The sequence below is a fragment of the Cupriavidus sp. OTU4054 genome, assembly GCF_038440175.1.
In the GTDB taxonomy this organism is placed as follows: domain Bacteria; phylum Pseudomonadota; class Gammaproteobacteria; order Burkholderiales; family Burkholderiaceae; genus Cupriavidus; species Cupriavidus pauculus_D.
Genome location: NZ_JASATF010000005.1, coordinates 57672 through 115342, shown reverse-complemented (window position 1 = coordinate 115342; position 57671 = coordinate 57672). Strand labels below are relative to the sequence as shown.

General features: G+C 66.5%; 47 protein-coding genes and 1 tRNA gene (2 of these 48 cut by a window edge). 19 read left to right on the top strand and 29 right to left on the bottom strand.

All coding sequences use genetic code 11. The features are described 5' to 3' along the window. On the top strand, window positions 1–773 hold the final stretch of the coding sequence (locus tag AAHB16_RS08400; protein WP_342050608.1) for a DUF3883 domain-containing protein. The gene continues 4012 nt to the left of window position 1, outside the view; only the last 773 of its 4785 coding nucleotides appear in the window; its start codon lies beyond the left edge, outside the window; it ends in the stop codon at window positions 771–773. Further along, a complete protein-coding gene (locus tag AAHB16_RS08395) occupies window positions 754–2478 on the top strand; it encodes a DEAD/DEAH box helicase (protein WP_342050607.1) in 1725 nt (574 codons plus the stop codon). The genes AAHB16_RS08400 and AAHB16_RS08395 overlap by 20 nt, the downstream gene beginning before the upstream one ends. Window positions 2479–2651: 173 nt before the next feature. Here AAHB16_RS08395 and AAHB16_RS08390 read toward each other — a convergent pair whose 3' ends face one another. The 5 genes from AAHB16_RS08390 to AAHB16_RS08370 all read right to left on the bottom strand — a co-directional run bounded on the left by AAHB16_RS08390 (window position 2652) and on the right by AAHB16_RS08370 (window position 6431). Continuing rightward, the gene (locus AAHB16_RS08390; RefSeq protein ID WP_342050606.1) at window positions 2652–2864 is read right to left on the bottom strand and encodes a helix-turn-helix transcriptional regulator; all 213 of its coding nucleotides are present in this window, start codon (window positions 2862–2864) and stop codon (window positions 2652–2654) included. Between the two features lie 84 nt (window positions 2865–2948). After that, window positions 2949–4082, bottom strand: coding sequence for a DUF4172 domain-containing protein (locus AAHB16_RS08385; RefSeq protein ID WP_047835789.1), 1134 nt, complete (start codon window positions 4080–4082; stop codon window positions 2949–2951). 521 nt (window positions 4083–4603) lie between these two features. Next, window positions 4604–5110, bottom strand: a complete 507-nt coding sequence (locus tag AAHB16_RS08380) for a type II toxin-antitoxin system YhaV family toxin (protein WP_150370966.1) — start codon at window positions 5108–5110, stop codon at window positions 4604–4606. Beyond that, window positions 5107–5436: a type II toxin-antitoxin system PrlF family antitoxin gene (locus tag AAHB16_RS08375; RefSeq protein ID WP_150370965.1), complete on the bottom strand. Its 330-nt coding sequence runs from the start codon at window positions 5434–5436 to the stop codon at window positions 5107–5109. Before AAHB16_RS08375 ends, AAHB16_RS08380 begins: the two co-directional genes overlap by 4 nt. Window positions 5437–5540: 104 nt before the next feature. Next, window positions 5541–6431, bottom strand: coding sequence for a LysR family transcriptional regulator (locus AAHB16_RS08370; protein ID WP_342050605.1), 891 nt, complete (start codon window positions 6429–6431; stop codon window positions 5541–5543). A 134-nt stretch (window positions 6432–6565) separates the two neighbouring features. On the opposite strand from AAHB16_RS08370, the gene AAHB16_RS08365 reads away from it, so the two are divergent. Continuing rightward, complete coding sequence (locus AAHB16_RS08365) at window positions 6566–7006, top strand: hypothetical protein (RefSeq protein WP_342050604.1); 441 nt, start codon at window positions 6566–6568, stop codon at window positions 7004–7006. A gap of 44 nt (window positions 7007–7050) precedes the next feature. After that, a complete protein-coding gene (locus tag AAHB16_RS08360; RefSeq protein WP_342050603.1) occupies window positions 7051–7944 on the top strand; it encodes an SDR family oxidoreductase in 894 nt (297 codons plus the stop codon). Window positions 7945–7962: 18 nt separating this feature from the next. On the opposite strand, the gene AAHB16_RS08355 is transcribed toward AAHB16_RS08360, so the two are convergent. Together AAHB16_RS08355 and AAHB16_RS08350 are read right to left on the bottom strand one after the other, a co-directional pair. Continuing rightward, window positions 7963–8313, bottom strand: coding sequence for a c-type cytochrome (locus AAHB16_RS08355; RefSeq protein WP_150373706.1), 351 nt, complete (start codon window positions 8311–8313; stop codon window positions 7963–7965). Window positions 8314–8436: 123 nt separating this feature from the next. Beyond that, window positions 8437–9252, bottom strand: coding sequence for a CsgG/HfaB family protein (locus AAHB16_RS08350; RefSeq protein WP_150370961.1), 816 nt, complete (start codon window positions 9250–9252; stop codon window positions 8437–8439). A gap of 331 nt (window positions 9253–9583) precedes the next feature. On the opposite strand from AAHB16_RS08350, the gene AAHB16_RS08345 reads away from it, so the two are divergent. Continuing rightward, window positions 9584–10051, top strand: coding sequence for a hypothetical protein (locus AAHB16_RS08345; protein ID WP_223851387.1), 468 nt, complete (start codon window positions 9584–9586; stop codon window positions 10049–10051). A gap of 33 nt (window positions 10052–10084) precedes the next feature. On the opposite strand, the gene AAHB16_RS08340 is transcribed toward AAHB16_RS08345, so the two are convergent. After that, window positions 10085–10555, bottom strand: a complete 471-nt coding sequence (locus tag AAHB16_RS08340; RefSeq protein ID WP_342050681.1) for a cyanophycin metabolism-associated DUF1854 family protein — start codon at window positions 10553–10555, stop codon at window positions 10085–10087. A 10-nt stretch (window positions 10556–10565) separates the two neighbouring features. Then, on the bottom strand, window positions 10566–12896 hold the full coding sequence (locus AAHB16_RS08335) for a cyanophycin metabolism-associated ABC transporter (protein ID WP_342050602.1): 2331 nt from the start codon (window positions 12894–12896) through the stop codon (window positions 10566–10568). Window positions 12897–13183: 287 nt separating this feature from the next. Between AAHB16_RS08335 and cphA (AAHB16_RS08330) the strand changes: the two genes are divergently transcribed. Continuing rightward, complete coding sequence (gene cphA, locus AAHB16_RS08330; RefSeq protein ID WP_150370959.1) at window positions 13184–15826, top strand: cyanophycin synthetase; 2643 nt, start codon at window positions 13184–13186, stop codon at window positions 15824–15826. A gap of 34 nt (window positions 15827–15860) precedes the next feature. Continuing rightward, on the top strand, window positions 15861–18431 hold the full coding sequence (gene cphA, locus AAHB16_RS08325) for a cyanophycin synthetase (RefSeq protein WP_342050601.1): 2571 nt from the start codon (window positions 15861–15863) through the stop codon (window positions 18429–18431). A 23-nt stretch (window positions 18432–18454) separates the two neighbouring features. On the opposite strand, the gene AAHB16_RS08320 is transcribed toward cphA (AAHB16_RS08325), so the two are convergent. The 4 genes from AAHB16_RS08320 to AAHB16_RS08305 all read right to left on the bottom strand — a co-directional run bounded on the left by AAHB16_RS08320 (window position 18455) and on the right by AAHB16_RS08305 (window position 22511). After that, complete coding sequence (locus tag AAHB16_RS08320; protein WP_150370957.1) at window positions 18455–19114, bottom strand: amino acid ABC transporter permease; 660 nt, start codon at window positions 19112–19114, stop codon at window positions 18455–18457. 118 nt (window positions 19115–19232) lie between these two features. After that, window positions 19233–20042, bottom strand: a complete 810-nt coding sequence (locus AAHB16_RS08315; RefSeq protein ID WP_150370956.1) for a transporter substrate-binding domain-containing protein — start codon at window positions 20040–20042, stop codon at window positions 19233–19235. A gap of 172 nt (window positions 20043–20214) precedes the next feature. Next, the gene (locus tag AAHB16_RS08310; protein WP_150370955.1) at window positions 20215–21123 is read right to left on the bottom strand and encodes a glutamate/aspartate ABC transporter substrate-binding protein; all 909 of its coding nucleotides are present in this window, start codon (window positions 21121–21123) and stop codon (window positions 20215–20217) included. 80 nt (window positions 21124–21203) lie between these two features. Further along, window positions 21204–22511, bottom strand: coding sequence for a D-amino acid dehydrogenase (locus AAHB16_RS08305; RefSeq protein WP_342050600.1), 1308 nt, complete (start codon window positions 22509–22511; stop codon window positions 21204–21206). Window positions 22512–22671: 160 nt separating this feature from the next. Between AAHB16_RS08305 and AAHB16_RS08300 the strand changes: the two genes are divergently transcribed. Both AAHB16_RS08300 and AAHB16_RS08295 read left to right on the top strand, forming a co-directional pair. Next, a complete protein-coding gene (locus tag AAHB16_RS08300; protein WP_342050599.1) occupies window positions 22672–23652 on the top strand; it encodes a LysR substrate-binding domain-containing protein in 981 nt (326 codons plus the stop codon). A gap of 67 nt (window positions 23653–23719) precedes the next feature. Beyond that, window positions 23720–25048 (top strand): hemolysin family protein, encoded by a 1329-nt coding sequence (locus AAHB16_RS08295; RefSeq protein ID WP_150370952.1) that lies wholly within the window; start codon window positions 23720–23722, stop codon window positions 25046–25048. Between the two features lie 132 nt (window positions 25049–25180). Here the strand turns inward: AAHB16_RS08295 and AAHB16_RS08290 are convergent. From AAHB16_RS08290 to AAHB16_RS08275, 4 genes are all read right to left on the bottom strand, one after another. After that, window positions 25181–25270 (bottom strand) — tRNA-Ser (locus AAHB16_RS08290). Window positions 25271–25371: 101 nt separating this feature from the next. Further along, on the bottom strand, window positions 25372–26685 hold the full coding sequence (gene serS, locus AAHB16_RS08285; protein ID WP_150370951.1) for a serine--tRNA ligase: 1314 nt from the start codon (window positions 26683–26685) through the stop codon (window positions 25372–25374). 144 nt (window positions 26686–26829) lie between these two features. After that, window positions 26830–28203 carry a replication-associated recombination protein A gene (locus tag AAHB16_RS08280; RefSeq protein ID WP_342050598.1) on the bottom strand — a complete coding sequence of 458 codons (1374 nt, stop codon included), beginning with the start codon at window positions 28201–28203 and terminating at the stop codon, window positions 26830–26832. Between the two features lie 26 nt (window positions 28204–28229). Next, entirely contained in the window at window positions 28230–29345 is a 1116-nt protein-coding gene (locus AAHB16_RS08275) for an ABC transporter ATP-binding protein (protein ID WP_446718076.1), read from the bottom strand. Between the two features lie 69 nt (window positions 29346–29414). Here AAHB16_RS08275 and AAHB16_RS08270 point away from each other — a divergent pair, with 69 nt between their 5' ends. Both AAHB16_RS08270 and AAHB16_RS08265 read left to right on the top strand, forming a co-directional pair. Further along, window positions 29415–31079 carry an ABC transporter permease gene (locus AAHB16_RS08270; protein WP_150370949.1) on the top strand — a complete coding sequence of 555 codons (1665 nt, stop codon included), beginning with the start codon at window positions 29415–29417 and terminating at the stop codon, window positions 31077–31079. 114 nt (window positions 31080–31193) lie between these two features. Further along, window positions 31194–31862, top strand: a complete 669-nt coding sequence (locus AAHB16_RS08265; protein WP_223851386.1) for a hypothetical protein — start codon at window positions 31194–31196, stop codon at window positions 31860–31862. Between the two features lie 13 nt (window positions 31863–31875). On the opposite strand, the gene AAHB16_RS08260 is transcribed toward AAHB16_RS08265, so the two are convergent. From AAHB16_RS08260 to AAHB16_RS08245, 4 genes are all read right to left on the bottom strand, one after another. Continuing rightward, window positions 31876–32925, bottom strand: a complete 1050-nt coding sequence (locus AAHB16_RS08260; RefSeq protein ID WP_342050597.1) for a Fe(3+) ABC transporter substrate-binding protein — start codon at window positions 32923–32925, stop codon at window positions 31876–31878. Between the two features lie 77 nt (window positions 32926–33002). Then, the gene (locus AAHB16_RS08255) at window positions 33003–33425 is read right to left on the bottom strand and encodes a hypothetical protein (RefSeq protein ID WP_150370946.1); all 423 of its coding nucleotides are present in this window, start codon (window positions 33423–33425) and stop codon (window positions 33003–33005) included. A 9-nt stretch (window positions 33426–33434) separates the two neighbouring features. Next, complete coding sequence (gene lolA, locus AAHB16_RS08250; protein ID WP_150370945.1) at window positions 33435–34073, bottom strand: outer membrane lipoprotein chaperone LolA; 639 nt, start codon at window positions 34071–34073, stop codon at window positions 33435–33437. Window positions 34074–34204: 131 nt separating this feature from the next. Further along, window positions 34205–36556: a DNA translocase FtsK gene (locus tag AAHB16_RS08245; protein WP_150370944.1), complete on the bottom strand. Its 2352-nt coding sequence runs from the start codon at window positions 36554–36556 to the stop codon at window positions 34205–34207. Between the two features lie 179 nt (window positions 36557–36735). Between AAHB16_RS08245 and trxB the strand changes: the two genes are divergently transcribed. The 3 genes from trxB (at window position 36736) to AAHB16_RS08230 (ending at window position 39106) form a co-directional block, all read left to right on the top strand. Beyond that, complete coding sequence (trxB, locus tag AAHB16_RS08240) at window positions 36736–37683, top strand: thioredoxin-disulfide reductase (protein ID WP_150370943.1); 948 nt, start codon at window positions 36736–36738, stop codon at window positions 37681–37683. Between the two features lie 101 nt (window positions 37684–37784). After that, on the top strand, window positions 37785–38459 hold the full coding sequence (locus tag AAHB16_RS08235) for a Smr/MutS family protein (RefSeq protein ID WP_150370942.1): 675 nt from the start codon (window positions 37785–37787) through the stop codon (window positions 38457–38459). Continuing rightward, a complete protein-coding gene (locus tag AAHB16_RS08230; protein WP_150370941.1) occupies window positions 38459–39106 on the top strand; it encodes a trimeric intracellular cation channel family protein in 648 nt (215 codons plus the stop codon). Before AAHB16_RS08235 ends, AAHB16_RS08230 begins: the two co-directional genes overlap by 1 nt. 70 nt (window positions 39107–39176) lie before the next feature. Here the strand turns inward: AAHB16_RS08230 and glnK are convergent, their stop codons facing one another. Continuing rightward, a complete protein-coding gene (gene glnK / locus AAHB16_RS08225; RefSeq protein WP_006162803.1) occupies window positions 39177–39515 on the bottom strand; it encodes a P-II family nitrogen regulator in 339 nt (112 codons plus the stop codon). Window positions 39516–39662: 147 nt separating this feature from the next. Next, window positions 39663–41729, bottom strand: coding sequence for an NAD(+) synthase (locus AAHB16_RS08220; RefSeq protein ID WP_342050596.1), 2067 nt, complete (start codon window positions 41727–41729; stop codon window positions 39663–39665). A 150-nt stretch (window positions 41730–41879) separates the two neighbouring features. On the opposite strand from AAHB16_RS08220, the gene AAHB16_RS08215 reads away from it, so the two are divergent. After that, a complete protein-coding gene (locus tag AAHB16_RS08215; RefSeq protein ID WP_150373703.1) occupies window positions 41880–43058 on the top strand; it encodes a GNAT family N-acetyltransferase in 1179 nt (392 codons plus the stop codon). Between the two features lie 79 nt (window positions 43059–43137). On the opposite strand, the gene ppa is transcribed toward AAHB16_RS08215, so the two are convergent. Then, window positions 43138–43665, bottom strand: coding sequence for an inorganic diphosphatase (gene ppa, locus AAHB16_RS08210; protein ID WP_150370939.1), 528 nt, complete (start codon window positions 43663–43665; stop codon window positions 43138–43140). A gap of 111 nt (window positions 43666–43776) precedes the next feature. On the opposite strand from ppa, the gene AAHB16_RS08205 reads away from it, so the two are divergent. The 4 genes from AAHB16_RS08205 to AAHB16_RS08190 all read left to right on the top strand — a co-directional run bounded on the left by AAHB16_RS08205 (window position 43777) and on the right by AAHB16_RS08190 (window position 47629). Then, a complete protein-coding gene (locus AAHB16_RS08205) occupies window positions 43777–45213 on the top strand; it encodes an aldehyde dehydrogenase family protein (protein ID WP_342050595.1) in 1437 nt (478 codons plus the stop codon). Beyond that, on the top strand, window positions 45206–45448 hold the full coding sequence (locus tag AAHB16_RS08200) for a hypothetical protein (protein WP_342050594.1): 243 nt from the start codon (window positions 45206–45208) through the stop codon (window positions 45446–45448). Before AAHB16_RS08205 ends, AAHB16_RS08200 begins: the two co-directional genes overlap by 8 nt. Before the next feature lie 65 nt (window positions 45449–45513). After that, window positions 45514–46272, top strand: coding sequence for an SDR family oxidoreductase (locus AAHB16_RS08195; protein ID WP_150370936.1), 759 nt, complete (start codon window positions 45514–45516; stop codon window positions 46270–46272). A gap of 52 nt (window positions 46273–46324) precedes the next feature. Next, entirely contained in the window at window positions 46325–47629 is a 1305-nt protein-coding gene (locus tag AAHB16_RS08190) for an MFS transporter (RefSeq protein WP_342050593.1), read from the top strand. A 41-nt stretch (window positions 47630–47670) separates the two neighbouring features. On the opposite strand, the gene AAHB16_RS08185 is transcribed toward AAHB16_RS08190, so the two are convergent. The 5 genes from AAHB16_RS08185 to AAHB16_RS08165 all read right to left on the bottom strand — a co-directional run. After that, on the bottom strand, window positions 47671–53859 hold the full coding sequence (locus tag AAHB16_RS08185) for a hybrid sensor histidine kinase/response regulator (RefSeq protein ID WP_342050592.1): 6189 nt from the start codon (window positions 53857–53859) through the stop codon (window positions 47671–47673). 41 nt (window positions 53860–53900) lie between these two features. Further along, the gene (locus AAHB16_RS08180) at window positions 53901–56096 is read right to left on the bottom strand and encodes a methyl-accepting chemotaxis protein (RefSeq protein ID WP_342050591.1); all 2196 of its coding nucleotides are present in this window, start codon (window positions 56094–56096) and stop codon (window positions 53901–53903) included. A 92-nt stretch (window positions 56097–56188) separates the two neighbouring features. After that, on the bottom strand, window positions 56189–56740 hold the full coding sequence (locus AAHB16_RS08175; protein WP_150370932.1) for a chemotaxis protein CheW: 552 nt from the start codon (window positions 56738–56740) through the stop codon (window positions 56189–56191). 99 nt (window positions 56741–56839) lie between these two features. Beyond that, window positions 56840–57208, bottom strand: a complete 369-nt coding sequence (locus tag AAHB16_RS08170; RefSeq protein WP_150370931.1) for a response regulator — start codon at window positions 57206–57208, stop codon at window positions 56840–56842. Window positions 57209–57243: 35 nt separating this feature from the next. Then, a protein-coding gene (locus AAHB16_RS08165; protein WP_150373702.1) for a response regulator crosses the window boundary here: on the bottom strand, window positions 57244–57671 show its 3' portion. Its footprint extends 16 nt past the window's final position; the window shows 428 of its 444 coding nt (coding positions 17–444); its start codon lies off the right edge, out of view; it ends in the stop codon at window positions 57244–57246.

Here is a 57671-nt window from a genome sequence, read left to right as displayed (position 1 = left end):
CTAAGGGCGCACGAGAGAAGGATGCGCCAGATGGTGACCAGGCTACTGGGCGCGGTCACAGCACAGGTTCGTCGACTGGCGACAAGCGCGCCAAGAAGCCACGTCCAAAGCACAAGGAGCAGTGGGATCGACGACTACTTTCCTATGTTCGAAAGAAGCAAGAGGAATCTGCCGATGCCGACGAGCAGGAAGGCCCATCCGAGCACAACCTGGCTGTTGAGGTGGTGGCCCGCGCCGCCGTATGCGCCTATGAAAAGGCTCGGGGGCGCGTCGCGGAACAGATGGCCCAAACCCATCCTGGTTACGACATCATCAGCCGAAACCCGCTGACAGGCGAAGACCGGTTCATCGAAGTGAAGGGGGTCAACGGGGAGTGGAACCAGACGGGCGTGGGCTTGTCCAGGCTGCAGTTCAGTAACGCACAGGACTACGGCGATCGCTACTGGCTGTACGTGGTCGAGTTTGTTTCCGATCCTGAACACATACGTGTTCATCCTATCCGCAGTCCTGCCACGCAGGTGACGTCGTTCATGTTCGACGGCAACTGGCGGGATGCAGTCGCCGATGAACGTGCCGACCCCGCGCTTGCCTTCATCGCCGGCGCCAGAGTGAAGCACCAGCATTTCGGTTTCGGACAGATCGAATCGTTGGAGCTGCGAGGCTTGACGCGGGTGATGTCCATCGAGTTTGTGACCAGCGGTCGGCGCACGGTCACGTTGAATCTGCAGACGATGACCGTGGTTGAGGAAGACGATGACAACGATCATTCCTGAACTGACCGATGCCCAGCTGGCGGACTTGCCATCCCTGGCGGAGGCAAAGGTCTACAGAGCGTTGAGGGATGGTCTTCCCCGCGACTTTGTCGTCTTCTTTCAGGTCGGTTGGATCTTGCGCCGCGAGGAAGAGCAAGCCAAGGATGGCGAAACCGACTTCGTCGTCTGTCACCCGGATCTCGGGTACGTGTGCATCGAAGTCAAGGGTGGCGGCGTCGGGTTCGACTCCAGCAGCGGGGACTGGTTTTCCGTCGATCGCCACCTTCAAAAGCATGCGATCAACAACCCCGTCAACCAGGCGCTGAAGGCCAAGTATTCGATTCGATCCAAGCTGAATGAACACCAGCGTTGGCGGGATCTCTCGCTCGCCAACGTCCTCAGAGGCCATGCGGTGTTCTTCCCTGATGTCGGGGATGCGAATGCCCTGAGTCGGCCCGACATGCCGCCGACCCTGGTCGGCTGCGCGAAGGATCTTCAAGATCCGAAGGCGTGGATCGATGCGGTCTTTGCCTATTGGGGTAACGATGCATCGGGATTCACTCCCTTGGGCAGGCGCGGCGTTGATGTCCTTCGCGAGGTGTTCGCGCGCTCTTTCGTGGTCGCGCCGCTGATATCGTCGCAGTTGGCCGACCAGGAGGCGCGTCGGCTGGTTCTCACCAAGGACCAGATTCGCGTGCTCGATTTCTTGCGCTCCCACCGCAGAGTTGCCGTGAGCGGTGGCGCAGGAACGGGCAAGACGGTCTTGGCACTTGAAAAAGCACGTCGCCTTGCATCCGAGGGGTTCCGAACGCTGCTGACTTGCTACAACCGGCAGCTCGCGGACCACCTATCAAGTCTTTGCGCGGGCACACCAAATCTTGATGTGATGAGCTTCCATCAACTGTGCCACCGGCAGGTTGAGAGAGCCAATCGTGCATCTGGGCGGGACCTGGTTTCCGAAGCCAAGGTCACCTACCCGGGCAAGGATCTCTACGAGGTGCAACTACCCAACGCGCTCGGATACTCCCTCGAAATTCTCCCGGATCGGTACGACGCCATCGTCTGTGATGAGGGCCAGGACTTCCGCGAGGAGTTCTGGGTTCCGCTCGAGCTGCTACTGACCGACTATGACAGCAGCCCGCTGTACGTGTTCTACGACGACAACCAGAACCTGTATGCCCGCGCAGGGACTTTCCCCATCCGCGACGAGCCGTTCTCGTTGACCACGAATTGCCGCAACACGGCGCCGATTCACGAAGCCGCCTACAAGCACTACAAGGGCGTTCCAGTGAGTCCGCCTGACATTCAGGGTGATGACGTTCAGTTTGACGAGTCGCCAAGTCGAGACCCACAGGCGGCCAAGATCAATGCCCGCATCGTCGACCTTGTTGCGAGACAGGGTGTCGCGCCCGGCGACATCACGGTACTGGTGGCCGATGCCTTGCACAAGGCCGAGTACTACGCGGCCTTACGAAGGCTTCCGTTGCCGAAGCCAGCAACTTGGCTTGAGGAGGGAGTCAGAGGGAAGACCACGGTCCTGATCGACACCATCCAACGGTTCAAGGGTCTCGAATCGCCGATCGTGATCTTGTGGGGCTTGGATACCATCGAGTTGTCACAGCGGCAAGAGCTGCTGTACGTAGGGATGAGCCGCGCGAAGTCACTGCTGGTCATCGTGGGGCGTGCGGCAACGTGCGCTGCGTTCAAGGAAGCGGTGAATCAGTGAAACCAGCCCTGTCGTTGCGGACGCGGGTTCGATTGGCAATTCGGAATCGAACTGGCGACGAACACGATGGCCGAGCGTTTCAAGCGCGTTCTTGGCGGCCTGACCGTCGACCAGGGATGCGTGTTCCGAAATGTCGTCACTTGTCGATAAATGCCGACGAAACGGAACACTCCTCAGCCGACCCTGACTGGTGCCGCAAGGGTTCTGGTCGACGTCGCCAGGCATGACTCCTCGAAGGCTTCGATGTCGACCTGCCGGTAGAGGACGCGGCCGCAGAGCTTCAGGAACTTGGGGCCGATGCCCTCGCTGCGCCAGCGTTCAAGAGTCGCCTCGCTGATGTCCCAACGGGCGGTGAGCTGGCGCTGATTGAAATGAATGACTTCCATTTTGGTCTCCTTGCGAATGAGTTGGCAGGAGTCCATGAAGGCGCTGTTCCGCCAGCAAGCCAAGGCCATTCCTCGAAGGTCGTCTTACTTCGATGCGTCGTTGAGCTCGTAGCTGGTGCTGCGTCCACCCGCGTCTGATTTGCGCAGGACACCTCGGGCCAGAAGATCCGTGATGTCGCGCAGGGCGGTGTCCGGCGAGCATTTGGCGATTGCAGCCCACTTGCTGCTGGTGAGCTTGCCCTCGAAGCCATCGAGCAACCGGTTGACCAGCTTCACCTGTCGCTCGTTCAGCGGTGCTGAACCGGGTGCAGCCCAGCGCTGCCAGAACCGGGTCTTGACCAGCACGGCGTCGAGGGTGTGCTGTGCCTGGTCGACGGCGCGATGCAGCGTGGCGAGGAACCACGCGAGCCACTCGGTGACATCCAGTGATGCTTTTTGGGTGCGCTCCAGGATGTCGTAGTAAGCCTTGCGCTCGCGCTGGATCTGCGCCGACAGGCTGTAGAAGCGCTGGGGGCTGCCATCTGCGCGTGCAAGGAAGAGGTCGCCGACTGCGCGCGCGATGCGGCCGTTGCCATCATCGAACGGGTGCAGGGTGACAAACCACAGGTGCGCGAGCCCGGCCTTGATCAGCGGTGGCTCGGTCGATGCGCTATTGGCCCAGGCCAGAAAGCGGGCAGTTTCCGACTCCAGCCGGTCGGCCGGCGGCGCCTCGAAATGCACGCGTTGGCGCCCCAGCGGTCCAGAGACCACCTGCATCGGACCGGTGGCATCGTCGCGCCAACCGCCCACGTTGATCCGAACCAGGCCCGAATAACCAGTGGGGAATAAGGCGGCGTGCCACCCGAACAAACGGTCCCGAGTGATAGGTGCGTTGCAGTTGGCGGTGGCGTCGAGCACCATCTCGACCACGCCTTCGACGTGACGGTCCACCGGGGCCAGGGCACCGATGTCGACGCCGAGGCGACGGGCGATGGAGGAGCGCACAGACTCGAAGTTGAGCTGCTCGCCCTCGATCTCGCTGGTCTTGATGACGTCCTCGGTGAGCGCCGACAGGCTGGCCTGGTCGCGCAGAGCCATGCCAACATCGGCCAGTCGTCCCATCAACAGACCCTGGGCGCGGCTGACGTCGGCCAACGACTGGACCAGGGCAGCCAGGTCGTAGCCCCAACTTGGCCAGTCGCTGACCTGCCAGATGCAGGTGTAATCGCCGCTGTTCATGCGGAGATTATGGGCCGCATTCTCCGTAAGTGCAAGTCATTCGCCGCACAAGGTGCGTCGATTGCGCTCTGTATTCACCGCACGGGAAAAGTGCAAGAGCAGGCGCTCGCTCCTGGAATGGGTGTAGTTGGGTGCGATTTTGGTCGCTGGCTGCAAGGCGTCCTCGACGTGTCTACGGACGCTGGTTCGATTCCGTAAACGGGAATTGAACTGGGCACGCCATCCGCAAAGTTGAGGTGCCCTCAATGGCGACCGGCTGGCGATGAAAACCGCAGAAACGTCCCTGAAATCGGCCTGTCAAGTCCCACTTTTTGCTGAAATCCGCAGCAATCCGCAACTTGCCAAGACCCCGGTTTTGCGTACTTTCAACGCGGTTTGGGACCGGTTACCATCCCACCACCAGATATTGATTTCAGTTTCCCCAGACTGAATATCACAGCGAAGTAACAAAAACCCCAGAAATGAAAGTTTCTGGGGTTTTTCAATAAAAAACTTCCGGGACCTTTTTCCACCGTCTTCGATCAATTTCTGATCGCCGCATCGATCTCCTGCAGACGATGTCCTCCGCTGCAGGCCTCGCTCAGCAGTTGATCCCAATCATCGGGCGGATGACCGCTTTCCAGCATCTTGCGGAACACCCGATACGCATCGTCGCTACTCTCGTAGGCGCGCTTCGTGTCGTCGTCGTTGACCCATGCGAACACGATGATCCTGCTGGCTGCGTGATAACGGAAGAACAATCGGTATTGCTGGAAAAACTTGGCCCGGAACCAGTGCTTGCGTTCCGCGCCTAGCGTGCCACCCTGCCGATATTCCGCGCGGGTTGGATCCTGCGGGATGATGTCGAACGCGAGCGCCGTGACGGCGGCCAGACGCTTCGTCGCGTTCTTTTTTACGTAGCCCGTCGGGTCTTTTCGCTTCAGCGAATCGACATGCTTTGCCAGCGCTTCAATCTGCGCGACGAATAGCGGATGCGCGTAGACGGTCCAGCCATGGACGACGAATGCGGTAGAACTGCCTTGCTTCATTCATCGTCTTCCGACAGCGGCGCATCGAGGTCGACCTTGACGCCACCTGCGAGCGATTGCAAACGCGCCACGAATGCTGCGTCCACCGGACGAACACGTTGGGGGTGGCTTGCGATGTCGCGTTCCAGGAAACTGAGAAATTGCTCGAGCACGGGGTCTTCGCCTTCGGAGGCCTCCGCGCGCGTCAGGACGACTTCGCCGCTGGCGCGGATGCTGTAGTGGATCTTGTCCCGCTTGCCGAGTCCGAGCGCGCGCCGGACCGTTTCCGGTACCGTGGTTTGGTAGCGATCGGTCAGCGTGGATTCAACTTCGATGGTGGCGGGCATGGTTCTCTCGGGGGCATGAGGTGCAGATATGGAGGATGGTAATGCGATCGCCTTACCATGTCAATGCGATTGCATTACCGCCGCCCCTCCCCCGGCGCCAGCATTCACCCCGCGTCGGTAAAGCGTTGCGCGAGCCATTGCGCGAATACCCGCACGCGTGCCGACAGTTGGCGGTTTTGGGGATAGAGGACCGAGACCGGCATGGGTGGGGGTGGATGATTGGGGAGGACGATGCGGAGGTTGCCCTCGGCCAGTTCGTTCGTGATGCGGTAACGCGGGACCTGGATCAGGCCGAGGCCCGATAGTGCCGCGCCCGTGTAGAGGTCGGCGCCCGTGACCGCGATGCGGGCGTCGAGGCGGCGTTCGACGACCTCCTTGCCCACCGTGAAGTCGAGGGTCGCGGGGCGGCCTGTGGCGCTAGACAGGTAGCTGACCATGAGGTGCGCGCTCAGGTCGTCGAGCGTTTTCGGGATGCCGTGCGCTTTCAGGTAGGCTGGGCTCGCCACCGTGACCTGCGGCATCTGCGCGACCTGTCTTCCGATCAGGGACGAGTCGCGCAAGACGCCCGCGCGCAGCACGCAGTCGATGCCTTCCCGGACGAGGTCCACCAGTCTGTCGTCCTCGCTCACGCGCAGCGTGATATCGGGGTACTGGTTCATGAAATCCCCGAGCGCGGGCATGACGAAATGCCGCGCCAGCGTGCCCTGCAGGTTCACGCGCAGCAAACCCTTCGGCGGGGCGTCGCGGAATGCGCTCTCCGTTTCTTCCAGATCCGTCAGCAGCCGCACGCAGCGGTAGTAGTACGCCTCGCCATCGTGCGTGAGGCGGACCTGGCGCGTCGTACGTTCGAGGAGCCGTGCGCCGATTCGCTGTTCCAGCCGCTTGATCAGGTTGGTCACCGTCGCGCGCGGGATCTGGAGATCCTCGGCTGCCAGCGTGAAGCTGTTGCGGTCCGCGATGCGCACGAACACCTGCATTTCCTTGAAGCGATCCATGGTTTCCCCCCTCGAAACCGGTCCATCCGATAGTTAAAGCAAATGGAATTGTGATCGCAATATACCAGCGATTATCTTTCCGGTTGAACAGTCCAGAATGGGTTCACGCCAACCCGAAACCGACGAGACCCGCCATGACGCCATCCATCACCTATCTGCATCTGCTGCGGCATACGCCGTTCTTCACCTCGCTCGAGACCGATCAGCTGCGCTGGGTCATCGCCCATTCCCGCGAATGGGAGGTGCGGACCGGCGGCACGATCGCCAGCAGCCGGCAACCCGGCGACAGCGACGGCTACTGGGTGCTGCTCGACGGTGGCTGGACGCTGCGCGTGGGCGACCACGCGGTGTCGAGCCGCCACGCCGATCCGGGCAAATGGTTCGACCAGGACCTGCTCGCGGCGCAGCCGTTCGCGCTCGTGGCCACCGAGCACAGCTACGTCATGCATATCGCGCGCGCCGAGATGGACGACATGGTCGCGCGGGGTTTTGCGTTCGGGCGGCACCTTGACGCGGGGCGTTCCTTGTATCGGGCCATCGCGCAGGACGCGGCGCCGGCCCCTGCCGCGCAGTGAACCGTTCCTCGTGCACGCAACTTCCCACTCACTGGAGAACCATCATGTCCCACACCATCCTCGTTACCGGCGCATCGTCGGGCTTCGGCCTCATGACCGCCAGGGCGCTGGCGAAGGCCGGCCATACCGTGTATGCCTCGATGCGCGAAACCGCGGGCCGCAACGCGACGCGCGTGGCCGAGATCGCCCAATGGTCCGAGAACCACGACGCCGACCTGCGCGCGATCGAACTCGACGTGCAATCGGAGGCTTCCGTGGCCGCCGCCATCGCGAAGGTGCTCGACGATGCAGGCCGGCTCGACGTGATCGTGCATAACGCGGGGCATATGGTGTTCGGCCCCGCCGAGGCCTTCACGCCGGAGCAGATGATCCAGCAGTACGACGTCAACGTGCTTGGCGCGCAGCGCGTCAATCGCGCGGCACTGCCGTATCTGCGCAAGCAGGGCAAGGCGCTGCTGCTGTGGGTGGGGTCGTCATCGACGCGCGGCGGCACGCCGCCGTTTCTCGCGCCCTACTTCGCGGCCAAGGCGGCCATGGATGCGCTGGCCGTGTCGTACGCCTCGGAACTGTCGCGCTGGGGCATCGAGACCACGATCATGGTGCCGGGTGCCTTCACCCAGGGCACCAACCACTTCGCGCACTCGGGCAAGCCGGCCGACACGCGGATCGTGGCCGAGTACGAGGACGGTCCGTACGCGGGCGTGGCCGAGCAGGCCCTGAAGGGGCTCGCAAGTCTGGAGCCCGCCGATGCGGACCCCGAGGACGTCGCGCGCGAGATCGTGCGCGTGGTGGGCCTGCCGCATGGCAAGCGGCCGTTCCGCGTGCATGTGGATCCGTCGCAGGATGGCGCGGAAATCGTCAATGGCGTAGCCGATCGCGTGCGGGCAGAGTTGTTCCGCAATGTCGGCCTCGCGGATCTGCTGAAGCCGCGCGGGTGATTCACGCGGGGATGCGCGCTATGGGAACGTGCGCAGATACGCGAGCAGGTCGTCGATGTCCTTGTCGTCGCGCATGCCCCAGAAGAGCATCTTGTTGCCGGGCACGACCTTGCCCGGCGACTTGACGAACGCGCGCAGGCGGTCTTCGTTCCAGGCGAAGCCGGCGGATTTCATGGCGTCGGAATAGCGGTATTCGCTCACGCTGCCCGCCTGCCGGCCGATCAGGCCGTTGAGCTGCGGACCAAAGCCCCCGCGCGCGCTGGGGCCCACGCGATGGCACTGCGCGCATTTGCTCGCGAACACGCGCTCGCCCGCCGCGGGGTCACCCGCAGCGTGCGCTGCAACGGGAAAGAGGACCGCGGCCAGCATGGACACAGCGTACGAACGGAACCACGGCTTGAGAAATCGACGCATGCCGTGATTGTAATCGTCCCGTATTCAGCTGGCATCCTCCGCCGCGCGTGCGCACGGCAGAGGATGCGGGCAGGAAGATCAGTTGACCTTCAGCTGACCGCCGGCGCCGAGGCCGCCCTTCACGTTCTGGGCCTTGTACTGCTTGACGGCCGCAACGAGGTTGTTGAGCGAGTCGGTGAATGCCGCTACGACGACCTTGCCTTGCGGCGTGTTCGAGTACGCACCCGCGCGACCGCGCGAGTTGTCGCTGGCGAACACGGCCAGCATGCCGTAGTCGATGTTCTTGGCCGAGCCTTCGGCGGCAGCCAGCTGCACGCTCGAACGGTTATCGACGAGCGTCAGCAGCGTCGATGCTTCCGAGCTCTTCATGCTGCCGGCCACGCCAGCGAGGATGCCGCCCACGTGCGGCACATAGTTGAGCAGCGAAGCACCGCCGCCACCGGTGTCGTTGGCGGCGAACGTGATGGTCGGGCTGACGGTATAGTCGGCCGCCACCATCTGGCCCTTCTGCATCTTCGACGTCTTGCGCAGTTCACCGGTCTGGTTGAGCGCGCGCTCCGACATCGCGGCGTCGAGGCCGCGGCCGCGATCGACCACGACGAAGCAGTTCGATTGCTGGACCAGGAGCTTGAGCACGGGAACCGTGCTGCCGAGCTTGTATTGCCCGGTGAGGATGCCGTACCAGGGAGCGGAGGTGTCCTCGATGATGGAAACGGTGCCGAGCGGTGCGTCGCAGCGCTGGAGTCCGGTGTTCGCGTTCTGCGTGGTGCTGCCTGCGGCGGAACCGGTGGCAACGGTCTTGGCATCCTTCGCGCCCATCTGCATGTCCGCGCATGCCGAAAGCAGGAGAACCGATACCGATGCCAGGGCGACACCCGTCAATTTGAAACTCATACTGACCTCGCTTTTTGTTATTCACGTCATACCCGTGGCCTGGCGAGGCGTCGGTGTGCGATGGTTCGCATGCTTGTTCCGCGCCAGCCCGCGTCTCTCCCCGGTCCGGCATCGATGCTGCATGCCGGTTACTGTGACCCTCACACCCGGAAAAAGCGCCGGGCCATTATAAGCGCGGCACGATCCCACCAAAAAGGCACGTATCGCGAACCGTTCTGCGCACGCAACAGCCATTCATGACTTTTGCTCTGCACAACAGAACGCTCGTTGCTTCCCGGGTATCGGCGCGCGGCTACAATAGACCCCTGAATTCGCCCTGCGGCCTGAGATCATGCACGACCACCCTCGTTTTTCCATCAATCGCGCCGCCGTCATGCTCGTCCCCGAGCAACCGTTCCTCGACTGGATCCTGGCGGTCGATCCCGACCCGATTGAAACGCTCACTTTGGAAGCCGTGCGCGAGGACGAGACCGTCTTTCTGGTGCCGCCCGAGTTCGCGGACGACGTCGAGTCCACGGTCAAGTGGGTCGAGGCACGCTGGCGCTCGTTCTTCGAACTGATGCTCGGCGAGTGGTTCACCGATGCGCTGTGGCCCCGGCAGCTGACGCTCGCGATGTTCCGCGAATGGTTCACGGTGCGCGTGCATTCGATGGTGTGGGACCTCGCGGCGGACACACCCGTGCTGCACGAGGACTGGGACGAGGATACGGAAGACGCCGAGGATGGCGACGACGGGGACGATGGCGACGCCGAGGAAGAAGGCGGCGACGATGGCCCGTCGCCGCGCGTCCTGCACTGATGCGAAGGGCCACGGGCCTCGGGCCCCGGTGGCCTACAGGAAGCGATCGAGAATCTTGCGGCTCGGTTTGTCGAGCGCGAACAGATCGCGAATGAGGTAGTGAATGCCGTGGTTGTCGGAGATCAGCAGCGTGCCCCCCGACAGCCGGCGGATATCTTCTTCCCCGCGCAGCACCAGCGTGGTCTCGCCACGATCGGTGCGCACGGTCCAGATGCTCGGCGTGGCATACGTCGAGACCCCGATGATGCGCTGGATCTCGGGCATGAACTCGCGGCTGGCGAGTTCGCGCTCGATCAGTTCGCGCTCGTTCGCCGCGAGCACGTCCAGCCGCGGAATCCATGCGAGTTCGCGCCCATCGGTGCTGACCATGCCGAAGCCATCGTCGGGCGCGGCGATCGGAAACGCGCGCACGGGGATCACGCCTTCGTGCGTGGTGCCGTCCGCCATGGTCATGACCAGACGGCCAAACTGGTTACGCGTGAGGGTGAAGTCGTTGTTCTGCATAGTCGTCATGTCACTGTGCCGCGGCCGCCTCGGACACCACGGGACGCTCGCCCGTCGTGCCTTCGCTGCCGCCGCCGATCGCATCGTCCTCGCCATCCACATTGCGCAACTGCGCCTGGTATAGCTTGTAGTACGCGCCCTCCTTCGGCATCAGCTCGTCGTGGCTGCCCACTTCCACGATCTGCCCGCGATCCATGACCACGAGGCGATCGGCCTTGCGCAGCGTGGAGAGCCGGTGCGCGATGGCGATCGTCGTGCGTCCCTTCACGAGGTTGTCGAGCGCCTTCTGGATTTCCTTCTCCGTCGCGGTATCGACCGACGACGTCGCCTCGTCGAGGATCAGGATGCGCGGGTCGATCAGCAGCGCGCGCGCGATGGAAATGCGCTGGCGCTCGCCGCCGGACAGCGCCTGCCCGCGTTCGCCGACGAGCGAGTCGTACCCATGCGGCAGGCGGAGAATGAACTCGTGCGCATGCGCGGCGCGCGCGGCCGCGACGATTTCCTCGCGCGTGGCATTGGGCTTGCCGTAGGCGATGTTGTCGGCAATCGTGCCGAAGAACAGGAACGGCTCCTGCAGCACGAGGCCGATATGGCGGCGGTATTCGGAGACGGGCAGCGAGCGGATATCGATGCCGTCCACGCGAATGGCGCCTTCGGACACATCGTAGAAGCGGCAGATCAGATTGACGAGCGTGCTCTTGCCCGAGCCGCTGTGTCCCACGAGGCCGATCATCTCGCCCGGCGAGATCGACAGGTCCAGCCCGCGAATGACCGCGCGGTTGCCGTAGCGGAAGCCGAGGTCGCGCATCTCGATCGCGCCCTTCACGTTCTCCAGATGCTGGGGCCGCGTGGGCTCCGGCACGCTCGACACGTGATCGAGGATGTCGAAGATCCGCTTGGCGCCGGCGGCCGCCTTCTGCGTGACCGAGACGATGCGGCTCATCGAATCGAGGCGCGTGTAGAAGCGGCTGATGTACGTGAGGAACGCGACCAGCACGCCCACCGTGATCGCACTGCGCGACACCTGCCAGATGCCGAAGATCCACACCACGAGCAGGCCCACTTCGGTCAGCAGCGTGACGGTCGGCGTGAACAGCGACCACACCGCGTTCACGCGATCGTTGACCGCGAGGTTGTGCTTGTTGGCCTCGCGGAAGCGTTCGACCTCGCGCTTCTCCTGCGCGAACGCCTTGACCACGCGGATGCCGGGAATCGTGTCGGCCAGCACGTTGGTGATCTCGGACCAGATGCGGTCGATCTTCTCGAACCCATGGCGCAGGCGGTCGCGCACCAGATGGATCATCCACGCGATGAACGGCAGCGGCACCAGCGTGACGAGCGCCAGCCAGGGGTTGATCGAGATCAGGATGATCGCGGTCATCGCGATCATCAGCACATCGGTGGCGAAGTCGAGCAGGTGCAGCGACAGGAAGACGCAGATGCGATCGCTCTCCGAGCCGATGCGCGCCATCAGGTCGCCCGTGCGCTTGCCGCCGAAATATTCGAGCGACAGCTTGAGCAGGTGTTCGTACGTGGTCGTGCGCAGGTCCGCGCCGATGCGCTCGGACACGCGCGCAAGCAGGTAGGTGCGCGCCCAGCCGAGCCCCCATGCGGTGAGCGCCGCGCCGAGCAGGCCCGCCAGGTACATCGTGACGAGGCCGTAGTCGATGGGCACGCCGTTCTGGAACGGAATCAGCACCTTGTCCATGAGCGGCATGGTCAGGTACGGCGGCACGAGCGTGGCGGCCGTGCCGATCAGCGTCAGCAGAAAGCCGGCCAGCAGCTCGAAGCGATAGGGGCGCGCAAAGCGCCACAGCCGGAGCAGCGCCCACGTGGAGGGCGGCGTCTCCAGATCGCGGCTGCACTGCGGGCATTCGTCCTCGCCCGGCGGCAGCGGCGCCTTGCAGCTCGGGCAGATATCGTCGTCGCTCGCGGCCGGCGCATGGCCCGTGGCCAGCAGGTCGCGGCGCGCGTCGAACTGGTCGGCCAGCCGCAGCGCGTCGGGATTGTAACCAAGCGTATAGCGCCACCGGGCGAGCCGGCCGGCACCGTTGACGAGCTCGAGCGTGCCGACACCGGCATGGTCGATATGGGTCAGCGTGAGGTCGGCCGAGATCGGCCAGGCCGAAACGGCCGTTTCACCGGGCGCGCGGGCGATCACGCGGCGATCGGTGACAATCACCCACCCTTGGGTAAAATGCAGCCGCTCGTCGAGATCCAGCCTCAGTCCGGCCAGGATCGTTTCGCCCGATGCCAGCGTGCCGGGGGTCGCGTCGAGTTCGGTCTCCCAGACGTTCTGCACGACGGGAGCATGGGGGACGGACGGGGAAGGCTGGGTCATTGTTGACGCGCGTTGTTGCGCAAAAAGCGTCCGAATGACGCGCAAAATACGTCAAAGACAGACATAACTTGAAACAAATTGGCGCGGGAGGCGACTGGCGGCCCGCGATTTTGCCCGCAAGTATACATAACGCAAACCAGCGGGTGCGCTTCGTCAGCGCTTGTGCATTGCACAAGACTGCAAAGGGTCCAGTACGTCAACGTATCGTTGGATGTAACGTTACTGAAAGGTTAGGCTTCTTGTTCTCGGGCATCCGCCCACAGCCTAAAGCTCAAATCGCTAAATCGATGAAAAAGAAGGACATTGAGATTTTCGATGTCATGTCGCTGCGCGGCCCGAATATGTGGACATATCGGCCGGTTCTGGAGGCATGGGTCGATATCGGGGAGTTGGAGGATTTTCCGTCCAACAAGATTCCGGGCTTCTACGAGCGGCTGTCCACGTGGCTGCCGACACTGATCGAGCATCGATGCAGCATCGGGGAACGCGGGGGCTTCCTGCAGCGGCTCAAGGAAGGTACGTGGCCCGGCCACATCCTCGAGCACGTGACACTGGAACTGCAGAACCTCGCCGGCATGCCCGGCGGCTTCGGCAAGGCCCGCGAAACGCCGGTTCGGGGCGTCTACAAGGTAATCGTCCGGGCCTGGCATGAAGAAGTCACGCGTGCCGCGCTGTTCGCCGCGCGAGACCTTGTGATGGCCGCGATCGAGGATCGTCCGTTCGACGTGCCCGCCGCCGTGGAAAAACTGCGCGACCTCGTCGATGAGCATTGCCTGGGCCCGAGCACCGCGTGCATCGTCGATGCCGCCGACGATCGCGACATTCCCTCTCTCCGACTCTCCGACGGCAATCTGGTTCAACTGGGTTACGGTGCGCGCCAGCGCCGTATCTGGACCGCCGAGACCGATCGCACGAGCGCGATCGGGGAGTCCATCTCCCGCGACAAGGACCTGACCAAGAGCCTGCTCGAATCGTGCGGCGTGCCGGTGCCCGAAGGCCGCATGGTCGAGAGCGCCGAGGATGCCTGGGACGCGGCCACCGACATCGGCGTGCCCGTCGTCGTCAAGCCCTACGATGGCAACCACGGCCGCGGCGTGTTCACGAACCTGATGACGCGCGAGGAAGTGGAAACCGCCTACGCGGTGGCCATCGACGAAGGCGGCGGCGTGATCGTCGAGCGCTTCGTCCCCGGCAACGAGCATCGCCTGCTCGTGGTCGGCGGCCGGCTGGTTGCCGCCGCGATGGGCGAGACCGCGAGCGTCGTCGGCGATGGCAAATCGACGATCGACGAACTCATCGACAGCCAGATCAATTCCGACCCGCGCCGGGGCAGTACCGAGGATCATCCGCTGAACCGCGTCCGCCTGGACTCGGCCGCGCGCCTCGAGCTGCGCCGCCAGGGCCTCGTGGACGGCGATTCCGTGCCGCCCGCGGGCAAGACCATCCTGATCCAGCGCAACGGCAACGTGGCGTTCGACGTCACCGACCGCGTGCATCCGAGCGTGGCCGCGCATGCCTCGCTGGCCGCGCGCGTGGTGGGCCTCGATATCGCCGGCGTGGACCTCGTGGCGCAGGACATCTCGCGCCCGCTCGCCGAACAGGGCGGCGCGATCGTCGAAGTCAACGCGGGCCCCGGCCTGCTCATGCATATCAAGCCGGCCGACGGCACGCCGCGCCCGGTGGGCCGCGCGATCGTCGATCACCTGTTCCGCGAACGCGACGGACAGGTCGATGACGGCCGCATTCCCGTGGTGGGCATTACCGGCACCAACGGCAAGACCGTGGTCGCGCGCATGGTCGCGCGGCTGCTGCAGCTGTCGGGCAAGCATACGGGCCTCGCCTGCAGCGACGGCCTGTTCCTGGATCGCCGTCAGGTGGAGCGCGGCGACCGCGCGAACTGGGAGGCCGGCCATCGCATCCTGATGAACCGCGCGGTGGAAGCCGCCGTGTTCGAGAACGACAGCGGCGCGATCCTCTCCGAGGGCCTCGCCTACGACCGCTGCCAGGTAGGCGTGGTCACGAACATCGACGAGCCCGATCACCTCGACGACTACTACGTCGAAGACATCGACCGCATGGTCAGCGTGCTGCGCACGCAGGTGGACGTCGTGCTCAAGGACGGCGTGGCCGTGCTGAACGCGCGCGACCCGCGCGTGGCGGAGATGGCCGAGCTGTGCGATGGCGACGTGATCTTCTTCGGCCTGAGCGCGGACCTGCCGGCGATTGCCGCGCATCGCGCCGCGGGCAAGCGCGCGGTGTACGTCCGCGACGGCAAGGTCGTGCTGGCCACCGGCGGCAGCGAGACCGCGCTGACGGACGTCGCGGCGATTCCGCTGACGTACGCGGGGCGCGTGGCGTTCCAGATCGAGAACGTGCTGGCCGCCATCGCGACGGGCTGGGCGCTGGGCATCTCCAACGACCTGATCCGCGCGGGCGTGGTGACGTTCGACGTGGGCCAGGTGGATGTGCCGGGCCGCTTCACGCTGTTCGAGCGCAACGGCGCGACCGTCATCGTCGATGACGCGCACAACGCGCCGGCGCTCGAGGCGCTGGCCGCCGCGCTGGACCGCTTCCCGTCCGAACGCCGCATGCTGGTGTTCGGCGCGGGCGTGCAGCGCCGCGACGAGGACCTCGTGCGTCAGGGCAAGATCATCGGCAAGGCGTTCGACCGCGTGTTCCTGTGCGAGGACCACAGCGTGCGGCGCGACCTGCCCGACGTGGAGGCGCGCGCGCTGCTGCGCAAGGGCCTGTACGAAGGCCGGCGCGTCACGAAGATCATCGACGAAGGTGGCCGCCGCTCGGCGATCGAGTCCGCGCTGTCGCAGCTCGTGGCCGGCGATCTGCTGGTGCTCCAGTGCGACGAGGCGTCGACCGAGTCGGCGGTGGAGCTCGTGCACCAGTGGCTGGGCCGCGGCGGGCGCCGCCATTGAGCGGCGCCGGACAGAACAACGGATAAGCGATTCTATGGAAGTCTCTCGCATCCGGGCCCTGCGTGGCCCGAATCTCTGGTGCCGGCATACCGCGATCGAAGCGATCGTGGCGTGCTCCGACGCCTCGCACCTGCTGGCCGAGCTGCCCGGTTTCGAAGACCGCCTGCGCGCGCGCTTCCCGGCCATCGGTCCCCTGCGGCCCGACGACGAAGCCGGCTCCCCCTCGATGGCGCACGCGCTCGAAGTGGCCGCGCTGCGGCTGCAGGCCGCCGCGGGCTGCCCGGTCACGTTCAGCAACACCGCGCCGACCGTCGAGCCCGGCACCTATCAGGTGGTCGTCGAGTACAGCGAGGAGGACGTGGGCCGCCTCGCGTTCTCGCTGGCCGAGCAACTGATTCTTGCCGCGCGCGACGATGCCCCGTTCGACCTCGAGGACGCGCTGCACCGCCTGCGCGAACTGGACGAGGACGTGCGCCTGGGCCCGAGCACGGGTTCGATCGTCTACGCGGCCGTGGCACGCGGCATTCCGTACCGCCGCCTGACGCAGGGCTCGATGGTGCAGTTCGGCTGGGGCAGCAAGCAGCGCCGCATCCAGGCCGCCGAGACCGATCTGACGAGCGCCGTGGCCGAGTCCATCGCGCAGGACAAGGAACTGACCAAGAGCCTGCTGCATGCGGCGGGCGTGCCGGTGCCGCGCGGCCGTTCGGTGCGCAGCGCCGAGGAAGCGTGGACCGCCGCGCAGGAAATCGACGCGCCCGTCGTGGTGAAGCCGCGCGACGGCAACCAGGGCAAGGGCGTAGCCGTGCGCATCCGCACGCGCGAGGAAGTGATGACCGCCTACGAGGTGGCCTCCGATATCTCGTCCGACGTGATCGTCGAGCGCTACATCCCTGGCCACGACTTCCGCCTGCTCGTGGTGGGCAAGCACCTCGTGGCCGCCGCGCGCCGCGATCCGCCGCAGGTGATCGGCGATGGCGTCCATACCGTTCGCCAGCTCGTGGAAACCGTGAACCGCGACCCGCGCCGTGGCGAAGGCCATGCGACGTCGCTGACCAAGATCCGCTTCGACGATATCGCGCTGGCCGTGCTCGCCAAGCAGGGCCTGACCGCGGAATCGGTGCCGGCCAACGGCACGCGCGTGGTCCTGCGCAACAACGCGAACCTCTCCACCGGCGGCAGCGCGACCGACGTGACCGACGACGTCCACCCGGACATCGCCGCGCGCGCGGTGGCGGCCGCGCAGATGGTCGGGCTCGATATCTGCGGCGTGGATGCGGTGTGCGAGACGATGCTCAAGCCGTTCGAGGAACAGGCCGGCGGCATCGTGGAAGTGAACGCGGCCCCCGGCCTGCGCATGCACCTGCAGCCGTCGTACGGCAAGGGCCGCGCGGTGGGCGAAGCCATCATCTCGACGATGTTCGCCGATGGCGACGACGGCCGCATTCCGGTCGTCGCGGTCTCGGGCACGAACGGCAAGACCACGACGGTCCGCCTGATCACGCATCTGCTGGCAACCAGCGGCCTGCGCATGGGCATGACCGGAACCGACGGCGTGTATATCCAGGGCGAGCGCATCGACACCGGCGACTGCAGCGGCCCGCGCAGCGCACGCAACGTGCTGCTGCATCCCGACGTGGATGCGGCCGTGTTCGAAACCGCGCGCGGCGGCCTGCTGCGCGAAGGTCTTGCGTTCGACCGCTGCGACGTGGCCGTGGTGACCAACGTCGGGGAAGGCGATCACCTTGGCCTGTCGTACATCAGCACGGTGGAAGACCTCGCGGTGCTCAAGAGCGTGATCGTGCAGAACGTCGCGCCGCACGGCATGGCCGTGCTCAACGCGGCCGATCCGATGGTCGCGCGCATGGCCGATGCCTGCCCGGGCACGGTGACGTTCTTCGCGCACGACCCGAACCTGCCGACGATGGCGCTCCATCGCGCGCAGGGCCGCCGCGTCGTGTTCGTCGAAGGCGCGGAAATCGTCGCGTCCGAAGGCGAGACGCAGGTGCGCATCGCGCTGGCGGACATTCCGCTCACGCGCAACGGCAGCATCGGCTTCCAGGTCGAGAACGCGATGTCGTCGGTTGCCGCCGCCTGGGCGCTCGGCATCGACTGGGCGGTCATCCGCCGCGGCCTGGCCACGTTCGTCAACGACGCGGCCACCGCGCCGGGACGCTTCAACGTGTTCGACTACAAGGGCGCGACGCTGATTGCCGACTACGGTCACAATCCCGACGCGATCCAGGCGCTGTGCAATGCGGTGGAATCGATCCCGGCCGGGCGCCGCGTGGTCGTGATCAGCGGTGCCGGCGACCGGCGCGACGAGGATATCCGCCGTCAGACGCAGATCCTCGGCGGCGTGTTCGACAACGTGGTGCTCTATCAGGACCAGTGCCAGCGCGGCCGTGAAGACGGCGAAGTGCTGGCCCTGCTGCGCGAAGGCCTGCAGGGCGCGCAGCGCACGAGCCATGTGGACGAGATCCGCGGCGAGTTCCTCGCCATCGATACCGGACTGGCCGCGCTGCAGCCGGGCGACCTGTGCCTGATCCTCGTGGATCAGGTCGAGGAAGCGCTCGGCCATATCGAGAAGCGCATCACCGAGGGCTGAGCGGTCCCCGCCCTCCGTTCCTGTCAGTGACGGCCCGGCAGCGACAACCGTCGCTCGAGGCCGCGCTGCAGGAACGACAACGCCGTGCTGAGCACCCAGTAGATGGCCGCAACGGCCAGATAGAGCGGCAGCGGCTGATAGGTGGCCGCGATGATTTCCTGCGCGGTGCGCAGCAGTTCCGTCACGGTGATCACCGAAACCAGCGACGTGTCCTTGATCAGGCTGATCAGGCTGTTCGAGAGACTCGGCACGGCCAGCCGCAGCGCCTGCGGGCCGACCACGTAGCGCAGCGTCTGCGCGCGCGTGAGGCCGAGGCTGTACGCCGCCATCCATTGGCCGCGCGAAATCCCGAGAATCGCGCCGCGCATGCTTTCCGACAGATACGCGCCCACGTTGAGGCTCAGCGTGAGCACGCCCGCGGGCGTGGGTTCCAGCGCGATGCCGACGCCGGGCAGGCCGTAATACACGACGAAGATCTGCACGAGCAGCGGCGTGCCGCGCATGATGCTGACGTACGTGCGCGCCATTCCGTTGAGGATCTTCGAATGGCTGATGCCCATGAGCGCGACCACCACGCCGATGGTCAGCCCGAAAATCATCGACAGCACGGCGAACTTGAGCGTGAGCAGTGCCCCCTGTAGCAGGATCGGCAACGAATCGGTGACAAGCGTGAGAGCTGACATGGGCTTGGGGGCAGAAACGGGGGACGCGCGTGGCGATTGCCGCGATCATACTCGACGCGCGGATGCAACAAGGCCCTCCCCCGCTGCCGCGATGGGAGGGCCTGCCAATCTTTGAAAATTACTTTGCGGCCTTCGTCACATCGGAGCCGAACCACTTGGTGGACAGCCTGGCGAGCGTGCCGTCCTTGCGCAGGTCGTCCAGCGCCTTGTCGATGGCCTGCGCGAACTTCGGATTGTCCTTGCGGAACGGAATCGCGACTTCCGAGCTGGCACCGGCCACGACCGCGCCCGGCCGCAGCGGCAGGTTGGCGTTCTTGATCAGGTAATTGACCATCAGACGATCGTTGAGCGCCGCATCCACGCGCTCCGAGGCCAGGTCACGCAGATACTCGGGCGCGCCCGGGTACGTCTTCACGTCGATACCGGGCACCGACTTGGCGAGGTCGTTGTAATTGCTGCCCAGGCTGACGCCGAGCTTGTGGCCCTTGAGGTCCTCGAGCGACTTGAACTCGCGCTTGTCGTCCTTGCGCTGGATCAGCTGCGCGGCCGAGTAGACGTAAGGCGTCGAGAAATCGAGCGCCTGCTTGCGCTGGGGCGTGACCGAGACCTGATTGACGATGATGTCGAACTTGCCGGCCTGCAGGCCGGCAATGATCGCGCTCCATTCGGTGGTCACGAACTCGGGCTTGACGCCGAGCTTGGCCGCCACGGCGCGCGCGACATCCACGTCGAAGCCTTCGAGCTCGTTCTTCGCGCCACGGTAGCCGAACGGGGGATAGGTGCCCTCGATGCCGATCTTCAGCACGCCGGCCTGTTTCACCGAGTCCAGCAGGTCGGCGGCACTTGCCGCCGTGGCCGTCAGCGCGGCGCCCGCGGCCAGTGCCACGGCCAGCAGGGACGAGAGCAGTCCCGTTCGAATCGATCGCATAGTTTCTCCAGTATCAGGTAGTCGTGCTGTAGTTATGGTGCGTCACAGGATCACATCGAGCCTATAACGCACGCAACACTACCGCAAACGCTATCGAAAGAGAAATAACGATCCATCATGGCTATATAACCGCCATAGCACTTTGGACCGGTTGCGGATCGCGATCGATACGTTATTGATACGCCTTGTCGTTCGGCGACGCGAACAGCGCCTTCATGTCGTCCGACAGCGGGTAGTTCAGGTTGATGCCGCGCGGGGGCACCGGCTGCATGAACCACTTGTTGTAGAGCTTCTCGGCGCGACCGCTCTTCTGCAGGTCCGCGACCACGCCATCGGCCAGCGCCTTGAACGAGGCATCGTCCTTGCGGAACATGCACGCGTAGTTCTCCACCTGCAGCGGCTCGCCCGCGACGACCCAGTCGTTCGCGTTCTTGGCCTTGGTGCGCTCGCCGTAGAGCAGCGGCTCGTCCATCACGAACGCGGCCGCGCGGCCCGTCTCGAGGATCAGGAACGACTGGCCATGATCCTTGGTGCTGATCAGGTTCATGTTCATGGCCTTCTCGCCGTTCATCTTCACGAGCAGGCGTTCGCCCGTGGTGCCGGCGGTGGTCACGACATTCTTGCCCTTGAGGTCGTCCAGCGACTTCACGCCCGAGTCCTTCTTCGTCAGCATGCGAATGCCGTAGATGAAGATGCTGTTCGAGAACGCGACCTGCTTCTGGCGCTCGAGGTTGTTGGTCGTGCTGCCGCACTCGATGTCGATGGTGCCGTTCTGCACGAGCGGAATGCGGTTCTGCGAGGTGATGGGCGTGAGCTTGACCTGCAGGTTCGGCATCTTCAGATCGGCCTTCACCTTGTCGACGATCATCATCATGATGTCCTGCGAATAGCCCATGACCTCCTTGCCGTCGGTGTAGGAGAACGGGATCGACGATTCGCGGTGACCGAGCGAGATCACGCCGGTTTCCTTGATCTTCTTGAGCGTGTCCCCATCGGCCGCTTGCGCGCCGGCGGCAACGAGGGCGAGCGCAGCGGTGACCAGCACGCGGCGCGGCAGATAAGAGGCGGGCAGTTTCTTCATGTTTCGCTCCTTGGATGAGCTTGGTTTAGTGGCACGTCGTATTACGTTTGGCACTGCAACTGCGAAAACCTTCGACATCCTCATGCGGCCAGCGCGCTGAAATCGCCGGCATCGATCGCGCTGCGGCGGCCGGCCATCGCATCGGCGAGCAGGCTCGCGCTGCCCATGGCCAGCGTGAACCCGAGCGCCCCATGGCCGATGTTGAGCCACAGGCCGCGCACGCGCGATTCGCCGATCAGCGGCAGGCCGCCCGGCGTGGCGGGACGCAAACCCGCCCACGGCTGCAACGCCGCCGTATCGTCCGCGCCCCCGATGCCGAACACGGCCTGCGTCTGTGCGGCCAGTGCCGCGACGCGTTCGTCGTCGATGGTCGGGCCGCCGCGCACGAGGTCCGCCATGCCGGCCACGCGCAGCGTGTTGCCGATACGCGCGTAGACGATCTTGTTCGCAAAGTCCGTCACGCTGACGTGCGGCGCGCGCACGCCGTCCGCGATCGGCACCGTGATGCTGTAACCCTTGAGCGGCCAGAGCATCGGCCGCAGTCCCGTCGGCCGGAGCAGCGGCACGCTGCCGATGCCGCCGGCGACCACTACCGCATCGGCATCGATCGCGCGCTCGGCCTCGCCATTGGCGATCAGCACGCCGGTGACCCGCCCGAGGTCGCGCTTGAGACCGGTCACGCGGGTGCCGAAGCGCAGCTGCACGTCGGGCCTCCCTTGCAGCAATCGGGCCAGCGCCACGCAGAACCGATGGCAATCGCCCACTTCCTCGCTCGGCGTATGGATCGCGCCCGCGATATCGCCGCGGATGCGTTCCAGCGCCGGTTCCAGCGCGACGCAGGCATCGCGGTCGAGCGCGATCTGCTCGCAGCCCAGGCTCGCCTGATAATCGAGCAGCCGGCGCGCGGCATCGAATGCCGCCTTGTCGCGGTGCACGATCAGCTTGCCGCGCCGCGCAAAATCGAATCCGCCGCCGAGCACATGGCCCAGCGCATTCTCGTTCCGTGCTTCCTCGCCATGCACGAACGCCTGCATCAGATCGCGCGAATGAAACGCCAGGCGCAGCAGCTTGCGCGTGGTCGCATCGCTGGTGCCCGCATTGCAGGCCCGCGCGAACGCCAGCAGCCAGCGCCACTGCGCGGGATCCGCGCTGGGCCGGAAGCGCATCGGCGAATCGCGCCGCAGCAGCCAGCCCGGCACCTTCGACAGCACGCCCGGCCCCGCCAGCGGCGCCACGTAGCTGTAGCTGAGCTGACCGCCGTTGGCAAAGCTCGTTTCCTCGCCGGGGCCGTCGCGGCGCTCGAGCACGGTTACCGCGTGCCCTTCATTGGCCAGCCGCCACGCGGTGGTCATGCCGACCACGCCCGCTCCCACGATCGCTACATGCATTGCCGGCCGAACCCTTCTTTCCCAAGACGATGGGCCAGAGCGTATGCCACGCCGCGCGGCTTGCCCAATGCGAATACGTGCCAGAATATGTCCTCAGGCTATGGATACCCGCTACCGGGGTTTTCCCGCACCAAAACCGAAAGACTTCCGCACCACGACGATGCGTCTGCGCCAGATCGAAGTGTTCCGCGCCGTGATGCTGACGGGCACCGTCAGCGAGGCCGCGCGCCTGCTCCACGTTTCCCAGCCCGTGGTCACGCGCGTGCTGCAGCATGCCGAGGCCTCGCTGGGCTTCCGCCTGTTCGAACGCGTGCGCGGCCGGCTGCAGCCCACGCCCGAGGCCGTGGCGCTCTACGGCGATGTCGAAAGGCTATATGGCGAGGTGGAGCGCGTGCGGCGCGTCTCGGAGAGCCTGCGGCACAAGGGCGCCGGACGGCTGCGCGTGGCGGCCACGCCGAGCCTGGCCAATCCGCTGCTGGTTCCCGCCGTGCGACGCTTCTGCGCGCGGCATCCGGAGACGCAGGTGCAGGTGCTCACGCACCATACGGACGAGATCGTCGATGCGCTGCTGTCGAACCAGATCGATGTCGGCTTTGCCTATGCGCCGCCGCGGCACGAGGCCATCGCGAGCGAGCCCGTGGCCGCGGGCCGCATGCTGCTGGCCGTGCCGCGCGCGCAGCCGCTCGTGCCCGAGAAAGCCACGGGCGGCACCGGCGGCCGCGTCGGCAAGGCCAGAGCGGCGCTGGCCATGCAACGGCTGATGGACCGCCCATTCATCGGGCACGACGACAATACGTCGCTGGGCCTGCTCGTACGCCAGACGCTCGCGCGCCATGCGCTGGAGCCGCATGCCACGCTCGAGGTGCAGACCTACTCGCTGGCGCTGTCGCTCGTCGATGCGGGACTGGGCATCAGCCTGCTGGACCAGTTCACGGCGCTGACGGCCGATGCGTCGCGCGTGATGCTGCACGACATCGCGCCGGCGCTGCCGTTCGAAGTGCAGTTGCTGCGCGCGAGCCATCGGGCCACGTCGAGCCTCGTCGACGATATGCGCGTGCAGTTCGCAGAGGCGGCCGAGGCGATATCGGCCACACTGGCGTCGCGGCTGGATGCGCCGGTCGTCAACTTCGATTCACACTGACAAGCGCGCATTGACAGCGCGATGGCCGCTGCACCATTATCGATCACATACCGTTCGTGGCGTTCTTATGTTTGTTCTGACCCTCCTCCTGCTCGTGGCGATCAGCGCGTTCTTCTCGGTTTCCGAGATCGCGCTCACGGCCGCGCGCCGCACCAAGCTCCAGACCATGTCCGAGCGGGGCGACCTGCGCGCGACCAAGGTCATGCTGCTCAAGGAAGAGCCCGGCAATTTCTTCACGATCGTGCAGATCGGCGTGAACAGCGTCGCGATCCTGGCCGGTATTCTCGGCGAGAAGCATGTATCGGATCTGGCCTATGAGGCGTTGCTGCCCTACCTCAGCGTCGATCATGCCCAGCGCGTGGCCAATATCGGCTCGTTCCTGATCGTCACGCTGCTGTTCATCCAGTTTGCCGACCTGATTCCCAAGCGCATCGCGATGACGTTCCCGGAAGCGTGCGCGGTCAGCGTGATCGGCCCGATCCTGACGCTGCTCAAGGTACTGAAGCCGCTAGTCTGGATCTTCAACGGCGCCGCCGACGCGATGCTGCGGTTGCTGGGCCTGCCGACCAAGCCCGTCGACCAGATCACCACCGAGGACATCGCGGCGATGGTCGATGCCGGCGCGGAAGCCGGCGTGCTGCGCAAGCACGAGCTGCATCTGATCGAGAACGTGTTCGAACTCGACTCCAAGGGCATTCCCGCGATCATGACGCCGCGCGACGACGTCGTGTACCTGACCCTCGCCGAGACCGCCGAGAGCGTACGGCGCAAGCTCGTGACCCAGCCCCATGCGCAATATCCGGTCTGCGGACAGGATCTGGACGACGTGCTCGGCTATATCGACTCGAAGGACATCCTGCAGCAGCTGCTCGCGAACGAGAGCGCGGCCGTGCTCGCCGACATCGGCCAGCACTACGACAAGAACGTGCTCGTGGTGCCCGATACGCTCACGCTCTCGGAAGCGCTTACGCGCTTTCGCGAGATGCACGAGAACTTTGCGGTGGTCATGAACGAGTACGGGCTCGTGGTGGGCGTGGTCACGCTCGACGACCTCGTCGGCGCGCTGATGGGGGACATTCTGTACTCGACCGAGGACGAACAGATCGTGCGCCGCGACGATTCGTCGTGGCTCGTCGATGGCCTGACGCCGATCGTCGACCTGAAGAAGGCACTCGAACTCGATACGCTGCCCGGCGAGGATTACGTGGATACGGCGGCGGGGCTGGTGATCTACGCGCTCAAGCGGATTCCGAAGAAATCGGAGTCGCTCACGGTGGCGGGCTTCCGCTTCGAGGTGCTCGATATCGACCATCACAAGATCGACCAGCTGCTGGTGTCGAAGCTGCCCGCGGAGGCGGACACGCCGCTGCCGCCGGCGGAGGGGTTCGGCGAGTAGGGACGCGGAAAACCGGCGGCACAAAACCGGCGGCACAAAAATAAAACCGACGGCTGCTTGCGCAGGCGTCGGTTCGAGATTTACTACGTTTGGGCCTTGCTGGTGGTCGAATCTTGCAGCAGGTTTTTATTTTGGCGGAGAGGGTGGGATTCGAACCCACGGTACCGTTGCCGGTACGCCTGATTTCGAGTCAGGTACATTCGACCACTCTGCCACCTCTCCGGTAACTTTCAGCGGTAACTTGGTCGCTTCGTGTTTCCAGCGAAACCGCGATTATAGCGATATCCCCGCAGGGAATGCAAGCCCCCCCGATCGCATCCTCTTTATGCTTCCGGAACCAGTCGCGTCACGCCGCCCATATACGGCTGCAGCGCGGCCGGCACGGTGACCGAACCATCGGCGTTCTGGTAGTTCTCGAGAATGGCCACGAGCGTGCGGCCGACCGCCAGGCCGGAGCCGTTGAGCGTGTGCAGCAGCTCGGGCTTGCCCTGGCCCACCTTGTAGCGGGCGCCCATGCGGCGGGCCTGGAAGTCGCCCATGTTCGAGCACGAGCTGATCTCGCGGTACGTGTTCTGCGCCGGGATCCACACCTCGATATCGTAGGTCTTCGTGCTGCCGAAGCCCATGTCGCCCGTGCACAGCACGATCGTCCGGAACGGCAGTTCGAGCTTGCGCAGGATCGCCTCGGCATGGCCGGTCAGCTGCTCGAGCGTGTCCATCGATTGCTCGGGCTCCACCACGTGCACGAGCTCGACCTTGTCGAACTGATGCTGGCGGATCATGCCGCGCGTGTCCTTGCCGTACGCGCCCGCTTCCGAACGGAAGCACGGCGTATGCGCGACGAAGCGCAGCGGCAGCGTATCGCCCGCGACGATGGTATCGCGCACGATGTTCGTGAGCGGCACTTCGGCCGTGGGAATCAGGTAGAAATTCTCGGTGCGGCCCTGACCGTCCTCGCCCTCGCCGCCCATCTTGCGCGGCACCTTGAACAGGTCTTCCTCGAACTTCGGCAGCTGGCCCGTCCCGCGCATCGATGCCGCGTTGACGATATACGGCACGTACGTCTCGGTGTAGCCGTGCTCGAGCGTATGCGTGTCCAGCATCAGCTGGACCAGCGCGCGGTGCATGCGGGCCACGCCGCCGCGCAGCATCGTGAAGCGCGCACCGGTGACCTTGCTCGCGGTCTCGAAGTCGAGGCCGATCTTCGCGCCGACATCCACGTGGTCGCGCACCTCGAAGTCGAACTCGCGCGGGGTGCCCACGCGGCGGACCTCGACGTTCTCGGTCTCGTCCTTGCCGACCGGCACGCTTTCGTGCGGCAGGTTCGGAATGGACATCATCGTGTCCTGCATCTGCGACTGGATCTCGGCCAGGCGCGCGGCCGAGGCGGTCAGCTTGTCGCCGATGCCGCCCACTTCCGCCATCACGGCCGAGGCGTCTTCGCCCTTGCCCTTGAGCATGCCGATCTGCTTGGAAAGGCTGTTGCGGCGCGCCTGCAGATCCTCGGTCTGGGTCTGCAACTGCTTGCGTTCGGCTTCCAGTGCCTGGAACGCCGCCACGTCGAGGGAATAGCCGCGCGTGGCGAGGCGTTGCGCCACGGCGTCGATGTCTTTGCGGAACAGCTGGATGTCGAGCATGTTGCGATGTGAGATGTGCTGAATTCGGCAATCTGCCGGAGAACGGGACATTTTACTGCACGGACGGGGCACACCACCGGGCAAATTGACGGCAATTCCCCGTGGCAATTCCCCCGTGGCAATCCCGCTGGAGCACCGGTCGGGCTAGCCCTCGCCCTTCTTTCCCTTGCGCTCGCGGTGCCAGGCCTCGTCGAGCTCGCGCAGATGCCGCAGCTTCTCCCCGATCTTGCCCTCGAGCCCGCGCGGCGTGGGCCGGTACCAGTTCTGGTCGGCCAGATCGTCGGGCAGGTAATGCTCGCCGGCCGCGTACGCTTCCGGCTCGTCGTGCGCGTAGCGATACGCGTGGCCGTACCCAAGCTCCTTCATCAGGCGCGTGGGCGCGTTGCGCAGATGCACGGGCACCTGCCGCGACTTGTCCTTGGACACGAACGCCCGCGCGGCGTTGTACGCGTTGTAGCCCGCGTTGGACTTGGGCGCCACGGCGAGATACAGCAGCGCCTGCGCGAGCGCGAGTTCGCCCTCGGGCGAGCCGAGCCGCTCGTACGTTTCCGCGGCGTCGAGCGTGATGCGCGCCGCGCGCGGATCGGCCAGGCCGATGTCTTCCCATGCCATGCGCACGATGCGGCGGGCCAGATAGCGCGGGTCCGCGCCGCCGTCGAGCATGCGGCAGAACCAGTACAGCGTGCCGTCGGGGTCCGAGCCGCGCACGGACTTGTGCAGCGCGCTGATCTGGTCGTAGAACGCGTCGCCGCCCTTGTCGAAGCGGCGCAGGTTCTCCGCCAGCGCACTGCCGAGCAGCGCCGTGTCGATGCGCGCCTGCTTCGCGTTGCGCGCCGCGCGCGCGACGATCTCGATATTGTTGAGCAGCTTGCGGCCGTCGCCATCGGCGGATTGCACGATGAGCTGCAGGGCATTGCCCTCGCCCTCGTCATCCCATTCGAGCGGGGGCTCGCCTTCCGGCGCGGAGGCATTGAGCTCATCGGTGGCACGGCGCACGAGCGCGGTCAGGTCGGCCTCGTCGAGGCTCCGGAGCACGTAGACGGCCGCGCGCGACAGCAGTGCGCCGTTGACCTCGAACGACGGATTCTCGGTGGTCGCACCGATAAACGTGAACAGCCCGCTTTCCACGTGCGGCAGGAAGGCGTCCTGCTGGCTCTTGTTGAAACGGTGCACCTCATCGACGAACACGAGCGTGCGCCGGCCGTGCATGCGGTACTGCTCGGCGCGCTCGACGGCCTCGCGGATGTCCTTGACGCCCGACAGCACGGCCGACAGCGCGATGAACTCGGCATCGAACGCATTGGCCATGAGCCGCGCGAGCGTGGTCTTGCCGACGCCGGGCGGACCCCACAGGATCATCGAATGCGGCTCGCCCGATTCGAACGCCACACGCAGCGGCTTGCCCGCGCCGAGCAAGTGCTGCTGGCCGATCACCTCGTCGATGGTGCGCGGCCGCAGGCGCTCGGCCAGCGGTTGCCTGGAACGGTCGGGGGGGTCAGAAAACAGCGAGTCCGCCACGGTCAGTATTGCTCGTTAGGTAAGCATCAGAGTGTAGACGATCGCGGGAAGGCCACCACGTCATCGGCTTCCAGCCGCAGGCCGAGGGGCGCGCCGACCGGCAGGTCGTGGTGCGACGGGACCAGCGCGAGCACGCGGCTGGTGTCCGCGAGTTCCACCGTGTAGAGGATGCTGGCCCCGCGAAACGCCCGGTCGCGGACGCGGCCTCGCAACGGGCTGCCGTCGTCGTACACGAGGTCGTCGGGGCGGATCAGCACATCCACGCCCGCGCCATCGGCAAGCGCCAGCGGATTGCGCCACGGCAGCGTGCCGATGCTCAGCGCGATCTCGCCCGGCGCGCGCACGCGGCCCGGCAGCAGCACGCCCTGCCCGACAAACCCCGCCACGAAGCGCGTGGCCGGCTGGTGATAGAGCGCGTGCGCATCGCCCCACTGTTCGATCCTGCCGCCGTGCATGACGCCGATTTCGTCGGCCATCGCAAACGCCTCGTGCTGGTCGTGCGTGACGAGAATGGCCGTGGCACCCTGCGCGCGCAGGATATCGCGCACCTCCTGCCCGAGCCGCTCGCGCAGGTCGATATCGAGGTTGGAGAACGGTTCGTCGAGCAGCAGCAACGCGGGCCGCGGCGCCAGCGCGCGGGCCAGCGCCACGCGCTGCTGCTGGCCGCCCGACAGCTCGTGCGGATAACGGCCGCCCGCGTCGTGCAGGCCCACGAGCGCCAGCATCTCGCGCACGCGCGCCGCACGCGTGGCGCGGTCGTCGCCGACGAGGCCGAAGCCCACGTTGGCGGCGATATCGAGGTGCGGAAACAGCGCGTAGTCCTGGAACACCATGCCGATGCGCCGCTGCTCGGGCGGCAGGCCGCGGCCGGCCGACGAAACCACCTCGCCATCGAGGCGAATCTCTCCGCCGCGCAGGGTCTCGAACCCCGCGATCGCGCGCAACACGGTGGTCTTGCCGCAGCCGCTCGGGCCGAGCAGGCACGCGATGGTGCCGCGCGCGAGCGAGAACGACAGGCCATCGACGACGGTGTGGCGGCCGAACCCGTGGACGATGCGATCGAGTTCGACGACGGGCCGCGCCGGTGCGATGGCGGGGTGCGATGCCATGGCGATGGCGGGGTCGGAAAGATCGGTGCGCATGCCGGAGATTATAAGGAGCCACGACGCTAGAATGCGCGAATCCCGACGCTTTGCCGTTCCGGCTCTCCCATGCTCCTGCTCGACCGCCACCGCCGACGCTTCCTGCCTCCGCCGCTGACCACGGTCGCATGCCTGATGGCGTTGCTGATCGTCATTCCGCTGGGCGTGGTGGCCGCGAGCGTGCTCGCACCGGCCACCGACACATGGCGGCATCTCGTCGAGACGGTGCTGGCCGAGTACATCGGCAATACGCTGGTGCTGCTGGCCGGCGTCATGGCGGGCGTGCTGCTGATCGGCGTCCCCACGGCCTGGCTGACCGCGATGTGCCGCTTTCCGGGACGCGGCCTGATGGAGTGGGCGCTGGTACTGCCGCTCGCGATGCCCGCCTATGTCATCGCGTACGCCTATACCGACGCGCTCCAGTTCGCGGGGCCCGTACAGACGTGGCTGCGCGAGGTCACCGGCTGGCGCGCGCGCGAATACTGGTTTCCCGATATCCGCTCGATCGGCGGCGCGATCGTGCTGTTCACGCTCGTGCTCTATCCCTACGTCTACCTGACCGCGCGCGCCGCGTTCCTGCAACAGGGTGCCAGCGCGCTCGAGGCCGCGCGCCTGCTCGGCCATGGCCCATGGCGCGTGGCATGGCACGTCACGCTGCCGCTCGCGTGGCCCGGCATTCTCGCGGGCACGGTCCTCGCGCTCATGGAAACGCTCGCGGACTTCGGCACCGTCGCGTACTTCGGCATCCCGACATTCTCGACCGGCATCTTCCGCGCGTGGTTCTCGCTTGGCGACAAGCTGGCCGCCGCGCAGCTGTCGGCCTGCCTGATGCTGTTCGTGATCGGCATTCTCTGGCTCGAACGCATGAACCGCGGCCGCGCGAAGGTTCACGACGATGCGCGTGCCGGCCACCGGCGTCCGCAGGCGCGCACGCTCGCGGGCTGGCATGGCTGGCTCGCGACGGGCGTCTGCGCGCTGCCCGTGCTGCTGGGCTTTCTGATCCCCGCGCTGATGCTGTGCCGCATGGCGTTCGCCGAGGGAGACGCACAGTTCGGTCCGCGCTTTATCGCGCTCGTGCGCAACAGCTTTACGCTCGCAAGCGTGACGGCCGCGGCCGCGGTGCTCGTGGCACTGGCCATCGGCTACGCGGGACGCGGCGCGCCCGGCGGACTGCGCGCGCGCTTCGTGCGCATGCTTACGCGGCTTTGCGGCATGGGCTACGCGCTGCCGGGATCCGTGATCGCCGTGGGCGTGCTCGTGCCCGTGGCGCGCCTCGACAACGCGCTGGCCGACTGGCTGCAGCGGCATCTCGACCTGTCGGTCGGCCTGCTGCTGACGGGCGGCATGACCGCGCTCGTCTACGCGTACCTCGTGCGATTCCTGGGCGTGGCGCTGCAGTCGGTCAATGCGGGACTGGCGCGCATCACGCCGGCCATGGACAGCGCGGCGCGCAGCCTCGGACACGGCCCGGCCGCGACGCTGCGGCGCGTCCATGCGCCGATGCTGCGCGGCAGCCTGCTCACCGCCGCGCTGATCGTGTTCGTCGACGTCATGAAGGAATTGCCCGCGACGTTCGTGATGCGGCCGTTCAATTTCGACACGCTGGCCGTGCAGGCGTACAACCTCGCCGCCGACGAGCGGCTGGCCGAGGCGGCCACCGCTTCCCTCGTCATCGTCGCGGTGGGCATCCTCCCTGTGATCCTGCTGTCACGCGCGATCAGGGTAAACACTTAGCTAAAGTTTCCCCGGCAGATGCCGACAACCGCCAATGGCCCCTGTCTTCACGCGCGGCCACGAGCAGGTATTTTTCGGCTATTCCGTTCGAGGGTATTTATGCTGCGTTACCGCATGTTGTTGTTCAAGACTTCCAGGCTGGCGGCGAAGAACAAGCTGAGCAATGTGGAGGAGATTTCGCTGGCCGGCCAGTTCGCCGAGCTGATGGAGTCGCAGGACGACGCGGACCGGGTCATCGCGGATCTGATCGACAGCGACAACCCGCAGATGCGCCGTATCGGCCTGCATGCGATTCGCCGCGGACGCCGTTTCGGCGGCCGCATGCTCATGCCGGCGCTGCTGCGGCGCCTGCAGGACGTCGAGGGCTGGCTGCGCCACGATGCCGTGTGGATCGTGCAGGAAGCCGCGCTCGATGGCGGCGAACTGCGTGCGGCGCTGCGTCGCGTGGCCGGCAACGTGCGCCTGCCGCAGGATGCCGTGCGCGCGCGTGCGAACCCCGGCGATGCGATGCTCCAGGCCGCCGTGCGCGCGCGGCAGGCGCTCGACGTGCTGATCGCGAAGTCGGCCGCGGAAACCAATGCCGCGCTCGCCGCGGGCGGCGGGCTCGCGGGCGCCACCGACGGCAAGCCCTATGAGCAGGGCTCGGTCGGCCATATCGGCGCCGTCCATCGCCAGCTGCAGAAACGCATGGCCAAGCGCAAGCTCACGAGCAGCACGCGCCTGAAATTCCGGAAGGTCGAGACCCAGTACCCGCCCAACGACAATCGCCGCTTCCTGCTCTGAGCGGGATGCTGGATTAGCGGTAGCCGGCCTTGTCGACGAGCTTCTGCGCTTCCGGCTGGTACTTGCCGAGTTCGGCGACGCCGATCCTGTCGGCCTTGAACGTGCCGAGCGACTCGAGCGCCGGGTTCGCGATCTTCACGCTCGGCACCACGGGCCACTCGTTGTTGCCATCGGCGAAGTAAGCCTGTGCTTCGTCGCTGGCCAGGTACTCGAGGAACTTCACCGCGGCTTCCTTGTTCGGCGCATGCTTGAGCATGCCGCCGCCGGAAATGTTCATGTGCACGCCCTGGCTCGACTGGTTCGGCCACACCACGCCGAGCTTTTCGGAGACGGCCTTGTCTTCGGGCTTCGTCGATTTGAGCAGGCGTGCGATGTAGTACGTGTTGGAGATCGCGACATCGCACTCGCCGGCCGCAACGGCCTTGAGCTGATCGGTATCGCCGCCCTTGGGCGCGCGCGCGAGGTTGCCCGCGACGCCACGCGCCCACGCTTCGGTCTTCGCCTCGCCATCGTGCGCGATCAGGCTCGATACCAGCGACAGGTTATAGACATGGCCGCTCGACCGCGTGCACACCTTGCCCTTCCATTTCGGATCGGCAAGGTCCTCATAGCGCGTGATATCGCCAGGCTTCACGGCGGTCTTGTTGTACGCGATGACGCGCGCGCGGGCCGAGAAACCGAACCATTCGCCGGCGGGGTCGCGATAGTTGGCGGGAATGCGGGACTCCAGCACCTTCGATTTCACGGGGGCGAAGACGCCGGCCTGCTGCGCGCGCCAGAGCCGTCCGATATCGACGGTGATGAACACGTCGGCGGGACTGTTGGCGCCTTCGTTGCGGATGCGCTCGAGCAGCGGATCTTCCTGGCCCTCGATGCGGTTGATCTTGATGCCGGTCTGTCGCGTGAAGTTGTTGTACAGCGACTCGTCGGTCTGATAGTGGCGCGCGGTGTACAGATTGAGCACCTTTTCCTGAGCGACTGCCTGTGCAGGCAGGCCCATGGAAATACTCAGCAACGCGGCCGCCGCGGCCACCACAGCCGCCCTTCCCCCTAGCTTCGTCATCGTCTTCTCCGTGAACGGATGTCAGCCGATGACGATAATCATTCGCATCAAGGGGGTCAAATTACAAATTTGTCATGTCAGCCCCTGGCGCGCTCGGCCAGCGTCTTCATCGCATCGGCCGGCAGCGGACCATGGCAGCTGCGCTCGCCCCCCGTTTCACTGACGATCAGCCACACCTTGTCGGGCGTGCCGGCCGGATGCAGCAGCCACGCGGGGCGCAGGCCCGTGGGCGGCAGGTCCTCGAGCGCGCCGCTGGTCGGCGATTGCAGCAGCGTCGCGCACTCGGTCGTGGAGACACGCGTGGCCTTGAGGAAGTCGGCATTGCCGATGACCTCGGGCAGCGCGGTGTCCGAACCGCGCAGAAAGGCGTCGACGTCGAAATGACGGCTGCTGCCGGGCGCGGCGCAGCCCGACATCAGCGTGGCGGCACCGAGCGCGGCCAGCGTCGCCGCCGTGCTCAGCGAGACAAAGGGCAGGTAACGAATGGAGGCGTGGGACATCGATCGACCTTATTGCTTCATGACATCGGCGCCCTTCGGCACCGCGAACCGGAACGTGTCCGCCGGCAGCGAAGGATTCTTCTGGATATTCGTGAACGTGAGCAGCGTGGTATTGCCGAACGCGTCGCGCAGTTCCATGGCCTCCAGATTACCCCCCTTGAAACCGATGCCGATGCGTTCGAACTGCGTGTCCTTCGACTTCGGCGTCAGCTCGAGCCACTCGATACCGTCGCGCGTCGGGCCATTGGCGACATTGAAGTTCTTCTCGAAGTCGTTGCTGCCGAACAGGATCGCCGCGGGGCTCGAACCCAGCGCGCCATCGAGCTTGCGCTCGGTCACCTGGTTCAGGTCCTTGTCGTAGATGTACAGCGTCTGGCCGTCGGCCTGCAGCAGCTGGTCGTAGGGCTTGGTATAGCGCCAGACGAACTTGCCGGGCCGCGCGAACGTGAAGGTCCCGCTCGACTGGCCGGCCACCTTGAGGATATCGCCCTGCCCCTTGACCTGCTTCTGCGTGAATTCGCCGCGCGCGCTCTTCACGCTCGACACGAAGCTCTGCAGCTGGTCGGTGGCGGCAGCATGGGCGGCAGGCGTCATGACCAGCATGGTCGTCACTGCCGCGACGGTGGACGCAAAAACGCGAAATCGCATGAGTCTATTTCCTTTCCCTGGGGTCTGTCCGGTCTGTCCGGTCTGTCCGGTGTCTGTCCGATTAGAGCGCGGCGCGGCCGGGGGATTCCCGGCCAGCCTGTGACGGACGTAACAGCGCGTTAGCCGGCCGACTACTCGTCGTCGCGGGCGCCGGCACCCGCACCGGCGGCACCGCCCTGTACGAGGATGTCGCGATTGCCGTTGCCCGACATCGCCGAGACCAGCCCGGCCTTTTCCATGTCTTCCAGCAGCCGCGCGGCGCGGTTGTAGCCGATGCGCAGGTGCCGCTGTACGAGCGAGATGGACGCGCGGCGGTTCTTGATCACGACCTCGACGGCCTGGTCGTAGAGCGGATCGGCCTCGGCACCGCCACCACCGATACCGGCGCCGCCGCCCAGGCTGTCGCCGGCGCCATCGCCATCGACGAGCCCGCCCTCGAGAATGCCCTCGATATAGTTGGGCTCGCCCGCTTCCTTGAGCTTGTCCACCACGCGGTGCACTTCATCGTCGGAGACGAACGCGCCATGGACGCGGATGGGCAGGCCCGTGCCCGGCGCGAGGTACAGCATGTCACCCATGCCCAGCAGCGCTTCCGCGCCCTGCTGGTCGAGGATCGTGCGCGAGTCGATCTTGCTGCTGACCTGGAACGCGATACGCGTGGGCACGTTGGCCTTGATCAGGCCCGTGATCACGTCCACCGACGGCCGCTGCGTGGCCAGCACGAGGTGCAGGCCCGCGGCGCGCGCCTTCTGCGCGATACGCGCGATCAGTTCCTCGACCTTCTTGCCGACGACCATCATCAGGTCGGCCAGCTCGTCGATGACGATCACGATCATCGGCAGCTTCTCGAGCGGCTCCGGCGCGTCCGGCGTCAGGCTGAACGGATTCGGAATCTTCTCTTCCTTCGCGGCCGCTTCCTCGATCTTCTTGTTGTAGCCGGCGAGGTTGCGCACGCCGAGCTTGCTCATGAGCTTGTAGCGGCGCTCCATCTCGCCGACGGCCCAGTTCAGCGCGTTGCCGGCCTGGCGCATGTCGGTGACCACGGGGCACAGCAGATGCGGAATGCCTTCGTAGACGCTCATTTCGAGCATCTTCGGGTCGATCAGGATCAGCCGCACGCTCTCGGCCTTGGCCTTGTAGAGCAGCGACAGGATCATCGCGTTGATCCCCACCGACTTGCCCGAGCCCGTCGTGCCGGCCACCATGCAGTGCGGCATCCTGGCCAGGTCGGCCACCATCGGCTTGCCGGCGATGTCCTTGCCGAGCGCCATCGTCAGCGCCGACGCGCTCTCGTTGTACACCTGCGAGCCGAGGATCTCCGACAGGCGCACGGTCTGCCTCTTGGGATTCGGCAGCTCCAGCCCCATGTAGTTCTTGCCCGGAATCGTCTCCACGACCCGGATCGAGACCAGCGACAGCGAGCGCGCGAGATCGCGCGCGAGGTTCACCACCTGGCTGCCCTTGACGCCCGTGGCCGGCTCGATCTCGTAACGCGTGATGACGGGGCCCGGGTAGGCGGCCACGACCTTGACCTCGACGCCGAAGTCCTTGAGCTTCTTCTCGATCAGGCGCGACGTGAACTCGAGCGTTTCCGCGCTGACGGTTTCCTGATGCGCGGGAATCGGATCGAGCAGCGACAGCGGCGGCAGGTCGGAGTCCTGGATGTCGGCGAACAGCGGCTGCTGCTTTTCGCGCTCCACGCGCTCGTGCTTGGGCACGGCCTGCGGGCGCACGATCTGCACGGGCGTGGCTTCCTCGATGCGCACGCGCTGGACCTCGACGGTCTCGGTGCGCTCGACCTTGGCGGCCTCGCCGATGATGCGGTCCTGCTTGCTTTCGCGGCGCGCCTTGAAGCCGAGGAACAGCGACTCGACGAACCCGCCGACGTGTTCGGCCACGGAGAGCCACGAGAAATGGAAGAACAGCGACAGACCGATCGCGAACATCGTCAGCAGCAGCAGCGTCGCGCCGGAGAAGCCGAGCGCGATCTGCAGCCAGCCGCCGAGCAGGTCGCCGAGCACGCCGCCCGGCGCGCGCGGCAGCGCCGCGCGCAGCGGATACATGCGGATGGCCTCGAGGCCCATGCTCGATACCAGCGTGAGCGTGAAGCCGATCCAGCTGACCGCGGCGCTGCCCTCGCCGGCATCGGCGTGCGCGCGTTCGGGGAGTTCGGCCGTCAGCGTGCGCCAGCCGCGCCAGCAGCGGCGCAGAAGCAGCACGCTCCACCAGTAGGCGGAGAAGCCGAAGATGAAGAACAGCACATCGGCCAGCCAGGCGCCGACGCGGCCGCCGAGATTGTGGATATCGGCCACCTGGTTGGCGTGGGACCAGCCGGGGTCCGCCTTGCTGTAGCTGGCCAGCACGCAGAGGAAACCCAGCGTGACGGCTAGCAGCAGGAACCAGCGTACTTCGCCGAGCAGCTTGCCGATGCGGGAAGGCAGCGCGGACGGGTCGGTACGGGTTGTCGTGGTAGCTCGGGCCATGCAGGAGACGGAGTGCCGAATGTGGACGATGGCGGCCATTTTACCCTCGCCGGCGGCTATCGCCCCCATTGGAATTTGCAACAGTGAGCAAATGCCGCACCACTTATAATGGCGGCTTCGAATTCAAGCCGGCGTGAGGCTTCCACAGCGAGGAAGCCGCGCCAGTAAAGGAACGCATCATGTCCAAACACGCAAAAGTGCTGATTCTCGGCTCCGGGCCCGCGGGTTACACCGCCGCCGTCTACGCGGCGCGCGCCAACCTGAACCCGGTTCTCGTCACCGGCCTGGCCCAGGGCGGCCAGCTGATGACCACCACCGACGTGGAAAACTGGCCCGCCGACGCCAACGGCGTGCAGGGCCCGGAACTGATGCAGCGCTTCCTGGAGCACGCCGAGCGCTTCAACACGGAAATCATCTTCGATCACATTCACACGGCCAAGCTGACCGAACGCCCGATCCGGCTGATCGGCGACGCGGGCGAATACACGTGCGATGCCCTGATCATCGCCACCGGCGCTTCGGCCCAGTACCTGGGCCTGCCCTCGGAAGAGTCGTTCATGGGCCGCGGCGTATCCGCCTGCGCGACCTGCGACGGCTTCTTCTACAAGAACCAGGAAGTCGCGGTCGTCGGCGGCGGCAATACCGCGGTCGAGGAAGCGCTGTACCTGTCGCACATCGCGAGCAAGGTCACCGTGATCCATCGCCGCGACGATTTCCGCGCGGAACCGATCCTGCGCGACCGCCTGCTGCAACGCGCGCAGGAAGGCCGCGTCGAGATCCGCTTCGACAGCGTGCTGGACGAAGTGACCGGTGACGATTCGGGCGTGACGGGCGTGAACATCCGCAACGTCAAGACCGGCGACGTCGAGGCGAAGCAGCTCGCGGGCGTGTTCATCGCGATCGGCCACAAGCCGAACACCGATCTGTTCACGGGCCAGCTCGAGATGAACAACGGCTATATCGTGACCAAGAGCGGCCTGAACGGCGACGCCACCGCGACCAGCATCCCGGGTGTGTTCGCGGCCGGCGACGTGCAGGACCAGATCTACCGTCAGGCGATCACCAGCGCGGCCACGGGCTGCATGGCCGCGCTCGACGCGCAGCGCTACGTCGAAGCGCTGAAGTAATCGCAGGCGTCAGCCGCGCCGCCGCCGCGCCCCTCCCCACGGGTGGGGCCGGGGCGGCGGGCGATGGCTATAATCGGCGTCGTGCTTACGGAGAAGTTTCCATGTCGCAAGGCGCCCCCAAATCCAACCGCCCTTCCGGACAACGCCTTGGCCTTGGCGATCTCGCCAGCCTGCGCGACGGTCTGAAGGCCGATGCCGAACGGCGCGAGGCCGAGCGCATTGCCGCCGAGGCGGCCGCGCAGCGCGCGCACGAGGAAGCCAACGTCTTCCGCAGCAGCATCGGCGGCGTCAATCAGCTGCGCGATCGCAATCGCGTGAGCCATCCCCCGCAACATCCCGCACCAGTTCCGGTGCAAAGCCAGCTGAACGACCAGGCCGTGCTCGAGGCCTCGTTATCGGACGAGTTCGATATCGAGAATCTGCTCGACACCGAGGAGATGTCGTTCCGCCGTCCCGGCATCGGGCTCGACGTCATCCGCAAGCTGCGCCGCGGCGAATGGGTGCCGCAGGACAAGATCGACCTGCACGGCCTGCGCCGCGAGGAAGCGCGCGAGGCGCTGGCCGAGTTCCTGCGCCGGTCCGTGCGTAACGGCGTGCGCTGCGTGCGCGTGATCCACGGCAAGGGCAATGGCTCGCCCGACAAGCTGCCGGTGCTCAAGGGCAAGGTGCGCAGCTGGCTCGTGCAGAAAGAAGAGGTCATCGCCTTCGTGCAGGCCCGCGAGACGCAGGGCGGCGCCGGCGCCGTGATGGTATTGCTGCGTCAGCCTCGCACTTGATGCATTTGCATCTGCCCTTCGACCTGCTGATGGGGCGCCTGCCCCTGATCCTCCACGTGATGGAGGTCATCGGCGTGCTCGCGTTCGCCATCTCCGGCGTGGTCGATGCGCGCAAGCAGCGGCTCGATGCCGTCGGCACGTTTATCGTTGCCTTCGCCACCGCATTCGGCGGCGGCACCGTGCGCGACGTGCTGCTGGACCGCCGGCCGTTCTACTGGGTCGAGCACGAGTACTACGTGATGCTGATCTTCGCGATGTCGATCGGCGCGGCCATCGTCTTTCGTGTGGTGAGCTCCGTGGCATCCGACCGCGCGATGCTCGTGGCCGATGCGATCGGCCTCGGCCTGTTTTCCGTCACGGGCACGTCGCTCGCGCTGGTTGCGCAGATGACGCCGACCGTTGCCGTCATGATGGGCATCATCTCCGCGGTGTTCGGCGGCGTGGTGCGCGACGTGCTGTGCAACGAGGTGCCGATGATCCTGCGCGACCGGTCGCCGTATGCCACCTGTTCATTCGTCGGCTGCTGGGTCTATGTGGGACTGACGTGGCTGCGCGCCGATCAGGAGGTGGCGCTGCTGGCGGGGTCGCTCGTCACCATGACGATGCGGCTGGTGTCCGTGCAGTTCGGATGGAAACTGCCGAGCTGAGTACGCAAGACGCGAAGACATAAAAAAACCGGCCGAGGCCGGTTTTTTTTTTTTTGCGGGGTCCGAGGACTCAGACCGCGGCTTCGTCCTGCTCGCCCGTGCGGATACGAATCACGCGCTCGATCTCGGTGACGAAGATCTTGCCGTCGCCGATCTTGCCCGTGTGCGCGGCCTTGACGATCGCATCGAGCACGGTGTCGAGCTGATTCTCGGCCACCACGACCTCGATCTTGATCTTGGGCAGGAAGTCCACGACATACTCGGCGCCGCGGTACAGCTCGGTATGCCCCTTCTGGCGGCCGAAGCCCTTTACCTCGGTGACCGTCAGACCGGTCACGCCCACATCGGCCAGCGCCTCGCGCACTTCGTCGAGCTTGAACGGTTTGATGATCGCGGTAATCTGCTTCATGTCTGGCCCCTGCGTTTTGTCGTCAAAGATGCCCGATTTTAACGCGAAACGATTCTGACGGATCGGGCGCGGCGCCAGCGGCACCTCGAAAAAAGCGTGCGCTGGCCCACCTTGGGCGGTTTCACCCCCCTTGCCCCGCCCTTTCCATCAGTCTGGAATCCGCGCCAGATCCCGCATCCACACCACCGATTCGGCGTCGCTGGGCGCGCGCCAGTCGCCGCGCGGCGACAGCGATCCGCCCGAGCCCACTTTCGGTGCATTCGGAATACAGGAGCGTTTGAACTGGCTCGTGCGGAAGAAACGATCGACGAAGATCGCGAGGATGCGCTTGATTTCGGCGAGTTCGTACGCGTTGCGCGCGACTTCCGGGCCATTCGGCCAGACGCCGCGCTCGCGGTCGCCCCATGCGGACTGCGCCAGGAATGCGACCTTCGACGGCGAAAAACCGAAGCGCAGCGTGTAATAGAGGTTGAAGTCCTGCAGTTCGTACGGCCCGATGATCTGCTCGGTCTTCTGGCCCGGGGCCTCGTCTGCCTCGCCGCCCTGCTTCGCGCCAGCGGGCACGAGTTCGGGGCTGATATCGGTATCGAGCACGGCAAGCAGCACGTCCTTGCCCTCCTCCACGACCTGTCCGGTGTCCGCGACCCAGCGCACGAGGTGGCTGATCAGCGTTTTCGGGACGCTCGCGTTGACGCTGTAGTGCGACATATGATCGCCCACGCCGTAGGTGCACCACCCGAGCGCGAGCTCGCTGAGGTCGCCGGTGCCGATCACGATCCCGCCGTGATGGTTGGCCAGCCGGAACAGATGGTTGGTGCGCTCGCCGGCCTGCACGTTCTCGAACGTGACGTCGTACACGGGCTCGCCGCGCGAGTACGGGTGATCGAGGTCCTTCAGCATCGCCATGCAGCTCGGGCGGATATCGATCTCGCTCGCGGTGCAGCCCACGCGCGCCATCAGTTCGCGCGCCTGCTTCAGCGTCCGGTCGCTCGTGGCAAAGCCCGGCATCGTGTACGCGAGGATATTCGAACGCGGCAGGCCCAGCCGGTCCATCGCCTTCGCGCAGACCAGCAGCGCATGCGTGGAATCGAGCCCGCCCGATACGCCGATGACCACCTTCGACAGCTTGCTGGACGAAAGCCGCTGCACGAGCGCCTGGACCTGGATGTTGTAGACCTCCATGCAGCGCTCGTCGCGCTGGCGCGGGTCCGCGGGCACGTACGGGAAGCGCGCGACATGGCGCGCGAGCGGCAGCGCCTCGGTCGTGGGCACGTCCACGCGGAACGACACGACCTCGAAGCGCGCCACTTCCTCGCGATGGCGGCGCACCGAATGGCCGAACGTCACCTGGTGCATGCGTTCGCGCGACAACCGTTCGACATCGACATCGGCGCACAGCAGATGCGACTTGTCGGAAAAGCGCTCGGACTCGCCGAGCAGTTCACCGTTTTCGTAGATCAGGGCCTGGCCATCCCATGCGAGGTCGGTCGTCGATTCGCCCTTGCCCGCGGACGTGTACAGATAGGCCGCGAGGCAGCGCGCGGACTGCTGCGACACGAGCTGATGCCGGTAGCCGGCCTTGCCGATGACGATATTCGACGCGGACAGGTTCACGAGCACGGTGGCACCGGCCAGCGCCGCGAACGACGACGGCGGCACGGGTACCCACACGTCCTCGCAGATCTCCACGTGGAAACGGAAGAACGGAATGTTTTCCACCTCGAACAGCAGCCCCGCGCCGAACGGCACCGTCGCGCCGAGCAGCGAGATGCGCGAGACGGTCGCGTTGTCGGCCGCACTGAACTGGCGCGCCTCGTAGAACTCCCAGTAATTGGGCAGATAGCTCTTGGGCACCACGCCGCGGATCGCGCCGCCCGCCACGACCACCGCGCAGTTGAACAGCTGGTGCTCGACCAGCAGCGGCATGCCGACGACGATGGCCGGCGCCATGGTCGCCGACGCCTCGACGATCTGCTGCAGCGCCAGTTCGCATTCGCGCAGCAGCGCGCGCTGGTGGAACAGGTCGTCGCAGGTGTAGGCCGACAGGCCCAGTTCGGGAAACGCGACGAGTGCGGCGCCATTGGCCGCGGCCTCGCGCGCGAGCGCGATGGTCTGTTCGGCGTTGAACGCGGGATCGGCCACGCGGCACTCGGGCACGCCCACCGCCACGCGCGCAAAGCCGTGGGAATACAGGTTGAAGAACGGATGCGTCATGGTTGCCTTTTGTGGCTCGATGGTCTGGCTTGCGCCGTGCATAGTCGCATTCTACGTCGCGTAGGCGTCGGCGGCCCGAGTGCGGCCAACATCGGTGGGGCAAATCCGGTAGACTCGTCCGGCGCCGCCGTCGCGGCAGTTCATGACATGATGTCCGATTCCCGCTTTGCCGATTTCCGTACCGAGATTGTCGAGGACCTGAGCCGCATCGCGCCCGCGCAATGGGACGCGCTGCTCGCGGCCCAGCCGGAACCCACGCCGTTCCTGCGCCATGCCTTTCTCCATGCACTGCATGCGAGCGGCAGCGCGACCGACGAGACGGGCTGGTCGCCACGCTACCTGACGCTCTGGGCCGGCGACGGTGCCGACGCGCGCCTGGCCGCCGCGATGCCGCTCTACGCCAAGGCGCACTCCTATGGCGAATACGTGTTCGACTGGGCCTGGGCCGACGCCTATCAGCGCCACGGCGTCGAGTATTACCCGAAATGGCTGTCCGCGATTCCGTTCACCCCGGTACGCGGGGCGCGGCTGCTGGCCGAGAGCGCCGAGGCGCGCGCATGGCTCGTGCGCGTGGCGCTGGCCCTGGCCGAGGAGTCGGGCATGTCCTCGCTGCACGTGCTCTACCCCTCCGCCGAGGAGGAGCCGCTGCTGCAGGAAGCCGGCATGATGATGCGGCACGGCGTGCAGTTCCACTGGACCAACGCCGGCTACGCGAATTTCGAGGCGTTCCTCGCGACGCTGTCGCAGAAGAAGCGCAAGAACATCCGGGCCGAGCGGCGGCGCGTGGCCGAGGCCGGCATCACGTTCCGCTGGCTGCGCGGGGCGGAGATCGACGATGACGCCTGGAAGCTGTTCAACCGGTGCTACCGGCAGACCTATCGCGAGCACCATTCCACGCCCTATCTGAATCTCGACTTCTTCCGCCGTATCGGGGCGGAAATGCCCGAGAACCTGCTGCTGGTCGTGGCCGAGCGCGAGGGCCGGCCGATTGCGACGTCGCTGGTGGTCTATGACGCCGATCCGGCAGTCAGCACGCTGTATGGCCGCTACTGGGGGGCGCTCGAGCACCATCCCTGCCTGCATTTCGAGACCGCGTACTACCAGCCGCTGGAGTTCTGCATTGCCGAGGGGATCGGCACGTTCGAGGGCGGCGCGCAGGGCGAGCACAAGATGGCGCGCGGGTTCCTGCCCGTGGCGACGCGGTCGGCGCACTGGCTGGCGCATCCGTCCTTCGCCGATGCCGTGGAGCGGTTTCTGGAGCGGGAGCGCGAGGGGATGAGCGCCTATCTGGACGAGCTCGACGACCGGAATCCGTTCGCCAGGCGCTGAGGCATAAAAAAAACCGCCATCGCTGGCGGTTTTGTCCTGCGGCCCGGGATCCGGGCGCGTGCGGCTGACTGGGTGCGGCTTACTTCTTGTAGTTCGCCACGCCGTCCGCGATTTCCTTGTGGGCTTCCTCGATGCCGGCCCAGCCGTCCACCTTGACCCACTTGCCCGGCTCGAGTGCCTTGTAGTTCTCGAAGAAGTGCTTGATCTGGTCGAGCAGGTTCTGCGGCACGTCCGAGAGACCCTTCATGAACGCGGTGGCCGGGGACAGCTTGTCCACGGGCACGGCCACCAGCTTGGCGTCCACGCCACCTTCGTCGGTCATCTTCAGCATGCCGAGGGCACGGCAGCGCACCACCGCGCCGGCCAGGATCGGGAACGGCGACAGCACGAGCACGTCCACGGGATCGCCGTCGCCCGACAGCGTCTGCGGGATAAAGCCGTAGTTGGCCGGGTAACGCATGCCGGTGCCGATAAAGCGGTCCACGAACAGCAGGCCGGTTTCCTTGTCGGCCTCGTACTTCACGGGATCGCTTTGGGCGGAGATTTCGATGATGACGTTGAAATCGTTGGGAATGTCCTTGCCCGGGGAGACGAGGTTGAAGCTCATGCGGATTCTCCAGATGGCTGGTGTTGTCGGATGGCGGGCATTATAGCCGGGCCCGCGAATGCGCGATAATGCCGCATTGGCATTCGCTCAATTCATGAGCTGGAGACATTCATGCACGCCCAGCATTTCGTAGCCAACCGTCTGATCGCACCCGACTCCGGGTTGCGGATCAAGGTGTTCGATCCGTCGAGCGGGGAGCCGTTTGCCGAGATCGCGCGCGGGAATGGCACCGATATCAGCGTGGCCGTGCACGCCGCGCGGCGCGCGTATGAGGGTGCCTGGGGGGCGATGGCGCCGGCCGACCGCGTGCGGCTGCTCAATCGCGTGGCGCTGACGCTGATCGCGCACGAGGACGAGCTGGCCGCGCTCGAGGCGCGGGATACCGGCAAGCCGTTGCGCCAGGCACAGGCCGACGCGCGCGCCGTGGCCCGGTATTTCGAGTTCTACGCCGGTGCCGTGGACAAGCTGCACGGCCAGACGATTCCGTACCAGCCCGGCTATACGGTACTGACCGTGCGCGAGCCGCATGGCGTGACGGGCCATATCATTCCGTGGAATTACCCGCTGCAGATCTTCGGCCGCAGCGTCGGTGCCGCGCTCGCCGCGGGCAATGCCTGCGTGGTGAAGCCCGCCGAGGACGCCTGCCTGTCGCTGCTGCGCGTCGCGGAGCTTGCCGCCGAAGCCGGGCTGCCCGAGGGCGCGCTCAATATCGTGACCGGTTACGGCCATGAAGCCGGTGCGGCGCTCGCGCGCCATCCGGACATCAACCATCTCTCGTTCACGGGCTCGCCCGAGACCGGCAAGCTCGTGGCCCAGCTCGCGGCCGAGCATCACGTGCCCGTCACGCTGGAGCTCGGCGGCAAGTCGCCGCAGATCGTGTTCGCCGACGCGGACCTCGACGCGCTGCTGCCCGTGATCGTCAACGGCATCGTGCAGAACGCGGGCCAGACCTGCTCGGCCGGCAGCCGCCTGCTCGTCGAGCGGCCCGTCTACGACGCGCTGCTCGACCAGCTCGCTGGCGTCTTCGAGTCGCTGCGCGTGGGCCCCTCCGCGCTCGACCTCGAATGCGGCCCGCTGATCAGCCGCAAGCAGCAGCAACGCGTGTGGGACTTCGTGTCCGACGCGCAGCATGCCGGCATCGCCGTGGTCGCGCAGGGACATATCGTCGGCGAAGCGCCGGAGGCCGGCTACTATCAGGTCCCGATGCTGTTCCGCGACGTCCCGCCCACGCACCGCCTGGCGCAGGAAGAAGTCTTCGGCCCGCTGCTCGCGGCCATGTCGTTCGATACCGAGGAAGAAGCGCTCGCGCTGGCCAATGGCACGCCCTACGGCCTCGTCGCGGGCGTATGGACGCGCGACGGCGGCCGCCAGATGCGCCTTGCACGCAAACTTCGCGCGGGCCAGGTCTTCATCAACAACTACGGCGCCGGCGGCGGCGTGGAGCTGCCCTTCGGCGGCGCGGGCCAGTCCGGCTACGGCCGCGAGAAGGGTTTCGAGGCCCTGTACGGATTCACCACACTGAAAACCATCGCCATTCAACATGGGTAACATCAATTTCCTGTCGGTCGCATTTGCCATCTTCTTTTTCTGGATGGCGTGGCACGTGAAGAACAAGCGCGCCACCAACCCGTCCGGCATGCCGCGCCTCCAGGTCTTCAAGCGCAAATGGGGCGAAACCGTGGGCGATCGCGTCCACTGGTGCCTGTACGTCGCGCTGCCGCTCCTGCTCGCGCTGATGATGGTGGCGAACGCGCTGCGCGGACGGGGACCGTTCTCGCACTAAGAGGGGAAACCACCGGCTTCGATCGACGGCGACAGACCGCGGCGGGCCCAACGAGGAGACACCAGATGAGACTTGCCAGCAAGGTCGCCGTCGTCACGGGCGGCGGGTCCGGTTTCGGCGCGGGCATCGCGCAGACCTTCGCGCGCGAGGGCGCGGCGGTGATGGTGGCCGACATGAACCTCGAAGCGGCCGAACGCGTGGCCGCCGCCATTCGCGACGATGGCGGACGCGCGCAGGCCGTGCCTGCCGATGTCTCGCGCGGCACCGACGTCTGCGCCATGCGCGATGCCACGCTCGCGGCATTCGGCGACGTGCATATCGTCGTCAACAACGCGGGCACCACGCATCGCAACAAGCCCATCCTCGAGATCTCGGAAGACGAGTTCGATCGCGTCTACGCGGTCAACGTCAAGAGCATCTACTGGGCCGCGCATCACTTCATTCCCCATTTCCGCAAGCGCGGCGGCGGCGTTTTCGTCAATATCGCCTCGACCGCCGGCATCCGGCCGCGTCCCGGGCTGGTCTGGTACAACGGCAGCAAGGGGGCGGTCATCACCGCGAGCAAGGCCATGGCTGCCGAGCTCGGGCCCGACAATATTCGCGTCAACTGCGTCAATCCGGTCATCGGCGCCACGGCGCTGCTCGAGCAGTTCATGGGCATGCCGGACACGCCCGAGAACCGCGCGAAATTTCTTGCCACGATTCCGATGGGACGCATGTCCACGCCGGCGGACGTGGCGAATGCGTGCCTGTATCTCGCGTCCGACGAGGCGGCTTTCATTACGGGAACGTGCATCGAGGTCGACGGAGGCCGGTGCGTGTAAACCCGTTTTTGTTTTTGCTGTTGGCGGTATCCCTATAACGAGGAGACAAACGATGACCGCGGCTACAGTCGATTCCGGCGTCAATACGACATCCGAAGACGCCATCTACCGCAAGGTGAGCTGGCGGCTGGTTCCCTTCCTGCTGCTCTGCTACGTGGTCGCGTATCTCGATCGCGTCAACGTGGGCTTTGCCAAGCTGCAGATGCTCAACGACCTCAAGTTCAGCGAGACGATCTACGGGCTCGGGGCCGGCATCTTCTTTATCGGCTATTTCCTGTTCGAGGTGCCGAGCAACGTGATCCTGCATCGCGTCGGGGCGCGTATCTGGATCGCGCGGATCATGATCACGTGGGGGCTGATCTCCGCGGCCATGATGTTCGTGACCACGCCGACCATGTTCTACGTGCTGCGCTTTCTGCTTGGCGTGGCCGAGGCCGGCTTCTTCCCCGGCATCATTCTCTACCTGACCTACTGGTATCCGGCCGCCCGGCGCGGGCGCACGACCACCTACTTCATGACCGCGATCGCACTCTCCGGGGTGATCGGCGGACCATTGTCGGGCTGGGTCATGCAGGCGTTCGACGGCCATAACGGCTGGTCCGGCTGGCAGTGGATGTTCCTGATCGAAGGCGTGCCGTCGGTACTCGTGGGACTGTGGGTGCTGGCCTACCTCGACGATCGCATCGGCCATGCGAAGTGGCTCACCGCCGACGAGAAGGCCGTGCTCGAGCGCAATATCGCGGCCGAGGACCAGCACAAGGAAGATCCGCCGATCGGCCGCGTGCTGTCGAGCCCGCGCGTGTGGCTGATGGCGGCGATCTACTTCAGCTTCGTCATGGGCCTGTACGGCGTGAGCTTCTGGCTGCCGACGATCATCAAGCAGACCGGCGTCAGCAGCGCGCTGCATATCGGGTTGCTGACCGCGATTCCGTACGGCTGCGCGGTAATCGGCATGGTCCTCTTTGCGTCCAGCGCGGACCGGCGTGGCGAACGCCGCTGGCATATCGCGATTCCGGCGCTGATCGGTGCGGTGGGGCTCGTGCTGTCGGTGCACTGGCGGGCCGATACCACCCTGGCGATGGTGGCGCTGACGCTGGCCACGATCGGCATCCTGACCACGCTGCCGCTGTTCTGGAGCCTGCCGACCGCGTTTCTCGCGGGGACCGGCGCCGCGGCGGGGATCGCGCTGATCAACTCGCTGGGGAACCTCGCGGGCTTTATCAGCCCGTATGCGGTGGGATGGCTCAAGGACGCCACGCAGAGTACGGACTCGGGGATGTATCTGCTGGCGGCCTGCATGGTGGTCGGTGCGGCGCTGGCGCTCTCCGTGCCGGCGGCGATGGTCAGCCGCAAATAGAAAAGGGGCCCCGCGGGGCCCCTTGTTTTTCCGGACGCGAATTACTCGCCCAGCATCTGCGCGACGGAACCTGCCGTGCCAGCCGCGCGCTCGCCGAGTCGTTCGTGCAGCGTACGCAGCAGTTCGTCCTCGTTGAACGGCTTGCCCAGGTACACGTCCACGCCGATCTCCATCGCGTAGCTGCGGTGTTTCTCCGCGGTGCGCGACGTGATCATGATGATCGGCATATGCTGCGTACGATCGTCCGCGCGGACGTTGCGGGTCAGGTCGAAGCCGTCCATGTTCGGCATCTCGATGTCCACGAGCATCGCATCGGGCATCACCTCCTGCAGCTGCTTCAGCGCATCCACGCCATCGCGCGCGAGCACGACCTGGTAGCCCGCGCGTGAGAGCAGCCGCTGGCTCGCCTTGCGCACGGTCAGCGAATCGTCCACCACCATCACGGTCGGCCGCGTGGCCAGACCCGGTACCGGCGTGGCATCGCCCGCGCGGCCGATCTCGGCCACCGCGCCGATGGCCTCGGCCGTGGCCGGCATCGGCAGTGCCGCCGGCTGGTCGCCACGTTCGCGCACGAAGCGCTGCGCGAGCACCACCGGGTTGTAGATCAGCACGATCTCGCCATCGCCGAGCGTCGTCGCGCCGGCAATGCCTTCCAGACGCGCGAGATGCGGCCCAATATGCTTCACCACCACTTCTCGGTTGCCGACCACTTCATCGACGTGCACCGCCACACGCTCGGCACCCGAGCGCACGACGACGACCGGCGAATACTTGCGGCCCGACGCAATGGCCGCGGCTTCCTCGAGCAGCGTGCCGAAATAGAAGAACGGTACGTCGCCGCCCGCCGCCGCATAGGTGCCCGCGTTGTAGGCTTCGAGCAGCGGCTGCGAGCGTAGCTGATGCACCTGGTCCACCATGCCGCTCGGCATCGCGTACAGACGGTTGCCCACGGAGATCAGCAGCACCTGCGTAATCGCCGTGGTCAGCGGCAGATGCACGGTAAAGCGCGTGCCGCGGCCGGCTTCGGTGGTCAGGTTGATCCGGCCGCCCAGCGCCACGGTCTCCGCGCGCACCACGTCCATGCCGACGCCACGGCCCGCGAGTTCCGATACCGCATCGACCGTCGAGAAACCGGGCGCGAAGATCATCTCGGTCAGCCGCGCCTCGCTCGCATCGTCGTCGTGCGACAGCAGTTGACGCTCGATGGCGCGCGAGCGGATGCGCGCGAGGTCCAGTCCGCCGCCATCGTCGAAGAAATGGAGCACGACCTCGTTGCCTTCCTGCTGCACTTCCAGCGACAGCGAACCGGTCGCGGGCTTGCCCGCGGCCTGCCGCACCGCAGCGGCCTCGATACCGTGCACCACCGCGTTGCGGATCAGATGCTCGATGGGGCCGGCCATGCGGTCCAGCACCGAGCGGTCGATCTCCACCGTACCGCCCTTGATCAGCAGCCGCACTTCCTTGCCGGTCTCGCCGGCGGCCTGCCGCGCGACGCGATACAACCGTTCGGCCAGCGCATCGAACTGCACCATGCGCGCCTGCATCAGGCCGCGCTGGAGTCCGCGCGTGAGCCGCGCCTGCGCCGCGAGGTCCCCGGACGCGCGGTCGAAACCGCGCTGCAGGTTCTGCTCGACCGTGGCCACGTCGTTCACCGACTCGGCCATCATGCGCGTGAGTTCCTGGAAGCGCGTAAAGCGGTCGAACTCGAGCGGATCGAACTCCTGATTCTGCTGCTGGTCCGCGATGCGCGAGGCCATCTGCGTTTCCGCCTGGATCTCGATCTCGCGCAGCTGGCCGCGCAGACGCGCGACGTTGTCGTTCAGTTCGCCGAGGTACGAACGCAGCGCCTCGAGCTCGCTGTCCAGCCGCGCGCGCGTGGCACCGACCTCGCCCGCGTCGTTGATCAGCGTGTCGAGCGCGCGCGCCTGCACGCGCACCATCGCGCGCTGGCGCTCGCCATCGGACTGCGCCGGCAGCTGCGTCGCGGGCGGCGTGGAGGCCGCGGCCACCGGCACGAGCGCGGCACCGCCGGTACCCTGCGCCGGCTCGCTCTCCGCGATCGCCTGCGATGCCTCGCCTGGCTGCCCCTGCGGCGCCGCAGGATCGGCGGGCGCCTCGACGAGACCGTTGACGACTTCCGCGTCGTCGGCGGACAGCAGGCGGCCGTTCTGCAGCGCATCGACGTGCGCGAGGATGCGGTCGTACCAGGCATAGAGCCGGCGGAACAGATCGGGCTCGATGCGCTGACCGCGCACCGCGGCCTCGACCAGCGTTTCCATTTCATGCGCGGCCTGCCCCAGCGACATGGCGCCGGCCATGCGCGCGCTGCCCTTCAGCGTATGGAGCGCGCGCAGCATCAGCCCGCCATGCTGCGTTTCCTCGGGCGCGGCCTCCCACGTGCGGAGCAGCTTGCCGAGTTCGGGCGCGCTGCCCTGCGCCTCTTCGAGGAAGATCTCGACGAGGGCCGGGTCCAGCAGCGAGGCATCGAGCGAGGGATCGTTCTCGGGCTCGGGCGCGCGGATCTCGACGACTTCCTTGTGCGAAGGATCGTGCGCGAAGGACGTGAGGGTCGCGGCCTGCGGCTGGCGCAGCGGCAGCACCACCGCATCGTGCACGGGTGGCAGTTCGGTAACGGGCGTCAGATGCGGCGTGACGGCATCGATCGACGGCAGCGCGCCGGAAGATGCCGTGCCCGCATGCAGCGAAGGCTCGGACACGAGTGGCAGCACCGAGGCCTGCGGCAGTTGTTCGAACAGCTGCGCCACGGAGCTTTCGTTGCCGACGCTGACCTGCGGCGGCGGCAGGTTGACGCGCGGACGCACGAGCGCGCGGTCGCCAAACTCGTCGAGGCTGCGGCACAGCGAGGGCTCGGCATCGGGCCATACGCCCGCCGCGAACTGATGCAGCATGCCGCGCAGCCGTTCCACGGCCTGTTCGAGCAGACGGAAGTCGCCCGGATGCATGACCACCGGATGATTGCCGAGCAACAGCAGCAGGCGCTCGAGCGCACCGGCGATCTCGCGCACGGGTTCGAGGCCGACCGTCGAGGCGCTGCCCTGCAGCGTGTGGGCCACGCGCAGCGACAGGTCGCTCGGCGACGGATAGCCCGACAGGCGCCACTCGGACAGGTCCGTCGCGAACTGGCGCAGCAGGTCGTCGGCTTCCTGCAGGTACACGTTGTAGAGCGGCAGGCCGATGCGGATCGGACCGATGACCTTGAAGTGATCGTCGTCGTTAGACAGCGCATCGGGCAGCCGGAACGGCAGCACGTTGTTGTCGTCGGACGCGGTCATGCCGATGGCATCGCCGGCGTCGTTGAACGGCGCGATCACGATCGTCGCGGACGGCTCGTTCGCTTCGGCCAGCGGATCGATATCGCCCGCCACGTCGGTCGCGCCGTCGGTCGCGCTGTGGGTCGCGTTGTGGGTCGCGTTGTGGGTCGCGTTGTCGGTCGCGCCCTCCGAATGCGCGGCCAGCAGCGCATCGAGCGACAGCGGTTCCTCCGCCGCAGCCTGCGCGCCGCCCTGCGACGGCTCGCGCAGCTGCTGCGCGTCCTCGACCAGCGACGTGATATCGCGCAGCGATGCCGGATCGCGCTGGAGCGCGGCGACCCAGTCGCCCAGCAGCGCGTGCGCGCGTTCGAGCAATGCCAGCAGCGCGGGCACGGGCTCGCGCGCCTCGGCGATCCACAGGTTCATGACCTGCTCGATCGCCCACGCGGCCTCGCCATAGCGCGTCAGGCCGACCATGCGGCTCGACCCCTTGAGCGTGTGGAACGCGCGGCGAACGCGGCTCAGCACGTCGGCATTGCGGAACGCATCGAGCCCGCCGGGCAGGTCCAGCGCGACATTGCCAAGCACCTCTTCGGCCTCGGCCAGGAAAATCTCGAGCAGCTCGGCATCGATGGCCGCCGCATCGGTCGGCATCGGCGCACCCGGCTTCTGCTCGCCCGCGGACGCGGGCGCGGGCATCGGCTCCGCGAGCGCGACGACCAGCCGCTCCGCGGCCGATTCGCTGCCGGCCAGCCACGCATGCAATTGCGTGGTGGCATCGTGGGCCTGCTTGCGCAGCGCCGCGTCGTCGTCGATCGCGGCCTGATCGGACACCACCTGCAGGGCCGCGCGCAGACGCGCGACCTCGGTCGAATCGGCACCGGCGCCCACGCGGATTGCATCGACCGCGGCCGCGCGCGGGGCCGCCAGCGGATTCAGCGCGGCGCCAGACGTGCCTTCCAGCGCGCCGCCGCCCGTCAGCAGGCTCTCGACATCGGCGAGCGGATCGGCATTGCGCTTGCCGCGGCCGAACTCGAGCGTATCGACGAACGCATGCACCGCGCCGAGTTCGGACGCGATGGCGGACAACCGGTCCAGCCGCATTTCGGCGGTAGTGGCACCGCCGAGCGCGGAGAGCGCGTCCAGGCGCTCGCGTACCGCGGCCATCGCCGAGCGGGCGGCGTCGGCTTCCGCGTCGATGCCTTCGGGCATCGCGACGCTGTCGCGCAGGCGTTCCAGCGTCGCGCGCAGCGCATCGAACGCACCGATGGCGTCGCCGAGCGCGCTGGACACGGCCGGCGCCCCGGGACCCGCCGGATTGGCGGCATTGCGGTCGTACGTGTCGAGCCACGACTCGCCGCTGTCGAGCTGCGCGCGCAGTTGCGTGACCGCTTCGGTCCGCAGCGTCTGCGCCTGCGCGGCCTCGACCATCTCCGCGAACCAGTCGGGCACGGCAGCGCCGGCATCCTCGAGGCAGGCCGTCAGCGCCTCGCAGCGCGCCGCGAACGCTGCCGCGGATGGATGGCCCGAGTTGCCATGCACGCGCCACGGCATGGCGAGCGCGCGAGAGAGAAACAGGACGAGTCCCGCCGGTCCGAGCGCCTCGGCCCGCGCATCGCTGGCGTCGCCGCCATCGTCGCGAGTACTGTCGCCGGCCTCGCCGCCGCGTGCGGCGGCCGTGGCGATAAGCTTCTGTAACGCGGGCTGCGAGAGCGGCATCGCGGCTTCCGCGAGCGCCGCGAGCGCGCGCTCCCATTCGGCGGCATCGCCACCGGCCGCGCGCTCGATGGCGCCCGCGGCCTGCTGCAGGTTCTGCGAATCGATCGGGTCGAGCCAGCCGTAGTAGCGCAGACGGAAGTCCGCGCGCGCCGACGCATGCGCGGCATCGATGCGGAACGCCTGCAGGCAGCGCGCGATATCGATGCGCAGCACGTCCAGCGAGGCCTGCATCGCGGGCGTGGTGGCGTCCGGCGTCGGATCGGGCATCAAACCCGTGGACACGAGCAGGAACACCGCTTCGTTGAGCAGCGCCTGCGGCACGCGCACCTGGCCCTGCAGATACTGGCGCAGCAGCAGATGCGCGCGCGCCGCGAAGCGCTTGGCCAGCAGGTCCGACGGCAGCAGCCCGTGCGCGAGCGCGCGGAACACGAGCGCGAGCACATGCCAGATACCGCGGTCGGGATGATCGGACGAGCGGCGCGAGTCCTGCTCGTGGTTGCGCACCTCGTCGAGCGCGGTCTGCAGCGGCAGCCACGCCTCGCGCAACAGCGACGCGTCATGGCACGGCGTGGGCAGGCGCAACGCGCGCAGCAGCGCGGCCTCGAAGCGCTGGCGCGCGCGCGTGACGGCGGTGGCCGAACGCGACGGCAGCACCATGCCCGGCAGCATCTGCAGCTCCTCGACCCACAGGTCGGCCGGATGGATGCGCTCTTCCTTCATCAGCGCCAGCGCGTCGGCATACGGACGGAACAGCCGTAACGGATCTTCCGCGTCGCCGGCCATCAGGTCGTCGACGTACTCGGCCAGTGCCTGCACGCCATGGCGGAATACCGCGAGCGCTTCCGCGCCCGCCGGCACCGTCCCCGCGTCGATGGCCTCCAGCAGCCGGCGCAAGGCCTGGCAATACACGTCCACGCCGCGCAGTCCCACGATATGCACCGCGCCCGCGGCCTGATGCAGCTGCTGGCCGGCCAGGCGCAGCGACGTGGTGTCGCGCGCGCCGAGCGCCTCGGGCGTCTGCCGGACCTCGTCCATGTAATGGCCGAGTTCGCTCGCGGCATCGTCGAGCGCGGCCCGCAGGCTCGGCGCGAGCCAGGCGAGGACCGACAGGTCGCGCTGCGCCGCCACCGGCGCGCCGCTGTCGATGTCAGCGGCGGCGTGGGTGGAAAGCGGCTCAGCCGGATCGCTCGGGTCGCTTGGCTCGTTCAGGGCGCTCGGGACGGTGGAATTCAGGGACATGACGGCTTGGGTTGTGCCCGGACGCGTCCGGGCGTGAGGACTCAGGCGATCTTGAACCGCGACACGGAGTTACGCAGCTCTTCGGTCAGTGCCGTCAGCTGTCGCACCGAGCTCGCGGTGTGTCGCGTGCCGGCGGTGGTCTGCGCGGTCACCTGCAGGATGCCTTCGATATGGCGTGCCACGTTGGTGGCGAGGTCCGCCTCATGCGACGTCGTTTGCGAGATCTGCTCGATCAGCTCGGCAAGCTGGCGCGACACGCGGCCGATCTCCACCAGTGCGGCACCGGCGTTATCGGACAGGCGGGCCCCTTCGACCACGCCCTGCGTGCTGCGCTCCATGGCGTGCACGGCATCCTGCGTATCGGTCTGAATCGTGCGGATCAGCGCGCCAATCTGCTTCGTTGCCTCGCCCGAGCGTTCCGCCAGGCGCTGCACTTCTTCCGCCACCACCGAGAAGCCGCGGCCCGCCTCGCCGGCCGATGCGGCCTGGATGGCCGCGTTCAGCGCCAGCACGTTGGTCTGTTCGGTAATGTCCGAGATCAGTTCGACGATTTCACCGATCTCCTGCGACGATTCGCCCAGGCGCTTGATCCGCTTGGACGTTTCCTGGATCTGCTCGCGGATGTCGTTCATGCCCGCGATGGCGTTCTGCACCGCGTGCTGGCCCTGCTCGGCCGCGGACAGCGAGGCACGCGCCACGTTCGCGGATTCCGCCGCGCCGCGCGACACCTGCGTGATGCGGTCCGCCATCTCCACCACCGACTCGCCGGTCTGGCGGATCTGGCGCGACTGCTCTTCCGTGGTCGCGGCCAGCTGCACCGACGTTTCCTGCACCTGGCTCGAGGCGTTCTGCACTTCCCCCGCGGTCTGCTGGACCCGGCCCACCAGTTCGCGCAGTTCTTCCACCGTGTAGTTCACCGAGTCGGCGATCGCGCCCGTGATGTCCTCGGTCACCGTTGCCTGACGCGTCAGGTCACCGTCGGCGATGTCCTGCAGTTCGTTCATCAGCTGCAGAATGGCCTTCTGGGTCGCGTCGTTGGTGCGCTTTTCTTCCATTCGGCGGGCATCCGCCTCGCGTTCGCGCGATTCGGCTTCCACCGCGCGCAGGCGCGAGTCGCGCAGATACAGCGCGGCCAGCCCGCCAAGGAACACCAGCGTCGCCAGCGCCGACACGATCATCGCGCCGAGCGTCCACGGACGGAAACGCGCGGCTTCCACGTAGGCGCTCTGCAGCGAGCCCAGTTCCCCGCGCAACGCTTCGTTGTCGTTGAAGATCTGCTGCTGCGCGCGCTTGGCGGCGATCAGGCCGGGCAGGTTCTGCAGAATGGTCTGCGTGGTCTTCTGCACCGCGTCGAAGCGCTGCGAGAGCTGCTGCAGGTAGGTACGCGTCTCCGCGTCGGCCGCGGCCGAGAGGCGCAGCGGTTCGGAGCCGTTGAGCAGCCCGTCCAGCGTTTCGCGGAACGTGTTCGTGTCCTTGCCCAGCAGGAACGCGGTCTCGGGGTTCACGCCTTCGCCCGAGAGGAATTCGTTGAGGTTCTTGCCCAGACGCTGCGTCAGCATCACCAGCTGCGCGGAGGCGGCCACCTCGCGCGCGTTGGAGCCGGCCTGCAGCTTGATGGCGGCCACCTGTTCGGCGGCTTCGAGCAGTTCGGGGTTCGAGGCGTTGAAGATCTGCAGCGTCTGGCCGATCTGCGTCAGGATGGGCTGCTGCGCGAGCACGTCGCCCGCGCTCTTCTCGGAGCGCTTCCACGAGTCGATCGCGCGCTCCAGCAGCGGCTGCGCCGTGCCCGTCGTGGCGCGCACGTGGCGCTCGTCGCTGCCGTCCTGCAGCGCCTTGAGGTCGGCCGCGAGTTCTTCCTTGGACTGGCGCAGCTGCGTGAAAGCCTGTGCATTGCCGAGCAGCGCCACCGGCACCGCCTTGCCCAGGCGCTGCGAGTGCATGAGCATGTTACCGGCGATTTCGATCTGCGCCGCGCCGTTGGTCGCCTGGCGGTTATCGAGGTACACGGAGGCCAGCAGGGCCAGCAGCGACACCACCACGCCGCCGGTCAGCACGCGCTGCTGGGAGGCGAACGGCATGCGCGACAGCCACGACGACATCTGCTCCACGGGGGTCCGTCCCAGCCCGCTCGGCGCCTTGCGCTTGGCAAACACGCTTCCCGGCGCGATACCCGCGGGGGCCTCGGCCGCGCCCGCCGCCGCTCCCCGGCGTCCCAGGCTGATCTTCTTGATACCCATAGCAACCCTCTTGTCGTTATTCGTCTGACCTGTTTATCTGCTGCCTCCCGCTCCGTCCGGAGCCGGGAGTTACCCTCGAAAACAAACCGATATCAGGCTGCCACGCGGCCGGCCTGCAGAAATGCCGGCGCTTCCAGCAGCTGGCGGATGTCGAGCACCTGCCAGTCGCGGCCGTCGCGGTCCGCGAAGCTCGCGCCTTCCCATGCGGACTCGGCGGGCGGCAGCTCGCCGTGCGGCAGGGTGAGGTCGCCCGCGTGCCGCAGGCCGACCACGCGCGTCGCGATGATCCCGCACGCGCGCTCCACGTTGCGCGACAGCACCACGATCTTGCTGCCCGCCTGCACCGGCGTGGGCGCCTCGCCGCAGAACATGCCGAAGTCGATCACGCCGAGCAGGTTGCCGCGCGCGTTGATCAGGCCGCGGTACCACGGCTGGGTCAGCGGCACGCCCGCGGGCTGGCGCATTTCGAGCACCTCGCCGGTCTCGGGCAGCGGCAGCAGCCAGTGGCGCTGGCCGATCTGCACGCCGAGGTAGCTGTCCACCGCGGGCAGGCTGCGCGCCTCGCGCAGGCGCCGGGCCAGCATGGCCTGATAGTCCTGCAACCTGGTCTGGCGGGCTCGGAGGTCTTGGCGCGGCGCGTTCATGATCGGAATACCCAAGGCGGAGGGCGGGCTGCATGGGCGCAGCGCCGCCGGGATGGCAAGGTGGCGACTACAACAGTGCGGCGGCGGGCCGGTGCCCGGTTACTGGGCCAGCGCGGCGATCTTCGACAACAGTTCCTCGCCGTCGACGGGTTTCACGACATAGTCCGACGCGCCCTGGCGCATGCCCCAGATGCGGTCCGTGTCGAGCCCCTTGCTCGTGCACATGATCACGGGGATGTCCTTGAAGCGGTCGTCGCGCTTGATGGCGCGCGTGGTCTGGTAGCCGTTCTGGCCGGGCATCACCACGTCCATCAGGATCAGGTCGAACGCTTCGGCCTCGAGCCGCGCCATGGCCTGGTCGCTGTTGCCGGCCACGGAAACCTTGAATCCCTTCTTGCCGAGCAGGTCGGACATGAACAGGGCTTCGGTGGGCGAGTCGTCGACGATGAGGATTTTGCTGATGGTCATTGGTATCGTTCCTGGGAATGCTGTGGCGGCCCCGTTCAGGCCGCCACGGCCGCGCCCTCCTCCGGTACGCCGCCCGGCAGGCAGGTATTGACGACCTGCAGCAGGGCTTCGCGGGTGAAGGGCTTGGCGAGATGATCGTGCGCGCCGACGAGCCTGCCGCGCGAGCGGTCGAACACGCCGTCCCGCGAGGACAGCATGATCACCGGGATCGCGTGGAAACGCGGGCTTTTCTTGATGAGGGAGCAGGTCTGATAGCCGTCGAGGCGCGGCATCAGGATGTCGCAGAAGATCAGGTCGGGATGCATGTCGCCGATCTTGGCGAGCGCGTCGAAGCCATCCTCGGCGAGCATGACCTGGCAGCCTGCCTGCGACAGGAAAATCTCCGCTGTGCGGCGGATGGTGCTGGAGTCGTCGATGACGAGCACCTTGCGGCGCGCGGCCGCCTGACCCGATACGTCTTCTG

Excerpts from the sequence above, each read along its gene's own strand:
- AAHB16_RS08395 (WP_342050607.1), top strand. The coding sequence starts at position 754 with ATGACAACGATCATTCCTGAACTGACCGATGCCCAGCTGGCGGACTTG.
- AAHB16_RS08390 (WP_342050606.1), bottom strand. The coding sequence starts at position 2,864 with ATGGAAGTCATTCATTTCAATCAGCGCCAGCTCACCGCCCGTTGGGAC.
- AAHB16_RS08385 (WP_047835789.1), bottom strand. The coding sequence starts at position 4,082 with ATGAACAGCGGCGATTACACCTGCATCTGGCAGGTCAGCGACTGGCCA.
- AAHB16_RS08380 (WP_150370966.1), bottom strand. The coding sequence starts at position 5,110 with ATGAAGCAAGGCAGTTCTACCGCATTCGTCGTCCATGGCTGGACCGTC.
- AAHB16_RS08375 (WP_150370965.1), bottom strand. The coding sequence starts at position 5,436 with ATGCCCGCCACCATCGAAGTTGAATCCACGCTGACCGATCGCTACCAA.
- AAHB16_RS08370 (WP_342050605.1), bottom strand. The coding sequence starts at position 6,431 with ATGGATCGCTTCAAGGAAATGCAGGTGTTCGTGCGCATCGCGGACCGC.
- AAHB16_RS08365 (WP_342050604.1), top strand. The coding sequence starts at position 6,566 with ATGACGCCATCCATCACCTATCTGCATCTGCTGCGGCATACGCCGTTC.
- AAHB16_RS08360 (WP_342050603.1), top strand. The coding sequence starts at position 7,051 with ATGTCCCACACCATCCTCGTTACCGGCGCATCGTCGGGCTTCGGCCTC.
- AAHB16_RS08355 (WP_150373706.1), bottom strand. The coding sequence starts at position 8,313 with ATGCTGGCCGCGGTCCTCTTTCCCGTTGCAGCGCACGCTGCGGGTGAC.
- AAHB16_RS08350 (WP_150370961.1), bottom strand. The coding sequence starts at position 9,252 with ATGAGTTTCAAATTGACGGGTGTCGCCCTGGCATCGGTATCGGTTCTC.
- AAHB16_RS08345 (WP_223851387.1), top strand. The coding sequence starts at position 9,584 with ATGCACGACCACCCTCGTTTTTCCATCAATCGCGCCGCCGTCATGCTC.
- AAHB16_RS08340 (WP_342050681.1), bottom strand. The coding sequence starts at position 10,555 with ATGCAGAACAACGACTTCACCCTCACGCGTAACCAGTTTGGCCGTCTG.
- AAHB16_RS08335 (WP_342050602.1), bottom strand. The coding sequence starts at position 12,896 with ATGACCCAGCCTTCCCCGTCCGTCCCCCATGCTCCCGTCGTGCAGAAC.
- cphA (WP_150370959.1), top strand. The coding sequence starts at position 13,184 with ATGAAAAAGAAGGACATTGAGATTTTCGATGTCATGTCGCTGCGCGGC.
- cphA (WP_342050601.1), top strand. The coding sequence starts at position 15,861 with ATGGAAGTCTCTCGCATCCGGGCCCTGCGTGGCCCGAATCTCTGGTGC.
- AAHB16_RS08320 (WP_150370957.1), bottom strand. The coding sequence starts at position 19,114 with ATGTCAGCTCTCACGCTTGTCACCGATTCGTTGCCGATCCTGCTACAG.
- AAHB16_RS08315 (WP_150370956.1), bottom strand. The coding sequence starts at position 20,042 with ATGCGATCGATTCGAACGGGACTGCTCTCGTCCCTGCTGGCCGTGGCA.
- AAHB16_RS08310 (WP_150370955.1), bottom strand. The coding sequence starts at position 21,123 with ATGAAGAAACTGCCCGCCTCTTATCTGCCGCGCCGCGTGCTGGTCACC.
- AAHB16_RS08305 (WP_342050600.1), bottom strand. The coding sequence starts at position 22,511 with ATGCATGTAGCGATCGTGGGAGCGGGCGTGGTCGGCATGACCACCGCG.
- AAHB16_RS08300 (WP_342050599.1), top strand. The coding sequence starts at position 22,672 with ATGCGTCTGCGCCAGATCGAAGTGTTCCGCGCCGTGATGCTGACGGGC.
- AAHB16_RS08295 (WP_150370952.1), top strand. The coding sequence starts at position 23,720 with ATGTTTGTTCTGACCCTCCTCCTGCTCGTGGCGATCAGCGCGTTCTTC.
- serS (WP_150370951.1), bottom strand. The coding sequence starts at position 26,685 with ATGCTCGACATCCAGCTGTTCCGCAAAGACATCGACGCCGTGGCGCAA.
- AAHB16_RS08275 (WP_446718076.1), bottom strand. The coding sequence starts at position 29,345 with ATGCGCACCGATCTTTCCGACCCCGCCATCGCCATGGCATCGCACCCC.
- AAHB16_RS08270 (WP_150370949.1), top strand. The coding sequence starts at position 29,415 with ATGCTCCTGCTCGACCGCCACCGCCGACGCTTCCTGCCTCCGCCGCTG.
- AAHB16_RS08265 (WP_223851386.1), top strand. The coding sequence starts at position 31,194 with ATGTTGTTGTTCAAGACTTCCAGGCTGGCGGCGAAGAACAAGCTGAGC.
- AAHB16_RS08260 (WP_342050597.1), bottom strand. The coding sequence starts at position 32,925 with ATGACGAAGCTAGGGGGAAGGGCGGCTGTGGTGGCCGCGGCGGCCGCG.
- AAHB16_RS08255 (WP_150370946.1), bottom strand. The coding sequence starts at position 33,425 with ATGTCCCACGCCTCCATTCGTTACCTGCCCTTTGTCTCGCTGAGCACG.
- lolA (WP_150370945.1), bottom strand. The coding sequence starts at position 34,073 with ATGCGATTTCGCGTTTTTGCGTCCACCGTCGCGGCAGTGACGACCATG.
- AAHB16_RS08245 (WP_150370944.1), bottom strand. The coding sequence starts at position 36,556 with ATGGCCCGAGCTACCACGACAACCCGTACCGACCCGTCCGCGCTGCCT.
- trxB (WP_150370943.1), top strand. The coding sequence starts at position 36,736 with ATGTCCAAACACGCAAAAGTGCTGATTCTCGGCTCCGGGCCCGCGGGT.
- AAHB16_RS08235 (WP_150370942.1), top strand. The coding sequence starts at position 37,785 with ATGTCGCAAGGCGCCCCCAAATCCAACCGCCCTTCCGGACAACGCCTT.
- AAHB16_RS08230 (WP_150370941.1), top strand. The coding sequence starts at position 38,459 with ATGCATTTGCATCTGCCCTTCGACCTGCTGATGGGGCGCCTGCCCCTG.
- glnK (WP_006162803.1), bottom strand. The coding sequence starts at position 39,515 with ATGAAGCAGATTACCGCGATCATCAAACCGTTCAAGCTCGACGAAGTG.
- AAHB16_RS08220 (WP_342050596.1), bottom strand. The coding sequence starts at position 41,729 with ATGACGCATCCGTTCTTCAACCTGTATTCCCACGGCTTTGCGCGCGTG.
- AAHB16_RS08215 (WP_150373703.1), top strand. The coding sequence starts at position 41,880 with ATGTCCGATTCCCGCTTTGCCGATTTCCGTACCGAGATTGTCGAGGAC.
- ppa (WP_150370939.1), bottom strand. The coding sequence starts at position 43,665 with ATGAGCTTCAACCTCGTCTCCCCGGGCAAGGACATTCCCAACGATTTC.
- AAHB16_RS08205 (WP_342050595.1), top strand. The coding sequence starts at position 43,777 with ATGCACGCCCAGCATTTCGTAGCCAACCGTCTGATCGCACCCGACTCC.
- AAHB16_RS08200 (WP_342050594.1), top strand. The coding sequence starts at position 45,206 with ATGGGTAACATCAATTTCCTGTCGGTCGCATTTGCCATCTTCTTTTTC.
- AAHB16_RS08195 (WP_150370936.1), top strand. The coding sequence starts at position 45,514 with ATGAGACTTGCCAGCAAGGTCGCCGTCGTCACGGGCGGCGGGTCCGGT.
- AAHB16_RS08190 (WP_342050593.1), top strand. The coding sequence starts at position 46,325 with ATGACCGCGGCTACAGTCGATTCCGGCGTCAATACGACATCCGAAGAC.
- AAHB16_RS08185 (WP_342050592.1), bottom strand. The coding sequence starts at position 53,859 with ATGTCCCTGAATTCCACCGTCCCGAGCGCCCTGAACGAGCCAAGCGAC.
- AAHB16_RS08180 (WP_342050591.1), bottom strand. The coding sequence starts at position 56,096 with ATGGGTATCAAGAAGATCAGCCTGGGACGCCGGGGAGCGGCGGCGGGC.
- AAHB16_RS08175 (WP_150370932.1), bottom strand. The coding sequence starts at position 56,740 with ATGAACGCGCCGCGCCAAGACCTCCGAGCCCGCCAGACCAGGTTGCAG.
- AAHB16_RS08170 (WP_150370931.1), bottom strand. The coding sequence starts at position 57,208 with ATGACCATCAGCAAAATCCTCATCGTCGACGACTCGCCCACCGAAGCC.